Source organism: Caballeronia zhejiangensis, from assembly GCF_022879815.1.
Classification (GTDB): Bacteria; Pseudomonadota; Gammaproteobacteria; order Burkholderiales; family Burkholderiaceae; genus Caballeronia; species Caballeronia zhejiangensis.
The window spans coordinates 453,925-510,209 of sequence record NZ_CP084285.1 but is presented as its reverse complement, the minus strand read 5'-3'; the positions used below and the strand labels follow the sequence as shown (position 1 = coordinate 510,209).

The 56,285-nt window shown below is 62.0% G+C and carries 54 protein-coding genes, 1 tRNA gene and 1 pseudogene (2 of these 56 only partly in view); 35 read left to right on the top strand and 21 right to left on the bottom strand.

Annotation, left to right across the window (positions count from 1 at the left end):
* Nucleotides 1-948, top strand: the 3' portion of a protein-coding gene (locus tag LDZ23_RS23410) for an NAD(P)H-dependent flavin oxidoreductase (protein WP_034472418.1). Its footprint begins 144 nt before the window's first position; 948 of the gene's 1,092 nt are visible here — the last part of the coding sequence; its start codon lies beyond the left edge, outside the window; its stop codon occupies nt 946-948.
* 5 nt (nt 949-953) lie between these two features.
* Here the strand turns inward: LDZ23_RS23410 and LDZ23_RS23405 are convergent, their stop codons facing one another.
* A complete protein-coding gene (locus LDZ23_RS23405; RefSeq protein ID WP_008348961.1) occupies nt 954-1,259 on the bottom strand; it encodes a hypothetical protein in 306 nt (101 codons plus the stop codon).
* On the opposite strand from LDZ23_RS23405, the gene LDZ23_RS23400 reads away from it, so the two are divergent.
* A complete protein-coding gene (locus tag LDZ23_RS23400) occupies nt 1,258-1,497 on the top strand; it encodes a hypothetical protein (RefSeq protein ID WP_051079002.1) in 240 nt (79 codons plus the stop codon). The two genes, LDZ23_RS23405 and LDZ23_RS23400, sit on opposite strands and share 2 nt — an antisense overlap.
* A gap of 241 nt (nt 1,498-1,738) precedes the next feature.
* On the opposite strand, the gene LDZ23_RS23395 is transcribed toward LDZ23_RS23400, so the two are convergent.
* From LDZ23_RS23395 to LDZ23_RS23385, 3 genes are all read right to left on the bottom strand, one after another.
* Nucleotides 1,739-3,034, bottom strand: coding sequence for a TolC family outer membrane protein (locus tag LDZ23_RS23395; protein WP_081851866.1), 1,296 nt, complete (start codon nt 3,032-3,034; stop codon nt 1,739-1,741).
* A 38-nt stretch (nt 3,035-3,072) separates the two neighbouring features.
* Nucleotides 3,073-4,740 (bottom strand): ATP-binding cassette domain-containing protein, encoded by a 1,668-nt coding sequence (locus LDZ23_RS23390; protein ID WP_244808232.1) that lies wholly within the window; start codon nt 4,738-4,740, stop codon nt 3,073-3,075.
* A 439-nt stretch (nt 4,741-5,179) separates the two neighbouring features.
* The gene (locus tag LDZ23_RS23385) at nt 5,180-6,106 is read right to left on the bottom strand and encodes a LysR family transcriptional regulator (RefSeq protein ID WP_008348956.1); all 927 of its coding nucleotides are present in this window, start codon (nt 6,104-6,106) and stop codon (nt 5,180-5,182) included.
* Between the two features lie 242 nt (nt 6,107-6,348).
* Here LDZ23_RS23385 and mdlC point away from each other — a divergent pair, with 242 nt between their 5' ends.
* The 19 genes from mdlC to LDZ23_RS23290 all read left to right on the top strand — a co-directional run bounded on the left by mdlC (nt 6,349) and on the right by LDZ23_RS23290 (nt 27,405).
* Complete coding sequence (gene mdlC, locus LDZ23_RS23380) at nt 6,349-7,962, top strand: benzoylformate decarboxylase (RefSeq protein ID WP_034472421.1); 1,614 nt, start codon at nt 6,349-6,351, stop codon at nt 7,960-7,962.
* Nucleotides 7,963-7,999: 37 nt separating this feature from the next.
* Nucleotides 8,000-9,451, top strand: coding sequence for an aldehyde dehydrogenase (locus tag LDZ23_RS23375; RefSeq protein ID WP_008348953.1), 1,452 nt, complete (start codon nt 8,000-8,002; stop codon nt 9,449-9,451).
* Nucleotides 9,452-9,525: 74 nt separating this feature from the next.
* Nucleotides 9,526-10,461 (top strand): ketopantoate reductase family protein, encoded by a 936-nt coding sequence (locus LDZ23_RS23370; RefSeq protein WP_280519344.1) that lies wholly within the window; start codon nt 9,526-9,528, stop codon nt 10,459-10,461.
* Between the two features lie 188 nt (nt 10,462-10,649).
* Entirely contained in the window at nt 10,650-12,026 is a 1,377-nt protein-coding gene (locus tag LDZ23_RS23365; protein WP_008348949.1) for an MFS transporter, read from the top strand.
* 157 nt (nt 12,027-12,183) lie between these two features.
* Nucleotides 12,184-13,329 (top strand): alpha-hydroxy-acid oxidizing protein, encoded by a 1,146-nt coding sequence (locus tag LDZ23_RS23360; RefSeq protein WP_008348947.1) that lies wholly within the window; start codon nt 12,184-12,186, stop codon nt 13,327-13,329.
* Between the two features lie 251 nt (nt 13,330-13,580).
* A complete protein-coding gene (locus LDZ23_RS23355) occupies nt 13,581-14,600 on the top strand; it encodes a LacI family DNA-binding transcriptional regulator (RefSeq protein ID WP_174447738.1) in 1,020 nt (339 codons plus the stop codon).
* Nucleotides 14,601-14,714: 114 nt separating this feature from the next.
* The gene (locus LDZ23_RS23350) at nt 14,715-16,046 is read left to right on the top strand and encodes an ABC transporter substrate-binding protein (protein WP_008348942.1); all 1,332 of its coding nucleotides are present in this window, start codon (nt 14,715-14,717) and stop codon (nt 16,044-16,046) included.
* Nucleotides 16,047-16,118: 72 nt separating this feature from the next.
* Nucleotides 16,119-17,075 carry a carbohydrate ABC transporter permease gene (locus LDZ23_RS23345; protein WP_008348939.1) on the top strand — a complete coding sequence of 319 codons (957 nt, stop codon included), beginning with the start codon at nt 16,119-16,121 and terminating at the stop codon, nt 17,073-17,075.
* Nucleotides 17,072-18,025: a carbohydrate ABC transporter permease gene (locus tag LDZ23_RS23340; RefSeq protein ID WP_008348938.1), complete on the top strand. Its 954-nt coding sequence runs from the start codon at nt 17,072-17,074 to the stop codon at nt 18,023-18,025. The genes LDZ23_RS23345 and LDZ23_RS23340 overlap by 4 nt, the downstream gene beginning before the upstream one ends.
* Complete coding sequence (locus LDZ23_RS23335) at nt 18,022-18,216, top strand: hypothetical protein (RefSeq protein ID WP_008348936.1); 195 nt, start codon at nt 18,022-18,024, stop codon at nt 18,214-18,216. The genes LDZ23_RS23340 and LDZ23_RS23335 overlap by 4 nt, the downstream gene beginning before the upstream one ends.
* Before the next feature lie 3 nt (nt 18,217-18,219).
* Nucleotides 18,220-19,335: an ABC transporter ATP-binding protein gene (locus LDZ23_RS23330; RefSeq protein ID WP_034472427.1), complete on the top strand. Its 1,116-nt coding sequence runs from the start codon at nt 18,220-18,222 to the stop codon at nt 19,333-19,335.
* Nucleotides 19,328-20,347: an ABC transporter ATP-binding protein gene (locus tag LDZ23_RS23325; protein ID WP_008348931.1), complete on the top strand. Its 1,020-nt coding sequence runs from the start codon at nt 19,328-19,330 to the stop codon at nt 20,345-20,347. The genes LDZ23_RS23330 and LDZ23_RS23325 overlap by 8 nt, the downstream gene beginning before the upstream one ends.
* Nucleotides 20,344-20,979 (top strand): dihydroxyacetone kinase subunit DhaL, encoded by a 636-nt coding sequence (gene dhaL, locus LDZ23_RS23320; RefSeq protein WP_008348928.1) that lies wholly within the window; start codon nt 20,344-20,346, stop codon nt 20,977-20,979. Before LDZ23_RS23325 ends, dhaL begins: the two co-directional genes overlap by 4 nt.
* Before the next feature lie 14 nt (nt 20,980-20,993).
* The gene (dhaK, locus tag LDZ23_RS23315) at nt 20,994-21,983 is read left to right on the top strand and encodes a dihydroxyacetone kinase subunit DhaK (RefSeq protein ID WP_008348926.1); all 990 of its coding nucleotides are present in this window, start codon (nt 20,994-20,996) and stop codon (nt 21,981-21,983) included.
* Between the two features lie 278 nt (nt 21,984-22,261).
* A complete protein-coding gene (locus tag LDZ23_RS23310; protein WP_008348615.1) occupies nt 22,262-23,563 on the top strand; it encodes a gallate dioxygenase in 1,302 nt (433 codons plus the stop codon).
* A gap of 74 nt (nt 23,564-23,637) precedes the next feature.
* A complete protein-coding gene (locus LDZ23_RS23305; protein WP_034472432.1) occupies nt 23,638-24,987 on the top strand; it encodes an MFS transporter in 1,350 nt (449 codons plus the stop codon).
* Between the two features lie 15 nt (nt 24,988-25,002).
* Nucleotides 25,003-26,028 carry an amidohydrolase family protein gene (locus LDZ23_RS23300; protein WP_244808231.1) on the top strand — a complete coding sequence of 342 codons (1,026 nt, stop codon included), beginning with the start codon at nt 25,003-25,005 and terminating at the stop codon, nt 26,026-26,028.
* Nucleotide 26,029: 1 nt separating this feature from the next.
* Complete coding sequence (gene ligK / locus LDZ23_RS23295) at nt 26,030-26,713, top strand: 4-carboxy-4-hydroxy-2-oxoadipate aldolase/oxaloacetate decarboxylase (protein ID WP_008348612.1); 684 nt, start codon at nt 26,030-26,032, stop codon at nt 26,711-26,713.
* A gap of 5 nt (nt 26,714-26,718) precedes the next feature.
* Nucleotides 26,719-27,405, top strand: a complete 687-nt coding sequence (locus LDZ23_RS23290; protein ID WP_008348611.1) for a substrate-binding domain-containing protein — start codon at nt 26,719-26,721, stop codon at nt 27,403-27,405.
* Between the two features lie 42 nt (nt 27,406-27,447).
* Here the strand turns inward: LDZ23_RS23290 and LDZ23_RS23285 are convergent, their stop codons facing one another.
* Complete coding sequence (locus tag LDZ23_RS23285) at nt 27,448-28,548, bottom strand: NADH:flavin oxidoreductase/NADH oxidase (RefSeq protein WP_008348610.1); 1,101 nt, start codon at nt 28,546-28,548, stop codon at nt 27,448-27,450.
* 94 nt (nt 28,549-28,642) lie between these two features.
* Between LDZ23_RS23285 and LDZ23_RS23280 the strand changes: the two genes are divergently transcribed.
* On the top strand, nt 28,643-29,554 hold the full coding sequence (locus LDZ23_RS23280) for a LysR family transcriptional regulator (RefSeq protein WP_008348608.1): 912 nt from the start codon (nt 28,643-28,645) through the stop codon (nt 29,552-29,554).
* On the opposite strand, the gene LDZ23_RS23275 is transcribed toward LDZ23_RS23280, so the two are convergent.
* Genes LDZ23_RS23275 through LDZ23_RS23255 form a run of 5 tightly spaced genes read right to left on the bottom strand, consistent with a single transcriptional unit; the run spans nt 29,555 to nt 35,007 of the window.
* Nucleotides 29,555-30,475 (bottom strand): dihydrodipicolinate synthase family protein, encoded by a 921-nt coding sequence (locus LDZ23_RS23275; protein ID WP_008348606.1) that lies wholly within the window; start codon nt 30,473-30,475, stop codon nt 29,555-29,557.
* A 24-nt stretch (nt 30,476-30,499) separates the two neighbouring features.
* Nucleotides 30,500-31,456, bottom strand: a complete 957-nt coding sequence (locus LDZ23_RS23270) for an amidohydrolase family protein (RefSeq protein WP_008348604.1) — start codon at nt 31,454-31,456, stop codon at nt 30,500-30,502.
* Between the two features lie 4 nt (nt 31,457-31,460).
* Nucleotides 31,461-32,462: a 4-hydroxythreonine-4-phosphate dehydrogenase PdxA gene (locus tag LDZ23_RS23265; RefSeq protein WP_008348602.1), complete on the bottom strand. Its 1,002-nt coding sequence runs from the start codon at nt 32,460-32,462 to the stop codon at nt 31,461-31,463.
* A gap of 24 nt (nt 32,463-32,486) precedes the next feature.
* Nucleotides 32,487-33,785 (bottom strand): MFS transporter, encoded by a 1,299-nt coding sequence (locus LDZ23_RS23260; RefSeq protein ID WP_008348600.1) that lies wholly within the window; start codon nt 33,783-33,785, stop codon nt 32,487-32,489.
* Between the two features lie 46 nt (nt 33,786-33,831).
* Nucleotides 33,832-35,007: an L-rhamnonate dehydratase gene (locus LDZ23_RS23255; RefSeq protein WP_008348598.1), complete on the bottom strand. Its 1,176-nt coding sequence runs from the start codon at nt 35,005-35,007 to the stop codon at nt 33,832-33,834.
* Between the two features lie 153 nt (nt 35,008-35,160).
* Here LDZ23_RS23255 and LDZ23_RS23250 point away from each other — a divergent pair, with 153 nt between their 5' ends.
* A complete protein-coding gene (locus LDZ23_RS23250) occupies nt 35,161-36,084 on the top strand; it encodes a LysR family transcriptional regulator (RefSeq protein ID WP_008348596.1) in 924 nt (307 codons plus the stop codon).
* 677 nt (nt 36,085-36,761) lie between these two features.
* On the opposite strand, the gene LDZ23_RS23245 is transcribed toward LDZ23_RS23250, so the two are convergent.
* From LDZ23_RS23245 to LDZ23_RS23230, 5 genes and pseudogenes are all read right to left on the bottom strand, one after another.
* Complete coding sequence (locus tag LDZ23_RS23245) at nt 36,762-37,409, bottom strand: M35 family metalloendopeptidase (protein WP_008348594.1); 648 nt, start codon at nt 37,407-37,409, stop codon at nt 36,762-36,764.
* Nucleotides 37,409-37,987, bottom strand: coding sequence for a PAAR domain-containing protein (locus tag LDZ23_RS23240; protein WP_051996552.1), 579 nt, complete (start codon nt 37,985-37,987; stop codon nt 37,409-37,411). Before LDZ23_RS23240 ends, LDZ23_RS23245 begins: the two co-directional genes overlap by 1 nt.
* Before the next feature lie 353 nt (nt 37,988-38,340).
* Entirely contained in the window at nt 38,341-38,733 is a 393-nt protein-coding gene (locus tag LDZ23_RS34940; protein ID WP_326929442.1) for an MFS transporter, read from the bottom strand.
* A 90-nt stretch (nt 38,734-38,823) separates the two neighbouring features.
* Nucleotides 38,824-39,572: pseudogene (locus LDZ23_RS34935) on the bottom strand (MFS transporter); the annotation flags it as partial.
* A gap of 295 nt (nt 39,573-39,867) precedes the next feature.
* A complete protein-coding gene (locus LDZ23_RS23230) occupies nt 39,868-41,388 on the bottom strand; it encodes a methyl-accepting chemotaxis protein (protein ID WP_008348591.1) in 1,521 nt (506 codons plus the stop codon).
* Between LDZ23_RS23230 and LDZ23_RS23225 the strand changes: the two genes are divergently transcribed.
* Together LDZ23_RS23225 and LDZ23_RS23220 are read left to right on the top strand one after the other, a co-directional pair.
* Nucleotides 41,387-41,677: a hypothetical protein gene (locus LDZ23_RS23225; RefSeq protein ID WP_162483412.1), complete on the top strand. Its 291-nt coding sequence runs from the start codon at nt 41,387-41,389 to the stop codon at nt 41,675-41,677. The genes LDZ23_RS23230 and LDZ23_RS23225 overlap by 2 nt on opposite strands.
* Nucleotides 41,678-41,710: 33 nt before the next feature.
* Nucleotides 41,711-42,709 (top strand): FUSC family protein, encoded by a 999-nt coding sequence (locus LDZ23_RS23220; protein ID WP_008348589.1) that lies wholly within the window; start codon nt 41,711-41,713, stop codon nt 42,707-42,709.
* Here the strand turns inward: LDZ23_RS23220 and LDZ23_RS23215 are convergent.
* Complete coding sequence (locus tag LDZ23_RS23215) at nt 42,651-42,962, bottom strand: hypothetical protein (RefSeq protein ID WP_033536235.1); 312 nt, start codon at nt 42,960-42,962, stop codon at nt 42,651-42,653. The two genes, LDZ23_RS23220 and LDZ23_RS23215, sit on opposite strands and share 59 nt — an antisense overlap.
* Before the next feature lie 90 nt (nt 42,963-43,052).
* On the opposite strand from LDZ23_RS23215, the gene LDZ23_RS23210 reads away from it, so the two are divergent.
* Together LDZ23_RS23210 and LDZ23_RS23205 are read left to right on the top strand one after the other, a co-directional pair.
* Nucleotides 43,053-44,273, top strand: a complete 1,221-nt coding sequence (locus LDZ23_RS23210) for a hypothetical protein (RefSeq protein ID WP_008348586.1) — start codon at nt 43,053-43,055, stop codon at nt 44,271-44,273.
* Between the two features lie 36 nt (nt 44,274-44,309).
* A complete protein-coding gene (locus LDZ23_RS23205) occupies nt 44,310-44,948 on the top strand; it encodes a Vgb family protein (protein WP_008348584.1) in 639 nt (212 codons plus the stop codon).
* Nucleotides 44,949-45,219: 271 nt separating this feature from the next.
* On the opposite strand, the gene LDZ23_RS23200 is transcribed toward LDZ23_RS23205, so the two are convergent.
* On the bottom strand, nt 45,220-45,744 hold the full coding sequence (locus LDZ23_RS23200; protein ID WP_244808230.1) for a hypothetical protein: 525 nt from the start codon (nt 45,742-45,744) through the stop codon (nt 45,220-45,222).
* Between the two features lie 58 nt (nt 45,745-45,802).
* Between LDZ23_RS23200 and LDZ23_RS23195 the strand changes: the two genes are divergently transcribed.
* Nucleotides 45,803-45,875 (top strand) — tRNA-Lys (locus tag LDZ23_RS23195).
* A gap of 8 nt (nt 45,876-45,883) precedes the next feature.
* Here LDZ23_RS23195 and LDZ23_RS23190 read toward each other — a convergent pair.
* Nucleotides 45,884-46,231 (bottom strand): hypothetical protein, encoded by a 348-nt coding sequence (locus LDZ23_RS23190; protein WP_244808229.1) that lies wholly within the window; start codon nt 46,229-46,231, stop codon nt 45,884-45,886.
* 40 nt (nt 46,232-46,271) lie between these two features.
* Here LDZ23_RS23190 and LDZ23_RS23185 point away from each other — a divergent pair, with 40 nt between their 5' ends.
* The 3 genes from LDZ23_RS23185 to LDZ23_RS23175 all read left to right on the top strand — a co-directional run bounded on the left by LDZ23_RS23185 (nt 46,272) and on the right by LDZ23_RS23175 (nt 50,408).
* Nucleotides 46,272-47,276, top strand: a complete 1,005-nt coding sequence (locus LDZ23_RS23185) for an ATP-binding protein (RefSeq protein ID WP_200889170.1) — start codon at nt 46,272-46,274, stop codon at nt 47,274-47,276.
* 76 nt (nt 47,277-47,352) lie between these two features.
* Nucleotides 47,353-49,632 (top strand): putative bifunctional diguanylate cyclase/phosphodiesterase, encoded by a 2,280-nt coding sequence (locus LDZ23_RS23180; protein ID WP_008348581.1) that lies wholly within the window; start codon nt 47,353-47,355, stop codon nt 49,630-49,632.
* A gap of 152 nt (nt 49,633-49,784) precedes the next feature.
* Nucleotides 49,785-50,408, top strand: a complete 624-nt coding sequence (locus LDZ23_RS23175; RefSeq protein WP_033536296.1) for a YajG family lipoprotein — start codon at nt 49,785-49,787, stop codon at nt 50,406-50,408.
* 5 nt (nt 50,409-50,413) lie between these two features.
* Here the strand turns inward: LDZ23_RS23175 and LDZ23_RS23170 are convergent, their stop codons facing one another.
* Together LDZ23_RS23170 and LDZ23_RS23165 are read right to left on the bottom strand one after the other, a co-directional pair.
* The gene (locus tag LDZ23_RS23170; protein WP_033536295.1) at nt 50,414-50,671 is read right to left on the bottom strand and encodes a hypothetical protein; all 258 of its coding nucleotides are present in this window, start codon (nt 50,669-50,671) and stop codon (nt 50,414-50,416) included.
* Nucleotides 50,672-50,721: 50 nt separating this feature from the next.
* Nucleotides 50,722-51,681: a LysR family transcriptional regulator gene (locus tag LDZ23_RS23165; RefSeq protein WP_008348577.1), complete on the bottom strand. Its 960-nt coding sequence runs from the start codon at nt 51,679-51,681 to the stop codon at nt 50,722-50,724.
* Nucleotides 51,682-51,816: 135 nt separating this feature from the next.
* Between LDZ23_RS23165 and LDZ23_RS23160 the strand changes: the two genes are divergently transcribed.
* Genes LDZ23_RS23160 through LDZ23_RS23150 form a run of 3 tightly spaced genes read left to right on the top strand, consistent with a single transcriptional unit; the run spans nt 51,817 to nt 55,746 of the window.
* The gene (locus LDZ23_RS23160; protein ID WP_008348574.1) at nt 51,817-53,142 is read left to right on the top strand and encodes an MFS transporter; all 1,326 of its coding nucleotides are present in this window, start codon (nt 51,817-51,819) and stop codon (nt 53,140-53,142) included.
* A 30-nt stretch (nt 53,143-53,172) separates the two neighbouring features.
* Nucleotides 53,173-54,678 (top strand): M81 family metallopeptidase, encoded by a 1,506-nt coding sequence (locus LDZ23_RS23155; protein ID WP_008348572.1) that lies wholly within the window; start codon nt 53,173-53,175, stop codon nt 54,676-54,678.
* A gap of 39 nt (nt 54,679-54,717) precedes the next feature.
* A complete protein-coding gene (locus tag LDZ23_RS23150; protein ID WP_034472629.1) occupies nt 54,718-55,746 on the top strand; it encodes an alpha/beta fold hydrolase in 1,029 nt (342 codons plus the stop codon).
* Between the two features lie 20 nt (nt 55,747-55,766).
* Here LDZ23_RS23150 and cadR read toward each other — a convergent pair whose 3' ends face one another.
* Nucleotides 55,767-56,198 (bottom strand): Cd(II)/Pb(II)-responsive transcriptional regulator, encoded by a 432-nt coding sequence (gene cadR, locus LDZ23_RS23145; protein ID WP_008348568.1) that lies wholly within the window; start codon nt 56,196-56,198, stop codon nt 55,767-55,769.
* Between the two features lie 76 nt (nt 56,199-56,274).
* On the opposite strand from cadR, the gene LDZ23_RS23140 reads away from it, so the two are divergent.
* Nucleotides 56,275-56,285, top strand: the start of a protein-coding gene (locus tag LDZ23_RS23140) for a heavy metal translocating P-type ATPase (protein WP_167561856.1). The gene runs 2,179 nt beyond the window's last position; 11 of the gene's 2,190 nt are visible here — the first part of the coding sequence; it begins with the start codon at nt 56,275-56,277; its stop codon lies off the right edge, out of view.

The following is a 56,285-nucleotide window of genomic DNA, read 5'->3' as shown; positions in this document are numbered from 1 at the left end:
GCGGAAGGCGCGCGCAAGGTGATTCGCGAGACGCGCGAGCTGACGAGCAAGCCGTTCAACATCAACGTGTTCTGTCATGAGCCGGCCCGCGCCGACGCCGCTATCGAGCAGGCATGGACGAACTGGCTCGCGCCGGTGTTCGCGCAATACGGCGCGACGCCGCCCGCGAAGCTGAGCGAGATTTATACGAGCTTCGTCGTCGATGATGCCATGCTCCGGGTCTTCGTCGAAGAGAAGCCCGCGATCGTGAGTTTTCACTTCGGCTTGCCGTCGAAGGAATACATCGATGCGTTGCGCAACGCGGGCATCAAACTGATTGCGTCCGCAACCAATTTGCGTGAGGCGGAGCAGGTCGTCGCGGCGGGCATGGATGCGATCGTCGCGCAGGGCATCGAAGCGGGCGGACATCGCGGCATCTTCGATCCGCAAGCCGACGACGACAACCTCGGCACGTTCGCGCTGACGCGTCTTCTCGCCAGCAAGTTCGATGTGCCCGTGATCGCGGCGGGCGGCATCATGGACGGCGCGGGGATTGCGGCGGCGCTTGCGCTGGGCGCACAGGCCGCGCAATTGGGCACGGCGTTCGTGCCTTGCACGGAGACGTCGATCGATGCGGGCTACCGTCGCGCGATCTTGACCGATGCGGCCGAACGCACGACGTTCACATCGGCGATTTCGGGGCGCAAGGCGCGCGGCCTCGTCAACAAGTTCACCGAACTCGGGCGCGCCGAAGGAGCGCCTGCCATTCCCGCGTATCCGATTACCTACGATGCAGGCAAGGCATTGCACGCAGTGGCGAAAGCAAAGAGCGAATTCGGCTACGGCGCGCAATGGGCAGGGCAAGCCGCCGCGCTCGCGCGCGAGTTGCCCGCCGCCGAATTGATGGCGCGGCTGCAAGACGAACTGCGGGAAAGCATCGCGGGATTGCAGCGATATGCATCGCGTTGAATGCGCTAGTTGTATTGGGTGACGACGGTCACGAGCGTCGTCGATTCGGCGCGCGCGTTTTCGGATCGCCGTATCAGAAGCGCGCCGCCTGCCGGGCCTACGTGATATGAGCGGCCCAGGGACGGCCCGACGCGCTGTCCCGCGCCGTCGATGAAATGCGAGCTCACCGCAGCGGCACGATCGCCCACTACGACCAACGAAACCTCCGCGCTCGGCGCATTGTGCGGTGGCGCGTAATAGGTGACAACGGCGGAGGAACGTACGCCTTTCACATCAGCGGAATCGTTCTGGAATCCACTGGTTCCGAGCATGGAAGCAGATCCGGAAACGATGTCAAACGGCGGCGCAACCAATGCACCTCTGAACGTGATCGTGCCGCCCGGAACGAGTGTCGCGAAAGCCGGCACGCAAAGCCCGGCAAGGGAACTCACGACGGCGCAGCGCAGCGCGTGCCGGGCAATAGTCAACCACTTCGCTTTTCTCATCTCGGCCCCTGTAATGAAACTTCTTGTGCTCGGGATTCCTTATCTGCGCGCTGCGGGAACATAATCAGCTTAAGAACATAATAAGACGTATCCTATTTTTGGAGCAAATCTTTTTTGAGATTTGATAGATGCCTGCGAGACGGCATGCAAATAACTCATGTCGATCCTTTTAGGCAACAAAAAACGCGCAATGGGAAATTCCCGATGCGCGTTTCAAGCGTATTAGAGCGAACTGCTCTGGCAAAGCCAGAAGGGTTACGTGAACGAACTCAAGGTATTCGGCACGTCAATGCACTCTTGCACAGTCAGCGTAAGGATGGTCCGTTGTCCGATGTTTTCGCGCAGCACAACAGCGTGTTTGCGTAGGAAATATCGTCGATGGTCAGGGACGCAACGTTCGCCTTCAATTGCAACGAGGAAACGATAACCTCGTATCGAGAACGCATGAGATCGCGGCGAACCGTAAAGTACGAGTCGAGCGCACGCAGAACGTCGACCTGCGTCCGGCTGCCGACCTTGAAGCCCGTTTCGGTTGCGGCCAATGCTTCCTTTGATGTCTGCAATAGCTGTTCGAGTGAGATACTCCGAACGCGCGCCTTTAGATATGCAGCGTAGTTTTCGCGCGCATCCTTCTCGGCCGTGAAGGACGCGGATTCGATCGCGTCCTGCGCTTTGTCTTGCTGCGCCAGGCTTTGCTTCAATCGCGCCTGTATCTCTCCGCCGGAGAAGAGCGGCATCATCACTTGGAGCATGGCTGTGGTCGTGGTGGTCGGGCGCGCATAGCCCGACGCTGCGCCAGCCGGCGTGTAGGTGCCGGTAAGCGAGACGACCGGATAGTGCGCCGCACGCGCCTTTTTCGAATCCATCTTCGCGATTTCGAGGTCGAGCTGTTTCGATTGCACATCGTAGCCGCTCGAACTCGCCTGACCGGCCCAGACATCCGGATCTTCCGGCTCGATACGCGGCAGCTTCGTGCCCGCTGCAAGACCCGCAAGCGGCGAGAATGGCTTGCCGCTCATCTGCTGTAGAACGCGACGCTTCACCTCCATGTCCTGACGCGCGTCGGCGTTTTGAATCCGCGCCTGGGCGAGAGCGACATCGATATCGCGCTCGTCTATGACAGTCGCTTCGCCGGCGGCGCGCTTACGGCGCGTTTGCCTGTGCTGTTCATCGATGGCGGCGAGATATTCGCTCGTACGTTCGAGTTCGTCCTCCGCCGCGAGCGCATCGAAATAGGCGCGAACCGCCTTGAGCATCGCCGCTTGCTGCGCGGCCGCGAATTGCACCGCGCCTTGAGCGACGACCAGATCGGCCTGCTGATAGGTCGTCCATTTGGCCCAGTCGAAGAGGGGCTGCGCGGCCTGAAAAGTCCATCCGTTTTGCCAATAGCTCTGACGCGGAAAACCGTCCGTTTTGATTTCGTTATACGCACGGCCCCATCCTCCGCTTATCTGCGGCAGCAAGGCAGCTCGCGCAATGGGAATGGCCTGCTTCGACGCCTCATAGGCGGCGCGTGCCTGCGCGAGATCGGCATCCTGTGAGAGCGACGCATTCACCATATCGAGCAGATCGCTCGCGCATGTCTGATTAGCCAGCGTCATGCAGACCGCAACCAAGACTGCTGAGAATCCCGGCTTCTTCATGCGTCCACCAGCACCGGATCAGATGCTTGCACGACGTGTTCAGGCACGAGCCCGCCATTGGCGAATGCATAGCGCATGTCGAATGCCGATGCCAAAGCCATATCGTGGGTGATGACCACCACCGTTTGCTTCAGACTGCGAAGCAGTTGCGCAATGTGCTTCACAGATGCGGGATCAAGATTCGAAGTAGGCTCATCGAGCATCAGTATCTCGCGTTGTTGATAGAGCGCGCGCGCCAGCAAAAGACGTTGACGCTGCCCCGCAGAGATGTTGGCAATCGTGTCGCTGATGACGGTTCGCGTGCGCATCGGCAGACGCATGACATCGTCGAGAAGGCCCACGTCGGAAAGCAGCCTGTGTATGCGGTCGTCGTCGGGATTCGCCGCAAACAAGGTGATATTGTCGGCAATCGAGCCGTGAAGGATGATGTCGCCCTGGCGCATATGAGCCATGTGGCGCCGAATTTCATCGACGGCAAGATTCGGCCACGCGATTCCGTTGAGTTCGATATGCCCTTCCCGCAGAGGCTCGGCCGCCGATAAGAGCTTGAATACCGTGGACTTGCCGCTCCCCGAAGGACCGGTGATGACGATCTTGTCGCCTTTGCGAATCGAAAGATTGAGATCGGCCAGCACGGGTTTATCGGATACGCCGTAGCTGAACGTCACGTTACGCATTTCGATACTCGAGAAATCGCGTATCTCCGTCGCCCGTTCGCTCGCGCTCAATGGCGTGTAAGTTTCGGTCTGTGCTTCGACGATGTCGTCGACCCGCGCGACCGGCACGCTCAACATGAAGTACTGAAACATCGCGTTGATGGCGTTGGCAAAACGCTCCGACATCAACGACTTGTAGATCAGGAACGAATAGAACACGCCGACCGAAACGACGCCGCCGAGCATGAGCCGTGCCGCCATGTATGTGATAACCACGGTGTCCGCGTAGTTGACGAGTTTGAGCAGGCTGTCGCGCGTGCAGTTCAATCGGCTCTTCGCGAGCGCTGCCACGGCATACGCCTTGAAGATCGTCATGTAGATCGACGTGCGTCGAGTCTCGCCCTGTGCAAGCTTGAGCAACGACGCCGCGCGGATGGTCTCGATCAGCGCGTCATCGCAACGGGCCGACGTTTCCGTGACCAGCGCGTGATTGTCGCGCATCGCGGGATACATGCTCAACGCCAGCGCCACGTACGCGGCGAATACCACGAGTGCAATGAGCGTCAGTTGCCGGCTTTGGATAAGCATGAGTATGAGCGCGAGCGTTCCTACCGCCACGTCGATGCACAACGAGACGATGGAGCGCGTCGCGTAGCCGGTGATCTCGTCCTGCGCCTTCACGCGCGCGAATACATCGCCGACGTGCCGCTTCTCGAACCATGGCATCGGATTGCGCAGAAGATGCCCGATGAGTCCTTCCGTCGAGTTGATTTGGACCAGATTGAAGATCAATTCGGTGAGGTACTTCTGCACGTATTCGCTCAACGCGCCAAAAACGAAAATGCTTGCGAAGGTAAAGTCTTTGGACGACGTGTCATTACCATTGATTTCACATGTCGAAGCCGTCAAGGCTCCATTGAACGTGATCGTTCCATCAGCTGCGAGAGCGCTACCTGCAGTAGCTCCCAAAATAGCGGCCATCAAAGTGGAAATAGCGAAAGACTTCATAAAGCAATGCTCCCAGGAATGTTTGGTTTCAGCATATGGCCGTGGAGGGGCCTCCGGAATTCCGGATCGTTAAAGACGTTGGATTCATACTGATGCAACGAACTTGCACTGGACGAGAGTCGTAAAGGTGGGTTATCTGGGGATAACGTGCCTTCTCGAATCCTGCGATCCCAGGCCAAATGCTGGAAACGGATATTAAGGGTTCCAAATGAAAATAGAAAGTCTGGAAATCCTAAATAATTATCCGTTAATAAATGCCTTAAAGCAGTAGTTAGAAATAATTCTAAAGCCGCATTTAGAACTATTTCTAACTTGGTATTTGAAACTGATTTTGGCCCGGCCGCTGGGCGCTTGCGCAGACTAAATCGAATCAGGCGGAGGATTTAGATTATTTCCTAACGCAGTTCCCGAGATTCCGAACTCGATGGCAATCTTTGGCTTATCGGGTGGTCCGCAACGCCATGCCGCCCTCGGTCAGGCTTCTGAGTTCGTCGAGCAGACGCGCGGCTGGACGCGGCAGTATCCCGTCGCGGCGCTGAAACGCTGTCAATGTTCTGGCGGCGCGAACGCCCGGAATAGGCAGAGTCCCCATGATCCCTGCCTTGCTTTCGGAGTCGTACATCGGTTCCGGCATCCAGCTCAGAAACGAGCATTCGGCTACCAGACTTTTAAGCACGGTCACCGAGCGCGTCCGGACGGCAATATCCGGCATGTCGAGGTTGCGAGAGAGAAACGTCTCTCGCATGTGTTCATAAGGGGCTGTACCTTTGGGCGGGATGGCCCACCGCGCGGTCAATGTGTCGGCGAGAGCGAGCTTCGGTTTCTTGCGCAATGGATGGCTGAAAGCTGCTACGACGAAGCTGTTGTCCTCCCATCGGCAGTCAGGTACGGCCACGATCTCGTCGCTGTCATTAGTGGCCGTGCTTAGAGCGAGGTCGATCTCGTAATTGATGAGCCCCTCGGCAAGGCGGTCCCACACGCCTTCGATGATTTCGACGTGCAAGTTGCCCCATTTCTCCAAGACACGATCGACCGCCAAAGGAAGGAAGTGGGCAGCGAGACTGCCAACCGCTCCCACCTTGATCGTTCCTTTGGCGAGTCCGCGCATCGCGTCGATCTCTTCGCGCGCATTTTCTGCCTCGCGCAATAGAAGTTGAGCATGCGGCAGCAAAGCAGCGCCAATATCCGTCAACTGCATGCCTTTGACGTGCCGCTCAAAGAGCGGCGCGCCCACATCTTCCTCCAGACGCTTGATGGTTCGACTGAGTGCTGGCTGAGTCACATTGAGCGATGCTGCGGCCCTTCCGAGGCTGCCGGACGACACGATGGTCGTAAAAGCATGCAATTGATGGAGGTTGTAGCTCATGAGTTCGTTGGGGTGTTCCCTAGGGACACTGGCCTAGGGCATTGGCCATCAACTCAAATTGGGCTTGGAAAAGAGCATCAAAAACAGCCACTTACTTCAGCATATGACATTTCGCAAAAGCTCCGAGCCTTTACCTGAAGGTAAAGGGTTTCGCGAAAAAAAGCAATATTCAAGCATGTCTTGGAAACCCATACTCGTTTCACCGAAGAGCAGAAACGCTCTTGAACCAAAGAGGAATCGCAATGACAGGCAGCGACAAACAAGGCGAAGGAAGCAGTCCGTCGACACACGCCACCGTCAGGGATGTCGTCATTAAGCTCGTGCGCGAACTGGGGATGACGTCGATCTTTGCTAACCCTGGATCGACGGAGCTTCCAATGTTTCGGGACTTCCCTGCCGACTTCCGATACGTCCTGGGCTTACAAGAAGCGGCAGTCGTCGGGATGGCCGATGGCTATGCGCAAGCAACTGGAAACGCAGCGTTAGTGAACCTTCATTCTGCGGCCGGCGTCGGCAACGCGATGGGCAATATCTTCACGGCATTCAAGAATCAGACGCCGCTCGTTATCACGGCGGGTCAACAAGCCCGTTCGATCTTGCCGTTCGACCCGTTCCTTTCCGCCGCACAGGCAGTCGAGTTGCCCAAGCCATACGTGAAGTGGGCGATCGAACCCGCGCGTGCGCAAGACGTGCCGCGCGCGCTGGAGCGCGCGTATCACATCGCAATGCAGGAGCCGCGTGGGCCTGTCTTCGTTTCAATTCCCGTGGATGACTGGGACCAGCCTGCGGAGTTTCATGAGCGCGCGACTGTCAGCAACTCGGTTCGTCCCGACCCGGAGGCATTGGCGAAACTCGGCGCAGCGTTGGACGCATCGAGAACGCCGGCTCTCGTGGTAGGTGCGGGAGTCGACCGGGCGGGCGCATGGAAGGAAGTCGTTCAGCTGGCCGAGAGACATAACGCACGCGTCTTTGTCGCGCCGATGAGCGCGCGTTGTTCGTTCCCCGAGGACCATCGACTTTTCGCGGGATTTCTCCCCGCGATGCGTGAAAAGATCGTCTCGCTGCTCGATGGGCATGACGTCGTTTGCGTCCTTGGCGCGCCTGCCTTTTCGTATCACGTCGAAGGTACAGGTCCGCACGTGCCGGCGGGCGCGGCGCTTTATCAACTCATCGACGACCCCAACGTCGCGGCGTGGACGCCCGGAGGGGCTGCGGTGGTCGGCAACGTCCGCCTCGGCTTGCTTGACTTGCTTGCGCGTGCGGCGCCAGACACGCGTCCTTTGCCTGACCCTCGGCCAAGAGCACCTCGTGCCGAGCCGTCGCCCGTGATGTCGGTCGCCTTCGCGCTGCAAACCCTCGCGGAGGTTCGCGATCCGAACGACGTTGTCGTTGAAGAGGCACCGAGTTCTCGCCCGGTCATGCAACGGTATCTGCCGTTCACAAAGAGCAATACGTTTTTCACGATGGCTAGCGGCGGCTTGGGCTACGGCATGCCTGCAGCGGTCGGCGTCGCGCTCGCTCTCCCCGATCGCAAAGTGATTGGATTGATCGGAGATGGCTCGAGCATGTACTCGATCCAGGCGATCTATAGCGCGGTGCAGATGCGTCTGCCGATCACGTTCGTCATTCTGAACAACCAGCGCTATGCCGCGCTTCAAGAGTTTGCGCCGGTGTTTGGATTCGCTTCCGACGACGCTGTTCAGGGCACTGATCTTCCCGGCTTGGATTTCGTGTCGCTTGCCCAGGGCATGGGTTGTAAAGGTCTCCGTGTCGCGAACGCCGCGGAGCTCGCGGACAAGTTGAAGGAAGCCCTCGAGGCGGGCGAGCCGCGTCTTGTCGAGGTCGTGATTGCCTGAAGGGCCTACAGGAAAAGAGAAACATAAGGCGGAGACTATGAAGACGATTTCGATGCTTATCAACGGAGCGCATGTCGGCGCGAGCAATGGCGCGACATTCCAACGTTCTAACCCCTTGGATCAGGACGTCGCAAGCGTGGCCCCCGCGTGTACGCTGGACGACGTTCGTGATGCAGTGGATTCAGCTGCCGTCGCGTTTGCTCATTGGTCTCAGCAGGGCCCGACCCAGCGTCGTTCCTATCTCCTTAGCGCGGCGCAAGCGCTCGAAGCGAAGGCGGAGGCGTTTGCTTCCGCGATGGCGGCCGAAACGGGCGCTTCGCGCATCTGGGCCGACTTCAATGTGCGATTGGCCGCTGACGGCCTGCGGGAGGCAGCGTCACTGACCACGCAAATTTCAGGCGAAGTCATTCCGTCCGACGTCCCCGGCAGCGTGGCGATGGCGGTTCGGCAACCCGCCGGCGTATGCCTCGGGATTGCGCCGTGGAATGCGCCTGTCATCCTTGGCGTCCGTGCGGTTGCGCTTCCACTCGCTTGCGGTAACACGGTGGTACTGAAGGGCTCGGAAATCTGCCCGGCGACGCACGCACTCATTGCGGAAGCCTTCATGGATGCTGGATTGCCCGCAGGCGTCGTCAACTTCGTCACGAACGCGCCTGCCGATGCAGGTCCGGTTGTCGAAGCGCTGATTTCACATCCGGCTATCCGACGTGTCAATTTCACGGGCTCGACAAAGGTCGGGAAAATCATCGCGGAAAGCTGCGCACGGCATCTCAAACCGTCTGTTCTCGAACTGGGCGGAAAGGCCCCGCTGATCGTGCTCGACGACGCCGACATAGCGGCAGCGGTCGATGCTGCCGCTTTCGGCGCCTTCGCGAATTCAGGACAAATCTGCATGTCCACCGAGCGCATCATCGTCGATCGCGCGATCGCCGACGAGTTTGTTCTTCAGCTCGGTGAAAAGGCTAAGACGCTGCCGCTCGGCGACCCTCGAAAGGGGCCGGTCGTGTTGGGCTCCGTTGTCGATATGGCGACGGTACAACGATGCAACGCCTTGATCGATGACGCCTTGCACAAAGGCGCGACGATGGTCTGCGGGGGAAAAGCAGAGAACACGCTTATGCCTGCAACGCTCGTCGATAACGTTGGACCGAACATGCGGATCTACAACGAAGAGACGTTTGGCCCTGTCAAGGCAATCGTGCGCGTCGACGGCGAAGAAGAAGCGATCCGATGCGCTAACGATAACGAATACGGTCTCGCTGCGGCCGTGTTCAGTCGCGATGTCGCGCGCGCGATGCGGGTGGCCAGCCGCATCCAATCCGGGATTTGCCACGTCAACGGGCCAACCGTCCACGACGAAGCGCAGATGCCCTTTGGAGGCGTCAAAGGTAGTGGCTTTGGCCACTTCGGCGGACAGGCAGGCATTGCCGCTTTTACCGACTTGCGCTGGGTCACTGTGCAAACGTCGCCGCGACACTATCCGTTCTGAGTTACGTCCCTGTCACCCTCGTCAACTCGTTCGACAACTCAGGTAAGACCGCAGCCGCGGTCGACATGTCAACTATGGAAATCGCCGTACTCGGTGCAGGAGCGATGGGGTCGTTGTTCGGCGGCCGCCTGGCGGAAGCCGGTCACTCAGTCACGCTGATCGACATCAATCAACCGCATCTGGACGCTATCGGTGCGAAGGGCCTCCGCTTGGAGATGGATGACGATACTCGCGCAATCACGAACATCAACGCGATACGACCCGAAGCTACGGATAAACGGCCTGACTTGCTGTTGCTCTTCACGAAGTCGATGCACACGCGCGCGGCCTTGTCCGGCATCGAGCATCTGCTCGGCGAGACAACCGCCGTGCTCACGCTGCAAAACGGACTCGGGAACGTCGAAGCGATTCGAGACTTCGTGCCGCTCTCCAACGTGCTTGTTGGCGTTACCACGTGGCCAGCGGACCTTGTCGGTCCTGGCTCGGTGAGCAGTCACGGCGAAGGGAAAATTCGCATGATGAGCGCCGACGGTGAACGCACTTCCCAAGTCAATGCCGTCGCCGAGGCTCTGAATTCCGCCGGATTGAATTGTCAGATCGACGACAACGTCTGGGCAGCTATCTGGGAAAAGGTGGCGTTCAACGCTGCGCTCAACAGCATCTGTGCGGTCACTGGGACGACGGTGGACCAGCTTGGACTGCTGGAGGACAGCAAGAGCCTGGCACTGACCGTGGCCGCCGAGGTCATCGCAGTGGCGAACGCCAGCGGCGTTTCCGCGGATCTGAGCGTGTGCTCGACAAACATCGTTCATGCGATCGAACAGCACAAGGGGCACAAGCCGTCGATGCTGCAAGACGTTCTGGCCCGGCGAAAGACAGAGATCGAAGGCATCAACGGCGCAGTCGTTGAAGTGGCCCGCAGCATCAACGTGTCCGTTCCGCACACGGAGACATTGGCAAAGCTCGTCAGGCTTATCGACGCGCGAAACGCATCAGCCGTTGCGAAGTAGGTAGCCGCGGGCACGTCGACAGAGAACAACAAACGTCCGCGATCATGCATCAAAAGACGCGCCGATCGACCCGGCGCAGCGTACCCAGGAGACATCGCCATGAAGATATGTTTTGCCATGCTCCCGCGCGACGTCGCGGACCTTGTTGCAATCGACAGACCATCGAATGTGTGCGCGGAGGTCGAGCAATGAATCCGCAGACCTTCAGCGCTTCGAACACTGCTGACATTGGCAGTCTTCTCGACGACGGCCCCTTTACGCTCATTCAGAAGTTCGTCGTTTGCCTGGCCGCACTGTCGATCATCATGGACGGCTTCGATGGCCAGCTCATCGGTTACGCCATTCCCACCATCATCAAAGAATGGGGCATAACGCGCAATGCGTTCGCGCCGGCCGTGGCGGCGGGTCTGGTTGGCATGGGCGTCGGGAGCGCGTGCGCTGGCTTGTTCGCCGACAGGTTTGGCCGGCGCTGGGCGCTCATCGGTAGCGTCGTGGTGTTCGGCGCGGCAACCTGCGCCATCGGGCTTGCGCAAGACATACCGATGATCGCCGCGCTTCGCTTTATCGCGGGCCTGGGCATCGGCGGAGCGCTTCCCAGTGCCACGACGATGACCGCAGAGTTCACCCCGGCACGTCGCCGCACGCTCGCCGTCACGTCTACCATCGTTTGCGTGCCGCTCGGGGGCATGCTTGCCGGGTTCTTCGCCGGTGCCGTCTTGCCGACCTTCGGTTGGCGTGGCTTGTTCTTCATCGGTGGCACGATCCCCTTGGCCCTTGGCATTCTGCTGTTTTTCGTGTTCCCGGAGTCTCCCCGCTTTCTCGCTCGCAAGGAACAGCGCTGGACCGAGTTGCGTGCGCTCCTTGCGAGAATGTCGCGGCCGATTAGTGCGCAGACGACTTTCGTCGACGCCGCCGAGCAAAGGCTCGAACAACGCGACGGCTTCGGGTCGCTCTTCGAGCCGGCTCAGCGACGTAACACGATTGCTATCTGGAGTGCGTTTTTCATGTGCCTGCTCGCGGTCTACGCCGCCTTTAGCTGGCTGCCGACCATGCTCGCATCCGAAGGGCTTCCCGTGGCACTTGCCGGTTCGGGCCTGACCGCATATAACCTCGGCGGCGTCTTCGGGGCACTCATCTGCGCCTTGGCCATCACGCGCTTTGGTTCGCGTTGGCCGCTCCTGGTGTGCTGCGCCGGAGGATGTGCGAGCGCCTTTTTCCTGCGAGGCGTTGATGTGGCAAGTCACACGAGCCTCTTGGTTATCGGTCTGGGCGTCCACGGTCTCTTCGTCAATGCAGTTCAGTCGACGATGTACGCCTTGTGTGCGTATGTCTATCCGACTCGCGTGAGAGCAACCGGCCTCGCTTCGGCGCTCGCGTTTGGACGACTCGGTGCGATCCTCAGCGCATTCGCTGGCGCCGTCGTCATCACCGTGGGCGGAGCGTCCCTTTATCTCGCGATGCTCGGGGTCGCCATGCTGTTGGTACTGATCTCGCTGTCGCAGGTCAGAAACCATATCCCGGCGCTTCGTCAGAAGCGGCTGGTCACGCAAGTCGTCACTGAGTAGCGCGAGGTCGGCGACTGGCATGAGCGGCGCATTCTCGCTCCGTCTGCCAGTCGCAACTGCGGTTGGTCTTCCTCTGTCGTCGCTCGACGGCCCGTGACACACGCCAAGAAATTGCTTTCTTCCCCACGTTTCCAGTTCGGTCAAGCAAGACACAATCATGGCAAGAGCGTTTCCCCATATCTTCTCCGTCGGTGACTATCGTTCCGCGGCTCGGCGTCGGTTGCCGAGGATGGTATTCGACTATCTCGAAGGCGGGGCCGACGACGAGTCCGGCCTGACGCACAATCGTGCCGCCTTTGACAAGTGGGAATTGCGTCCGCGGCGTCTTGTCGATGTGAGCGAGCGTGTGCAGTCTACCGAGCTTCTGGGGAGACAAATTTCGTCGCCGCTCGTGATCGCGCCGACAGGTCTGAATAGTGCGTTCTGGCCCGACGGAGATCTTGCGCTTGCACGCGCTGCAAGCAAGGCTGGAATCCCGTTCGCACTCTCTACCGCGTCGAACATGTCGATCGAGGCGGTAGCAAGGGGAGCGGACGGAGACTTGTGGTTCCAGTTATACGTAGTACACCGGAATGTGGCGAAGAGCTTGGTCACGAGAGCGCGAGAGGCTCGTTATTCGACGTTGATCCTGACCACGGACGTCGCGGTAAATGGATTCCGGCAGCGCGATCTGCGAAACGGGTTTGCTATGCCATTCAAAGTCACTCCACGAGGCGCTCTCGATGGCATTTCGCATCCCCGTTGGCTGTGGTCCTACCTGACGAATGGTATGCCGCAGTTGAAGAACTTCGCGACCGATGACGCCTCTGATACCGCCTCCCAGGCTGCGGTGCTGCGGCGGGAAATGGACGCGAGCTTTAGCTGGGACGACCTCCGTCGCTTGCGCGACGACTGGCCCGGAAAGCTGCTCGTCAAGGGCGTCGTGACGGCTGAAGATGCCGCGCGATGCGTGGAAATCGGCGCCGACGGTGTCATAGTCTCGAATCATGGCGGACGACAGCTCGCGGATCTTCCTGCGCCGATCGACGCATTGCCGGGCATCTCCGATGCGACGCCGACCACCGATCTCATTCTGGACAGTGGTATCCGAAGAGGGGCCGATGTGGTGAAGGCGGTCGCATTGGGCGCGACGGCCGTGATGCTTGGGCGCGCCACTTTGTACGGACTCTCCGCGAAAGGCGAGGCCGGTGTGTCCGATGTCATCGCGATGATCAAAGAGGAAATCGACCGGACCCTCGCCCTCATCGGGTCCAGTTCGATAATGGAAGTCAATCGGAGTTGTGTCGCTCGGCGGCCTTTGTAGCGGAGGGGGCAGCCATCGGTTCACCCTTTTCTTGACGTTATAAGGATGACTAATGAAAGATCCGTTCTGATCGGCACACAGATGCGAACCCAACGCCGAGACAAGCGCCGACATTAAGCACATAGAGAAAAAATCCAACGGTGCATGCTGGCAATGATGCATTTAACGCGTGAAAAAAAGCTTGCATTCTCCGCGCAGAAAACTATCTTGAGTTCATAAAACGATTCTTCGCCTGGCACCGGAGGAGACCCATGCCAGCTACACGTATGATGATTGCGCGCCGCGCCGGGGTGAGCGTGGCAACGGTCGATCGTGTGCTGCGCGAAGACCAGCGGGTGCGCCCCGAAACGGCCGAACGTGTACATCTCGCGTTGGCCACGCTGCGCGACGAACGCGCAAGCCGCGGCAGGCCTGCGAAAACCACATCGTTCCGGGTCGCCTTCGTCTTACCGCAAATCAATTCCCGCTTTCTCGATCAAGTCGAACGCGATATCGCGCTGTCCGCCAGCTTCTTTCGCGAGCATCGTCTTGTCTCGTCGTTTTACCGTTGCGACCTGTCCAGCCAGCGCGACGCGATCTCACTCGCACAGCAATTGATCGACTACGACGCGCTCGTGCTCGTGCCGCTCGATTACCCATGGGTCGAGCGGATGATTCAGGACATGATGGATGCCAACGTGCCCGTCGTTACGGTCTTTTCAGATTTGCCGTCGAGTGCGCGCGCCACGTACGTGGGTGTCGATAACCGCATGGCCGGACGAACGGCGGGTCTGCTGATGGGCCGCTTCGTCGGTTCGCGCATCGGCACGGTCGCCGTGCTGTCGGCGTCGTCGCGTCTGCACGATCAGCTCGAGCGCCGGACGGGTTTTTCCCAGGTGCTCGAAGAGGACTTTCGCAACCTGCGCTGGCTCACGGAGCCCGATTTCGCCGAAGACGACGACAGCGCCGGACTCGCCGTGCAAGGACTGACGGCGGGACATCCGGATCTGGTCGGCGTGTATGTGACGTGCGGCGGCATTTCCGGCATCGCGTCGACGCTGCAGGAATCGGGCGACAAGGCGCGCGTCGTACTGATCGGCCACGAGTGCACGGCCGATACGCGGGCGCTGCTGTCGGAGCGGGCGATCGACGTGATCCTCGATCAGGACGTGCGCGGCATTGTCCATTGGGCCGGTCTCGCCGCTCTCAACTTCCTGAACGACGTGCGCGGCGTGCCTTCCATCCCGACGCCCGAAACCCGTATCTATCTTCGTGAGAATGCGCATGCCTGAAGCTCGCGACACGCGGACAGTTCGCTTCGGTCCGCCAGAGCTCATATGCAGCGTCCGGCGCATGGGCGCTGTCTGTCATCAGTTTGAGACCCGACAGAGACAAGGAGAAGACACATGTTACGTCTTACGTCATCAAGGGTATTAGCGGCGCTCGTCGCGTCGCTGGGACTGAGCTTCGGATCGGCGGCGCATGCGCAGGGCAAGCAGTTGACGCTATGTTGGGCCGCATGGGACCCCGCCAATGCGCTCGTCGAATTATCGAAAGACTTCACGGCGAAAACCGGCATTGCAATGAAGTTCGAGTTCGTGCCGTGGACGAGTTATGCGGACCGCTTCCTCAACGAACTGAATTCGCATGGAAAGCTGTGCGATCTCATCATCGGAGATAGTCAGTGGATTGGCGGTGCCGCGGTCAATGGACACTACGTCAAGCTCAATGATTTCTTCGACAAGAACAAAATCTCGATGAACGACTTCGTGCCGGCGACCGTCGTCGGCTACGCAGAGTGGCCGAAGAACACGCCGAATTACTGGGCGCTGCCCGCGATGGCGGACGCCGTGGGCTGGACCTACCGCAAAGACTGGTTTGCGAGGCCCGAACTGCGCGCGGAGTTCAAGCAGAAGTACAAGCGCGAACTCGAGCCGCCCACGACGATGGACGAACTCAAGCAGACAGCCGAGTTCTTTCAAGGACGAAAGATCGACGGCAAAACCGTGTATGGCGTGTATATCTTCACGGAGCGCGGCTCGGAAGGGATCACAATGGGCGTGACCAACATGCTCTATAACTTCGGCTTCGAATACCAGGACCCGAAGAAGCCGTATCACCTGGAGGGCTTCGTGAATTCGCCAGGCGCGATAAAGGGACTCGAATTCTATAAGGCGCTTTACAAGTGCTGCACGGCGCCCGGCATGACGAACGCCTACATGCAGGAAGGGCTCGATGCGTTCAAGTCGGGGCAGGTCGCGATGCAGATGAACTGGTTCGCCTTCTTCCCCGGCCTGTACAAGGATCCGAATGTCGGCGGCGACAAGATCGGCTTCTTCGTCAATCCGAAGGAAACGAAACAGTTCACGCAGCTTGGCGGTCAAGGCATATCCGTCGTGTCGTACTCGGATCACAAGGCCGACGCGCTCGAATACATCAAGTGGTTCGCGCAAGCCGATGTGCAGAAGAAATGGTGGCAACTCGGCGGCTACTCGGCGGCGAAGTCGGTGGTGGACGCGCCGGACTTTCCGAAGAGCGCGCCATTTGCGCCTGCATTCCTGAAGTCGATGTCGATAGTGAAAGACTTCTGGGCCGAGCCTACTTATGCCGAGTTGTTGCTCGACATGCAAAAGCGCGTGCACGACTATGTGGTTGCGGATAAGGGCACGGCGAAAGAAGCGCTCGATCTGCTCGTCAAGGACTGGAACAAAGTATTCAAGGCGGAAGGGAAGAACTAGCGTTACCGCACATGAACGCGCGGACCGGCGAGCCGATCGATCTCGCCGGTCCGCGACAACAAGGAGTCAGGCATGTTGGCAAACAAGCCTTTTCCTCCGGAAGGGTTGCAGACCAAAGCGCAGACGCGCGCGGCCGCGCGCTTGCGCGGACTGTCTGACCGAACCATCGCGTGGCTGTTCATTCTTCCGACTATCGTGCTGCTGCTCGCCATCAACATCTTTCCGTTGATCTGGGCATTGCGGCTCTCATTCACGAACTTCAAGTCGAATATGCCGAGCGTGCCCGCGCGCAATGTCGGCATCGACAATTACACGGACATACTCACCGACGAAGACATCTGGTACGCGATGCAGGTGACGGCGCGCTTCGTTTTCTGGTCGGTCGGACTCGAAGTGCTGCTCGGCTTCGGGCTCGCACTGCTGATCAACCGGCAGTTTCGCGGCCATAGTTTCTGGACCACGCTGATTCTGCTGCCGATGATGCTTTCGCCCGCTGTCGTCGGCAACTTCTGGACCTTTTTGCTGCAACCGCAAACGGGTCTTTTCAACGACATCGTCGGCTTTTTCACGGGCATTCCGCCGAACTCGTTCCAGATGATCGGCGATGTGCCGCTCGCACCGTGGACGATCGTCATGGTCGATGCATGGATGTGGACGCCCTACGTGATGCTGATCTGCCTGGCGGGATTGCGTTCGATTCCGGACTACATCTATGAAGCGGCCGAAGTCGATCGCGCTTCGCCATGGCGTCAGTTCTGGTCGATCACACTGCCGATGACGCTGCCGTTCCTGATGCTCGCGATCCTTTTTCGCGGGATCGAGAACTTCAAGATGTTCGACATGGTGAATCTGCTGACATCGGGCGGGCCGGGCTCCGTGACGGAAACCGTGTCGATCACGCTCAAGCGCGCAGCCTTCGAGAAGTGGAGGACGGGTTATTCGTCCGCGCTCGCGATCATTCTGTTCGTTGTCGTGTTCGGTGCGGCGAACATCTATGTGAAGGCGCTCAACCGGGTGAAACAGCGATGACAGACCTCGCCCTTCAACAGTCGGTGGTGGCTGCATCGCCGCGCAGCAAGACGTTTGCCGCAGTCGTCGTGATCGCGTATGCGCTCATCGCGACGCTGCCGATCGTCTGGATCATCATGACGAGCTTCAAGACGCAGGAGGATGCGATCGCGTATCCGCCCGTCGTCGTGTTTCATCCGTCGATGGAAGGTTACGTGAATCTTTTCACGATCCGCTCGCGGCAGACGCCGGAGTTCATCGCGAGTTTGCCGCCCGCAGAGACCTGGTACGACCGCGATGTCCGAAAGCGCAACATGGTGATTGCAGGGCCGTCGAAGGTCCTGCCGCGCTTCGTCAATTCGCTCGTGATCGGGTTCGGCTCGACCTTTCTTGCGGTGTTTCTCGGCACGTTGGCCGCCTATGCGTTTTCGCGCTTCAAGGTGCCGCTCGCCGACGATCTGCTGTTCTTCATACTGTCCACGCGAATGATGCCGCCCATCGCGGTGGCGATTCCCATCTATCTCATGTATCGCACGCTCGGCCTCGCCGACAGCTACCTCGGCATGATCGTGCTCTATACGGCCGTGAACGTGTCGCTGGCGGTGTGGCTACTCAAAGGATTCATCGACGAAATCCCTCGCGAATATGAGGAAGCGGCGCTTGTCGACGGATACACGCGGTTGCAGGCCTTCGTGAAGGTCGTGCTGCCGCAGGCGATCACCGGCATTGCTGCGACGGCGATCTTCTGTCTGATCTTTGCGTGGAACGAGTACGCGTTCGCATTGCTGCTGACGAGCGGCGACGCGCAGACGATGCCGCCGTTCATTCCGTTCATCATCGGCGAGGGCGGGCAGGACTGGCCAGCGGTCGCGGCCGCGACGACGCTGTTCGTGCTGCCCATCCTGATCTTCACCGTTGTGCTGCGCAAGCATCTGTTGCGCGGGATCACCTTCGGAGCGGTACGCAAATGAAAGCCCAGCCCGTCATGCCGCGCCGCCGTCTGTTCCGCAGGCGCTACGGCGAGGGCGCATCGACCGTGCTGATCGGCCTCGGCATTGCGATGCTCGTCCAGCCGTTCACGGTCGATCTCTACACCTGGTCGTTCCCTGTGATTCTGGCGGGTGCGCTGGCATTCGTCGTGACGAGTCACTTCCCGGAGTGAGCCATGTCGACGATCGTTCTATCCAACCTTCATAAGCGCTTCGGTGACTTCACCGCCGTACACGATACGAATCTCACCGTGAGCAACGGCCGCTTCGTGGTGCTGCTCGGACCCTCCGGTTGCGGCAAGACGACGACGTTGCGCATGATCGCCGGGCTCGAACTGCCGACTTCGGGCCAGATTCTGATCGACGGCGAAGATGTCACGGGGCTGCGTGCGCGTCAGCGCGATATTGCATTCGTGTTCCAGATGTTCGCGCTGTATCCGCATATGACGGTACGTAACAACATCGCTTTTCCGCTGAAGAACGAGGGTATTGCGCGCCGCGAGATTGCCGCGCGCGTCGATGCGGCCGCGCATATGCTTCGCATCGAAAGCCTGCTCGACCGAAAGACGGGGGGGCTGTCGGGCGGCGATCGGCAACGCGTCGCCCTGGGCCGCGCGATCGTCCGGCACCCGAAGGCTTTCCTGATGGACGAGCCGCTCGGCACGCTCGATGCGGATTTCCGCGAACTGATGTGCCTCGAGTTGCGCAAGCTGCATAACGCGCTCAACGCGACGACGGTCTACGTGACGCACGACCAGCGCGAAGCGATGGCGATGGCCGACGACATCGTCGTGATGAGCGGCGGCGAGGTGCTGCAATCGGCGTCGCCGCATGAGGTCTATCACTTTCCAGCGACCGTGTTTGTCGGCAGCTTCATCGGCAGCCCGCCGATGAATTTCCTGGCGGTGGATGGCGGCGTCGAAGCGGGCGCGGAATCGGTCTCGCTCTCCGGCGTCGCCGTGTCCGTGCCGCGCACGGCTACGTCCGCGGCGAAAGCGCTGCTCGGCGTGCGGCCAGAGCATGTCGTGATCGACGAGCGCGGTGCGTTGCGTGGACGCGTGATCGCGGATGAATATCTCGGCTCGCATCAGATTCTCGTCGTCGAAACGGCACTCGGCGTGATGCGCGTGCGGGTCGGCAAGGACGAAGGACTGGTGGCAGGGTCGCAGGTCGGGATGTCGTTCGCCAAGGAGCGCACGCTCCTCTACGACGCATCGAGCGGCAAGCTGCTGCCCGGCGCCGCGCGGCAGATGGCCGTCAACGGAAGCGGCAACGGAGGCGCTTATGTCTGAAATTCGCTTGCGTGGCGTGACGAAGCGATTCGGCGATATCGTCGCGGTAGATGATGTGTCGCTCGACGTGAAGGAGGGCGAGTTCGTCGTGTTGCTCGGTCCGAGCGGCGCGGGCAAGACTACTACGTTGCGGCTCATCGCAGGTCTCGAGCGGCCCGACGATGGCGAGATATTCATCGACGGCGCCGCCGCGACGGACATGCATCCGGCGGACCGCGACGTCGCCTTCATCTTTCAGCAGTATTCGCTGTATCCGCATCTGACGGTGTTCGGCAACCTGGCGTTTCCGCTGCGCTCCCCGCGGCGGCGCGTGAGCGAGGCGGAAGTCGCCGCGCGCGTGCAGTCGGTCGTGCAGATGTTGCATATCGAGTCGAAGCTCGGCAATCTGGCGACGCGTCTGTCGGGCGGCGAGATGCAGCGCGTGGCCATCGGACGCGCGCTCGTGCGTCAGCCCAAGGTGTTTCTGATGGACGAGCCGCTGTCGTCGCTCGACGCGAAGTTGCGCGAGGAACTGCGGATAGAACTGAAGCGGCTGCATCGCACGATCGGCGCCACGATCATCTACGTGACGCACGATCAGGTCGAAGCGACCACGCTCGCGGACCGCATCGGCATTCTCGAACACGGGCGCATCGTGCAGGTGGGCGCGCCGCGCGACGTATATGGCAACCCGGCTTCGCTAGGCGCCGCGCAACGTCTCGGCTCACCGCCCATCAACTTGCTGCCGCCCGTGTTGTTCGATCCTGCCACGATGCCCGCAGGCACCTCGACGGTCGCGATCCGTCCTGAAGACATCGTGCTGCACGCGCACGATACGCGCGACGTGCTCAATCTTCGCGTGCTCGAATATTCTCCGCTGCGGCATCTGCTGATCATGGAGCGCGACGGCACCGCCATCGTCGCGACAACCATGACCGAGCGCAATTTCACGCCGGGGCAGACAGTCGGCGTGTCGCTACCTCTGCGCAGTCTTCTCTATTTCCGCTCCGACGGCAGGAGGATTCCGGCATGAACGGGAAAACGGTCATGGCGTGCATTGAAGCCGCGCACGCGACGCTCAAGGAACATACGGACGAGATCGCCGCGCTCGATCAGCAGATTGGCGACGGCGATCATATCTTCAACCTGTTGCGGGGCATGGATGCGCTGTTTGCGATGCGCGCCGCTATCGAGGCCGAGGCGTTTGCGCCCGCGCTGGACCAGGCCGCCTCCAAATTGCTGTCGACGGTGGGCGGTTCGTCGGGGCCGCTGTTCTTTTCGTTGCTGCATGGCATGGCGAAGGCGGCGCAGAACGCGGACACCTTGAGTGTGGCGGACGCGGCGCGGATCTTCGCCGCGGGCGTCGATGCCGTTGCCCAGCGAGGCAAGGCCGGCACCGGCAGCAAGACGATGATGGACGTGCTCATCCCTGTCGCGTCGCGCTTCATGGAACTGGCCGAGCGCAGTGCGCCGCGCGAAGCCGTGCTCGATGCGCTGCCGCGGACGGCTGAAGAAGGCATGCTCGCGACGCGCGACATGCTCGCGACCAAGGGGCGCGCGTCGTTTCTCGGCGAGCGCGCGCGCGGGCATATCGATCCCGGCGCACGGTCGAGCCAGTTGATGATCGGTGCGGTATGCGCGCGGCTCGCGCAATACAGAGAGTGAAAGGAGCGCAGGCCATGAAAAAGTTCATCAACCATGTCGACGACTTTCTGACTGAGAGCCTTGCCGGATTCGCCGCCGCGCATGACGATCTCGTCGTGCTCAATCACGAACCTGTGTTCGTGCGGCGCAAGACGTTGAAGCCGGGCAAGGTCGCGCTGGTCTCGGGCGGCGGATCGGGACACGAGCCCTTGCATAGCGGCTTCGTCGGGTACGGAATGCTGGACGCCGCGTGCCCTGGCCAGGTGTTTACTTCGCCGACGCCCGATCAGATGATGGCAGCCGCCAAGGCCGTCGATACGGGCGCGGGCACGCTCTTCATCGTGAAGAACTATTCCGGCGATCTGATGAACTTCGAAATGGCATCCGAAATGTCGGAGTTGCCGAATGCGATGGTGCTGATCAACGACGATGTCGCGGTCGAAAACTCCAGTTATACGACGGGCCGGCGGGGCGTGGCGGGTGCGGTGATCGTCGAGAAGCTGGTGGGCAGTCTCGCCGAGAGCGGCGCCGATCTCGAACAATGCAAGGCGTTCGGCGACCGGATCAACAAGCATACGGCGTCGATGGGCGTCGCGTTTTCGAGTTGCACCGTGCCCGCAGCGGGCACGCTGACGTTCAAGATCGGCGACGATGAAATGGAGGTCGGCGTCGGCATTCATGGCGAGCCAGGGCGGCGGCGAACGCGCTTTGCCGCCGCCGACGCGATCGCGGCAGAACTGCTGACGGCGATCGTCGCCGATCTGAAACCGGGGAACGGCTCGGAGCTGCTGGTCTTGATCAATGGGCTGGGCGGCACGCCGCTCGGCGAACTGTATCTGCTGTTCAATTCCACACGCTCGTGGCTGCAGCAGCGCGGTCTCGCGGTCACGCGCGTGCAGGTCGGATCGCTCACGACGTCGCTGGAAATGGCCGGTGCGTCGATCACCTTGTGCGTGCTGGACGATGAAATGAAGCGGCATTGGGACAGCCCCGTGCATACGCCATCGCTCAGGTGGGGAATGTAGATTCGCTGGAACGTTTGCAATCGTCCGGTCGCTCGGCCGGAATTGCGTCCTCTTTCACGAGCCATCAGTTTTGTTTATCGGCATATCGGCGACGCGGCCCTTGCGCGCTTCGCCGCGCGCCGCGTCCCAGCGGCCTTCCGCGCCTATAAAACCCCATGCGTAAAGGCAAAGTTCTGGTTTACGCGTAGTACCCGGCCTGCCTCCTTCCTCGCTACCCTTCGGCTTCAGTTTCCCTAAAGCAAGCCCGCTCGGCCACGCATTCTGAAGGAGTAGCGCACATGGCACGGATCATCGGAGGCATCGCCGCCTCGCACACGCCGACCATCGGTTTCGCGTTCGACAAGAACAAGCGCGACGATCCCGTCTGGGCGCCGATCTTCGAGAACTTCGCGCCGCTCGCGAACTGGCTCGCGGAAAAGCAGCCCGACGTCATCGTCACGATCTACAACGACCACGTCACGTCGTTCTTTTTCGATCACTATTCGGCCTTCGCGCTGGGCGTCGGTCCCGAATGGCGCGTCGCGGACGAAGGCGGCGGCGCGCGCGATCTGCCGCCGATCAAAGGTCATCCCGCACTCGCCGCGCACATCGGCACTTCGCTGATGACCGATGAATTCGACATGTCGTTCTTCCAGAACAAGGCGCTCGATCACGGCTGCTTCTCGCCGCTTTCGATGCTGTGCCCGCACAAGCCCGAATGGCCGGTCAAGCTCGTGCCGCTGCAGATGGGCGTGCTGCAATTGCCCGTGCCGAGCGCGCGCCGCTTCTACAAGCTCGGGCAGGCGCTGCGCCGCGCGATCGAAAGTTATCCGGAAGACATCAAGGTCGCGATTCTCGCGACGGGCGGTCTTTCGCATCAGGTTCACGGCGAGCGCTCGGGCTTCAACAACACCGAATGGGACGCGCGCTTCCTCGATCTCTTCGAGCGCGATCCCGAGCAGCTCGCGAACATGACCATCGCGGAATATGCGGCGCTCGGCGGCTACGAAGGCGCCGAAGTCATCATGTGGCTGACGATGCGCGGTGCGCTTTCGTCGAACGTCGTGTGCAAGCATCGCAGCTATTACCTTCCGTCGATGGCAGGCATCGCCACCGCGATCTACGAAGGCGAGGACAGCGAGACCAAGCCCGCGATCGTCGAGCGTCATCGTCAGAAGATGGCCGTTCAGCTCACCGATGTCGAGAAGCTCGAAGGCACGTATCCGTTCTCGATCGAAACGGCGGTGCGCGCGTATCGCATCAACGATTATCTGCATCGCATGGTCGAGCCCGCGCATCGCGAGGCATTCAAGGCCGATGAAGAAGCGAGCTTCGAAGCAGCGGGCCTTTCCGAGCAGGAACGCGATCTCATTCGCCGGCGCGATTGGCGCGGCCTGCTTCATTACGGCGTGATCTTCTTCATGCTCGAAAAGCTCGGCGCGGTGACGGGCATATCGAATCTGCATATCTACGCCGCGATGCGCGGCGAAACGCTCGAAGCGTTTCAAAAGACGCGCAACGCACCGGGCGCGTTGTATTCGGTCGCGGGCAAAGGCTCGGAGAAGCTCGACTGGGACAAAGCGGAAAAGGCCAGAAGCTAAACACGAACGCGTTGCATGGGACCGGAGTAAGCGCAGAAGCACCGACTCCGGCCAACAGGGGACAGGAGACAAACATGACTAGCGGTAAAACCATCGACATCAAGGGCTTCATCGACGAACGCCCGATTTCCGCCTACCAGTGGCTGCTGGTGGCGCTGTGCTTTCTCATCGTGACGGCCGACGGCATGGACGTGGCGATCATGGGCTTCGTCGCGCCATCGATCATCGCGGACTGGCATATCTCGCGGCCCGCGTTCGGCCTCGTGATGAGCGCGGCGCCCATCGGTCTCGTGATCGGCGCACTGGCGGCGGGACCGGCATCGGATCGCATCGGGCGCAAGTGGGTTCTGATTACCTCGGTATTCCTCTTCGGCGTCTTCACGATCGCGACCGCGTTCACGAATTCGCCTTCCAGCATGGCGCTTTTGCGCGTACTGACCGGCATCGGTCTCGGCGCGGCGATGCCCAACACGACGACGCTGCTCTCCGAATACGCGCCGCAACGCAAGCGCGCGCTGCTCATCACGATCATGTTCACCGGCTTCAATCTCGGCTCCGCGCTGATCGGCTTCGTCGCGGGCTGGCTGATTCCGGTGCACGGCTGGCGCTCGGTGCTGATCTTCGGCGGCGCGCTGCCGCTCTTGCTGATCCCGCTGCAAATCTGGCTGCTGCCTGAATCCGCGCGTCTGCTCGCGGTGCGCGGCGCGACCTCGCAACGCATCGGCAAGGTGCTCGGCCGCGTGTGCGGCGCGCGTTTCGATGGTAGCGAAACGTTCGTATCGAACGAGCCTCCGCTGCCGACGAAGAAGCCGATCGGCGTGTTGTTCTCGCACGGCTACGGTTTGATGACGGCAGCGCTGTGGGTCACGTATTTCATGGGCCTGCTCGTGATCTACCTGCTGACCGGCTGGCTGCCGACGCTCATGAAGGACGCGGGCCTCACCGTTTCCGCAGCGGCGAACGTCACGGCGATGTTCCAGATCGGCGGCACGATCGGCGCGATCATCGTCGGATGGATCATGGACAAGGCGCGTCCGGCGCCCGTCATCAGCGCGGCGTATCTCGGCGGCGCGGTGTGCGTGCTCGGACTGGCGTGGATCGGCGCGCTGTCGTCGTCGCTCGCGGTGCTCGTGTTCGCAGCGGGCTTTTGCATGAGCGGCGCGCAAACCGGTCTCAACGCCTTCGCGCCGGGACGTTATCCGACCGTCGCGCGTGCAACCGGCGTGAGCTGGATGCTCGGCATGGGCCGCTTCGGCAGCATCTTCGGTTCCGCATTCGGCGGCGCGTTGCTCGGCCTCGGCTGGGAGTTCGGCGCGATCCTCGCGATGCTCGCCGTGCCCGCGACGCTCGCGGCAATATCGATTCTCGTCGCACAACGCACGCGTGCCGACGAAGCACACGCACAAACGACTGCAGCACACTAGTACCTGGAGTAAGGGATGATCATCGACATTCACGGCCACTACACGACCGCGCCAAAAGCGCTCGAAGGGTGGCGCAACCGGCAGATCGCCGGCATCAGTAATCCATCGGAGATGCCGGCTGCTTCGGAGTTGCATATCACCGACGACGAACTGCGCGAATCGATCGAAAGCAATCAATTGCGCCTGATGCGCGAACGCGGCCTCGATCTCACCGTGTTCAGTCCGCGCGCGAGTTTCATGGCGCATCACATCGGCGACTTCGAAGTGTCGAGCACGTGGGCCGCGATCTGCAACGAGCTGTGCTATCGCGTGAGCGAACTGTTTCCCGATAGCTTTATTCCGGCGGCGATGTTGCCGCAGAGCCCGGGCGTCGACGTATCGACGTGCATTCCCGAGCTCGTGAAGTGCGTCGAGCAATACGGCAATGTCGCGATCAACCTGAATCCGGATCCGTCGGGCGGGCACTGGACGAGCCCGCCGCTTTCGGATCGCTCGTGGTATCCGATCTACGAGAAGATGGTCGAGTACGACATCCCTGCGATGATTCATGTGAGCACGAGCTGCAACGCGTGCTTTCACACGACGGGCGCGCATTACCTGAACGCCGACACGACCGCGTTCATGCAGTGCCTCACGTCCGATCTGTTCCGCGATTTTCCGACGCTCAAGTTCGTGATTCCGCATGGCGGCGGCGCGGTGCCGTATCACTGGGGGCGTTTCCGCGGACTCGCGCAGGAGCTGAAAAAGCCTTTGTTGAAGGATCATTTGCTCAACAACGTGTTCTTCGATACCTGCGTCTATCATCAGCCGGGCATCGATCTGCTGACGCGCGTGATTCCCGTCGACAACATTTTGTTTGCAAGCGAAATGATCGGCGCGGTGCGCGGCATCGATCCTGAAACGGGACACTATTTCGACGATACGAAGCGCTACGTCGAAGCCGCGCAGATCGAGCCGGAAGCGCGCTACAAGATTTACGAAGGCAACGCGCGCCGCGTGTATCCGCGCCTCGATGCGGCGCTCAAAGCAAAGGGACGTTGATATGTACGAACTGGGTGTGGTGTATCGCAACATCAATCGCGCGAATGCGGATGCGGCCGCCAGGCTCGGCGCACTCGGCTCGGCGACCGTGCACGAAGCGATGGGCCGTGTCGGCCTGATGAAGACCTACATGCGGCCGATCTATGCGGGCGCGCAAGTGAGCGGCACGGCCGTGACCGTGTTGCTGCAACCGGGCGACAACTGGATGATGCACGTCGCGGCCGAGCAGATTCAGCCTGGCGATATCGTCGTGGCCGCATGCACGACGGACAATACCGACGGCTTCTTCGGCGATCTGCTCGCGACGAGCTTCAAGGCGCGCGGCGCGCGTGCGCTCATCATCGACGGCGGCGTGCGCGATGTGCGCGTGCTGACGGAGATGAACTTCCCCGTATGGAGCCGCGCGATTTCCTCGAAGGGTACGGTGAAGGCGACGCTCGGCTCGGTGAACATTCCGGTCGTGTGCGCGGGCGCATGGGTCACGCCGGGCGATGTGATCGTCGCGGATGACGATGGCGTCGTGGTCGTGCCGTCCGCATCGGCGCAACAGGTGCTCGATAAAGCCACTGCGCGCGAGGCGCTCGAGGAAGAAAAACGCGCGAAGCTCGCAAGCGGCGTGCTCGGTCTCGACATGTACAAGATGCGCGGACCGCTGGAAAAAGCGGGCCTGCGCTATATCGACTGACGCGCATGAGCATCACCGGTATCTCTTCGATGGCCACGCGCCAAGTGCTGAACGATCTCGCTTGCGCGTATGAAGCGCAGTCGGGCCAGCGCGTTGCGATCGTATCGGTGGGCGGCGTCGCGGCGGTCAGGCGTATCGAAGCGGGCGAAGCGTTCGATATTGTCGTGCTCGCTTCGGATGCGATCGATCGGCTCGCGGCATCAGGACACGTCGACGCAGCGAGTCGCGTGCGGATCGCGCGTTCGGGCGTTGCGATCGCGGTGAAAGCGGGCGCGCGGCGTCCTGCCATCGACGATGAAGCCGCCGTGCGCGAAGCCGTGCTCGCGGCGCGCACCATCGGTTATTCGACGGGGCCGAGCGGTGTCTATCTGACGCGTCTGTTCGAGCGTTGGGGCCTCGCTCAACGCATCGCATCGCGCATCGTGCAGGCGCCGCCGGGTGTCGCTGTCGGCGCGCTCATCGCGCGTGGCGAAGTCGAACTCGGCTTCCAGCAGTTGAGCGAGATGATCGGCGTCGAAGGCATCGACGTGCTCGGTATGTTGCCGCCGGCGATTCAAACGCAGACGGTATTCGAAGGCGCGATCGGTGCGAACGCAAGCGCATCGAAAGATGCTCGCGCGTTCCTGGCGTTTCTCGGTTCGAGCGATACCGACGCGACCAAAATCGAACACGGCATGGAGCCGGTCAACTAAAAAAAGCGCGCAACCATTGCGCGCTTTTTTCATTTCACGACGTCATTCAGCGACGGCGTAACGTTCGAGCCAATGCGCATAAGGCGCGGGCAATGCCCACGACGGCTTCTCGACCTTCAACTGCTTGGCTGCCTGATACGGCCAATGCGGATTCGACAGATGCGCGCGGCCGATCATCACGAGATCGAGTTGACCGGATTCGACCGCGTGTTCCGCGTTCGGCGGCGAATCGAAGCCCCACGCCGACGCAACCGGTATCTCCGCTTCTCGGCGCACGCGTTCCGCGATCGGGCCGAGGAACGCCGGTCCCCATGGAATGCGCGCATCGGGCGTCGAGAAGCCGACGCTCACGCTCATCAGATCGAGTCCTTTGCGACGCAGCGTCTTCGTCAGTTCGATGGATTCGTTCAGCGTGGCTTCATCGCGGCCGTCGTATTCGATGACGCCGAAACGCGCCGTCAGCGGCAGGTTCTCGGGCCACACTTCGCGCACCGCGTCGAAGGTCTCGACGATGAAGCGGCTGCGTCCCGCGAGATCGCCGCCGTATTGATCGTCGCGCTGGTTGGCATCGACGGAGAAGAAGCTTTGGGCGAGATAGCCGTGCGCGAAGTGCAGTTCCAGCCATTCGAAACCCGCTTCGCGTGCGCGACGCGCGGCCGCCGCGAAGTCGGCCTTCACGCGCGCGATGTCGTCGAGCGTCATCGCCTTGGGCACTTTCGGCAGCCCGCCGCCGAATGCGACCGCCGATGGCGCGAGCGTGTCCCAGCCGCGTGCATCGTCGGACGGGATGTGATCGTCGCCTTCCCACGGACGATTCGCGCTCGCCTTGCGGCCCGCATGCGCGATCTGGATGCCGGGCACCGCGCCCGCCGCCTTGATCGCCGCCGCGATGTTCTTCATGCCTTCAATGTGCGCGTCGTCCCAAAGACCCGTGCATCCCGGCGTGATGCGGCCTTCCGGCGATACACCCGTCGCCTCGACGATCACGAGGCCCGCGCCGCCGCGCGCAAGGCTCGCGTAATGGCTCAGGTGCCAGTCGTTGACGAAGCCGTCGATGGCGCTGTACTGGCACATTGGCGGAATGGCGATGCGGTTGCGCAGCGTAACGTCCTTCAATTTGAAAGGAGTGAAGAGTGCTGACATCTGTGGTTCTCTGTATCAATGAAGGCGTTCAGATTAACCGTTCAGTGTCATAATGAAAACTATCCGCAGATTATCGGTTCGATAAAATTTCGTGATGCTCAATCCGCAATGGCTGCGCACCTTTCTCGCGCTCGTCGACCTCGGCAACTTCACGCGCGCCGCCGAGCGGCTCGATCTGACGCAGGCCGCCGTGAGCCAGCATCTTCGTCATCTGGAAGACGAACTGGGCCTGCTCGTGGTTCGCCGTCCGCGCGGCATCGAACTCACGCCGGCGGGCAGGGCGTTGATCGACTATTGCAACGAGATGGAACTGGCGGGCAAGCGTCTCGCGTCCCGGCTGTCGGATAGCGAAGACGAAGCTGGCGAAATCGGCCTCATCACGCCGGGCAGCATCGGGCTCGTGCTGTTTCCGCTGCTGCTCGATTTGCAGCAGCAGCGTCCGGAATGGAAGATGCGTCATCGCTTCGCGCCCGATTCGGAAGTGCTCGAAGCCGTGCTGGAGAGCCGCTACGACCTCGGCATCGTCGCGTTGAAGCCCGACGATCCGCGTCTCGCGGCGAGCAGGTTCATCGAGGAGCCGCTCGAACTCGTCGTGCCCGCGAACGAAGACGTACACGAATGGAGCGATCTCGAACGGCTCGGCTTCATCGACTATCCGGAAGCGCACATGACAGCGAGCCGTCTGCTGAGCCGCCGCTTCCCGGGCAATCCAGGCGTCGCGAGCTTGCGCCGGCAAGGCTTCAGCAATCAGATCAGCCTCATACTGGAGTTCGTCGCGCGCGGACTCGGCTTCACGGTGATACCGCGTTATGCGCGCATCGCGTTCGGCCAGCCGGAAGCGATCGGCGTGGTCGAATGCGGCGCGCCGGTGATCGATACGCTGTGGCTCATCCGCCGCGCGGAATGGCCGCTGCCCGCGCGTTGCGCGCGGACCGTGGAGTATTTGCGGGAACGTGTGGGCGTTCCCACAATCAAGGCCGATTCGAAGAAGAAGCGTCGGCGCTAGTCAATGTCCCCAGCGCAGCACGAGCGGATCGAGCTTGCGCGCGACTTTCAGCAAGCCTTCGCGCACGGCAGGATGCATCGGCGCGAGCGGGTGACGCACTGCATCCGAGCGAATCACGCCGCCTTCCTTCATCAGCGTCTTGCACGCCGCGAGACCGCACTGACGGTTCTCGTAGTTGATGAGCGGAAGCCATTGCTGATACAGCTCGGCGGCTTTGTCGGAATCGCCCGCGAAGTAGGCATCGACGATCTTGCGGATGCCGTCGGGGTAGCCGCCGCCCGTCATCGCGCCGGTCGCGCCCGCGTCGAAGTCGGGCATCAGCGTGATCGCCTCTTCGCCGTCCCACGGACCGACGATCGCATCGCCGCCGAGTTCGATCAGCTCGCGCAGCTTCGATGCAGCCTGCGCCGTTTCGATCTTGAAGTACGACACATGCTCGACGTCGCGCGCGAGCTTCGCGAGAAACGACGCGGAGAGCGGCGTGCCAGCGACAGGCGCGTCCTGAATCATGATCGGAATGTCGATCGCGTTCGATACTTCGCGATAGAACTCGTGGATGCCGCGCTCGCCCACGCGAATCGTCGCGCCGTGATAAGGCGGCATGATCATGACCATTGCGGCGCCCGCGTCCTGCGCGGCGTGGCTGCGCTCCGCACAGATGCGCGAGCTGAAATGCGTCGTCGTGACGATCACCGGCACGCGGCCCGCCACATGTTCGAGCACGGTGCGCTGAACGGTGTCGCGTTCCGCATCGGATAGCGCGAACTGCTCGGAAAAGTTCGCGAGTATGCATACGCCGTGCGAGCCGGCATCGATCATGAAATCGATCGCGCGCTTCTGGCCCTCGAGATCGAGGCGGCCCTGATCGTCGAAGATGGTCGGAGCGACGGGAAAGACGCCGCGATAAACAGGTGCAGCCATTGAAGTAAGTCTCCTTTGGTTGGTCTAGATCCGGTACAGCGCGCACGCGTTGTCGAAGAATAGCGCGAGACGTTCTTCGCGCGAGCGCGCTGCGACGATCGTCTTGAAGCCGGTAAAAAGATCATCGAGCGTGACGACGAGGCTATCGACCGGAAAGTTACTCGCGAAGAGGCATCGCGCGACGCCGAAGCTTTCGATCGCATTGCGCACGATGCGTCCGTTGCGCTCGACACGCCAGCTTACGCCAGGTTCGCCGATCCCCGATATCTTGAGCCATACGTTCGGCGATCGCGCGAGCGCATCGAGCGCGGCGCGCCAAGCCGTTAGCGCTTCCTCGCTACGATCGGCGGGCAGGCCGGCATGGTTCACGATGATTTTCATCTGCGGAAAGTCGCGCGCGAGTTCTGCGGCTTCCTCGAAGTGCCACCACGGCGCCTGCAGTTCGAACATCAGGCCACTTTGCGCGAGCAACGCATAACCGCGCCGCCAGCGTTCGCAACGCATCGAGCCGGGCGCGGCGAAATCCGCGCGATGTTCCGCGCGGGGCACGGTCTTCGGTTTATGACGCACGCTGCGCACGAGCGGCATCTCGCGATAGGCGTCGATGACATCGGCGACATCGTCGCGATCGAGCCAGATCTGCGCGGCCATCGCGTTCGGCAAGCCGGTGCGTTCGTGCAGCGCCGTCGCCCAGCGCGCTTCGCCGAGCACGTCGCGCGGATCCCATTCGCCTTCCATCATCACCGTCTTCACGATGCGATGATTGCCCGCCTGCGCGAAGTAGTCGTCGGGCAGAAAGTTCTTGCAGATCGACGCGTAATCGCCGTAACGAAACGCGATGCGCGGCAGATCGCGCAGCCACGGATGATAGTTGCGCGACACGTCCCAGAAGTGATGATGCGCGTCGACGATGGGCAGATCGGCGTCGTCGCCGCTTTGCAGAAAGCGTTCGCGCAATGCTTCGATGCGTTCTTGCATCATGGCGTCAGCTCACGCGGTCTTGCGCCATGCGCACGGCGATGTCGAAGGCCTTTTGCGTGGCGCCGGCATCGGCGCGGCCCTGGCCGTGGATATCGAACGCGGTGCCGTGCGCGGGCGTCGTGATCGGAACGGGCAGGCCGCCGTGCACCGTGACACCGCGCCAGAAGCCCATGAGTTTCATCGCGATCTGGCCTTGATCGTGATACATCGTGACCACGCCATCGAAGACCTTCTGATCGCGCGCGCGCACGAAGATGGTGTCGGCGGGGAAGGGGCCTTGGGCGTCATAGCCTCGCGCACGCGCTTCTTCGACGGCCGGCGCGATCACGTCGATTTCCTCGCGGCCGAACGCGCCGTTGTCGCCGTTATGCGGATTGAAGCCGCACACCGCGATGCGCGGCTTGTCCACGCCCGCGCGCTTCAGACCATCGTGAATCAGTTGCACCGCGCCGACGATGCGCTCGGGCGTGAGCTTCGCGCTCACGTCCTTCAGCGCGATATGCGAGGTCACGCGCGAGGTCCACAATTCGTCGAGCACGTTGAACTCGCAGAACGCGCCGCTATAGTCGAGCTGACGCGCGAACCATTCCATCTCGTCGTTCGTTTCCATGCCGGCCATGTGCAGCGAAGTCTTGTTGACGGGCGCGAACAGCATCGCTTGCGTGCGGTTTGCGCGCGTCATCGCAAGCGCTTGTTTGAAGGCTTCGAGGCTATAACGGCCGCCGCGTTCCGTCGATACGGCGCGCTCGTAAGGCGCATCGTCGGGCAGGCGGAAATCGATGAGCGAGGGCACGCCGGTATCGCGCGCGGCGGCCGCTTCGTTGTCGATGACTCCATACTCGAAGCGTTGCTGCGCGATCTCCATGCCTTGATCGAGTTCACGCTTGTCGCCGATGATGAGCAGATCGGCGCGCGCGCGATTCTCGGGCTTCGCGATGAGACGCGCGATCAGTTCGGGACCGATGCCGGCGGGATCGCCGAGAAGCACTGCGATGCGAGGTTTCATGTCTGTATGGTCCGTTGTCGGTTATTAACGCGTGCGGCGCAGATCGATTGCGATCGAACCGAAGATATACACCAGCGCGCACGCGCCGTAAAAGTGCAGCACCGCATCGAAAGAGCCGGTGCGCTGAAGAATGAAGCCGGTGATGAGCGGAATCGAAATGCCGCCGACGCTGCCCGCGCAGTTCATGCATGCACCGAGCAGGCCCACGCGTCCCGGGCTTGCGAGCAGCGAAGGCAGGCTCCAGTAGAGACTGCCCCACATCAGCAGGAACGATGCGCCGCACAGCACGGCGACCGCGACGACGGGCGAAGTGATCGTCGGGAGCGCGGCGAATACGGCGAGCGTTGCGATGCCCGAGACCGCGATCATCGTCTTCACGACTTTACCGCGCGACAGATTCATCCCGCACAAGGCATCGCACAGGAAGCCACCGGAAAGCGAACCGAGCGCGCCCGCGAGGAAGATGAAGAAGGTCGCCGCGCCGATCTGCGAAAGGCTCAGACCGCGCGCCTGCGTCAGATAGCTCGGGCCCCACGTGAGCAAGCCGAAGAAGATCATCGCCCAGCTCATGCGGCCGACGCACATCGCGATGGTCGAGCGCAGCGGCAGCGGCGCATCGTCCTGGCTTGCGTGCATCGCCTTCGATGCGGGCGGCGCGCCGTCGTGGATATGCGCCAGTTCCGCGCCATTGACGCCGGGATGTTTCGCGGGATCGTCGCGCAGATAGCGCCATGCGAGCCATCCGCATGCGATGGTCGCAAGCCCCGCGACGACGAACGCGGTGCGCCACGAGCCGAACATGAGGATCAGGTTCGAGATCGCGAGACCGCCAATCGCGGCGCCGAGCGGCGATCCGGCATCCATCAGCACCGCGCCGCGCGCGCGTTCCTTGCGCGACAGCCACAGCGCGTTGAGCTTGCTGCCGGCGGGAAAGAGCGGTGCTTCCGCGCCGCCGAGACCCACGCGCAATAGCAACATCGACATGCCGCCGGTGGCTGCGCCCATCAGCGTCTGGAAGAGACCCCACAAGACAGTTGCACCTGCAACTACTTTGCGCGGGCCGAGTTTGTCGATGAGCCAGCCGCCCGGAATCTGCAACAGCGCGTATGACCAGAAGAAGCTCGACAGCACGAGCCCTTGCATCGCGGGCGAGAGCGCGAACTCCTTGGCGATGGTGGGCATCGCGATGGAAAGCGAGATGCGGTCGACGAGATTGATCAGCGTGATGAGGAACACCACGCCGAAGATGCGCCAGCGCACGCTCGTCACGTGTGTGGACGAGGCGGCGTCGTGCGCCGTGTGTGCTTCGATTCTGCTTTCCATGTTCGTCTCCTGTCGCCTCGGGCTGCATGGTCCCGTGGTCGCATCGTCATTCGATGATGTTGAAGTCGCTCAGATGCTTGTCGGACAGCGTGATGCCGAGGCCCGGCGTTTCATCGGAGAGTTGCAGATAGCCGTTCTCCGGCTGCGGTTCGCCGTCGAAGATGTAATAGAAAAGCTCGTTGCCGACTTCGACATCGAACACCGGGAAGAACTCGGACATCGGGCTCGCGGTGCTCGACATCGTCAGGTGATAGTTGTGCATCTGGCCCGCGTGCGGAATGACCGGCACGGACCACGCTTCGGCCATGGCGTTGATCTTGCGCGCCGCCGTGATGCCGCCGACGCGATTCGTGTCGTATTGAATGACATCGACGGCCCGGCGTTCGAGCAGATCCTTGAAGCCATAACTCGTGAACTCGTGCTCGCCGCCGGAGATCGGCACGATGTTCATCTTCTTGAGTTCCTGATAGCCTTCGACGTCGTCGCCGATCACCGGTTCTTCGAGCCAGCGCGGATTGAATTCGGCAAGGCGCGGCAACATGCGGCGCGCGTATTCCAGCGTCCAGCCCATATAGCATTCGAGCATGATGTCGACGTCATCGCCCGCAAGCTCGCGCAACAGTCGCACTTGTTCGAGATTCTTCGCCATGCCTTTCGGACCGTCTTTCGGGCCGTAGCCGAAGCGCATTTTCATCGCGGTGAAACCTTGATCGAGATAACCTTGCGCTTCGGCGAGAAACGCGTCGCGATCGTCGTTGTTATAGAGCTTCGATGCATAACACCAGATCTTCTCTTTCGTTCGGCCGCCGAGCAGCTTGAAGACGGGCTTCCTCACGGCCTTGCCCATGATGTCCCACAGCGCGATATCCATCGCCGAGATCGCCGCCATGCCGATGCCCTTGCGGCCCCAGGCGAGCGTGCGCCGATACATCTTCTGCCAGATGTATTCGTGATCGAACGGATCTTCGCCGATGGCGATAGGCGCGAGATATTCATCGACGATCTGCTTCGCGACGCGCGGCGCGAGCGCGCAATTGCCGATGCCGACGGTGCCGTCGTCGCATTCGACCTCGACGACGAGCCAGCCGTGAAAGCGGAACGAGCCCATTGCATCGCCGCGCTCGTAGAGGATATCGACGGCGTTCGTACAGAAATGCGATTGCGGCGGAACGACCTTGCCTTTCCATTCGAAAACGCGCGCGCGGACATGCTTGATCTTCATCTTCGGTGTCTCCGTGTGGTTCGATTGATGCCGCGCGCACTGCATGATGCGAGGGTTTGCGCGGCTGTTTCGGGTAGCGCTAGTGTGCGAAACTCCGCGATAACTGACCATTGAATAATTTGAATCAGGCTATTTCCTGGAGTTATCACTCGCATGATCGCGCCCGCTTCGACCATCCGCAAACGTCTGCGCTTACGTCATCTGCAATTGATGATGGCGCTTTCGGAAACCGAATCGCTCAGAAGCGCCGCCGACGAACTCGCGATGACGCAGCCTGCCGCGACGAAGGCGTTGAAGGAACTGGAAGACACGATCGGCGCGTCGCTGTTCGTGCGTCATGCGCGAGGCATGGAGCCGACGATCTACGGCGAAGCGGTGATGCGCTATGCGCGCGTCGTGTTCGAGGACCTCGATGAATTGCGCGATGAGCTCGCGGCGATCGAGGCGGGCGATATCGGCAAGGTGCGGATCGGCGCGGTGATGGCGCCTGCGCCTGACTTGCTGACGAAGGTGATCGTGGAGTTGAAGGAAGCGCATCCGCGCTTGCAGATCAGCGTGCAGATCGATACGAGCGATGTGCTCGTGCAGGCCTTGCAGCAGGATCAGTTGGATATTGTCGTCGGGCGCATTCCTTATGGCTTCTCAGCGCTGGATCTGACGTTCGAGACCTTGTCGGAAGAGGCGCTCGCGATCGTTGCGCGGCCGGATCATCCTTCTGTTGGTATTGCGGGCAAGCCGAAGCTCGCCGATCTCGCGAAGTATCCGTGGATCGTGCAGCCGCATCCGAGTCCGATGCGGCAGATCATCGACCAGACGTTTCGTGAGTCGCGTGTGGCGCCGCCGGTGAGTACCGTGGAGACTTCTTCGATTCTGACCACGTTGTCGCTGTTGCGGGATTCGGACATGCTGGCTGTGTTGCCTAGCTCGGTCGCGGATTATTATGCTGCGCTCGATACCATCGCTTCTTTGCCCACCCCGTTGCGGGGGCGTCTCGCGCCTTATGGGTTGATTCTCAGGAAGAACAGGCGGATTAGTCCTGCCACGCAGTTGGTGATTGAGGCTATTCGGAAGGCTTGAGGGTTTGGTTTTATTTTTGCTCTCGCCGGATCTCGTTTTCTTAGTGGTCTATTGGCGTTGCCCCTGTGCGGGAGCCGGCCGGCGAGCCCTATGGGACAGTGCGTCGGGGTTGGCGGCATTTACTGCGTCCTTGCTAAGCTCACATCCAATTGCCGGCACACAATGCTGCACATGACGAGAAGACAAACATCGAGAAGTGAGCGGGCGGCGCGTACTCGTGCGCCGGCAGACGCGCCACAGCGGACCGCGACATTGCCTAATTCCTTGGAAGACCCGAACTTGTCGGACAACACACGTTGGGGCACTCGGGAAGGAATGAGACTTCGACCCGCTTGCCGTTGGTCAGGCGAGAATGTTCATAGATATGAGTATCCGTTTCGACTTCTCCTCTAACGAAGCCAAGTTGTGTGAGCAACCGCTTTCCCGCAACTAAACGCGCCTCGGCGAGCCTTTGCGGATCGCGCTCAGTCGTTTCTGCATGTCCGCTAATTTGCGTTATCTCCTTCGTGACGTGTTGGGCATACGCCAACTGCTGTTTTGCTACCCACCCTGCGAGCCGAAGCACTTCCGCGGTCGGGACCTCCGCGCTGTCCTGATTGAAGTAGATGTCGAAGTTCTCGCTTGGAACGCAGGCGAGCACACCTGTCGACGCGGCGAGAAGCAGACTCGATACTGCTTTACATACTGTAGATGACATAACCGGCAATGCTGTCTGCATTCTCGATGGCTTGTTCTGGGTTGGTCTTGCCGAGCGGAAGGCACTCTCTCATGAAGTATCTCCAATCTTTGGTCGCCATAGTGTCGTTGAAGTGACTAGCCTCATGGATCAGTGTGGAAACCATCGAGTCCTTTGCATATGACACCGATCGCATTTCGCAGAAGGCCTCGCGTATCGCGATGGTGTGCGTCTCCGTATCTGGGGCACATACTTCCGCCACTGCGCCAAGGGCGTTACTCAAGTTTGGTGAGCACGAAATATGTGTAGCGTGATCGGGGTCCCATCGCACAAAGTTTTCGGCCTTCAAAGTCTTAAGAACGCGCGAGATGGCAGAAAGGCCCCTGATCAGAGTTTGTCGAGTCGTTTCGTCACATCTCCCGAACCATATGTCGACACGCGCTTCGTCCGCCTGATTCCATCGGCGAAGGTCGTTCAGACGGGCATCAGTCATCTGAACCGCTTCGTCTCTGCAAGAGAAGACCAATTCCCTAAATTGCGCATTGGTCATGTTCGGGCAGATGCGCTGCGTATTGACATACACATCCACGGACGAGCCTTTGACCGCGTTAGTCATCGAGGAATGAACTTCAAATATCTCTTTTGCCATTATTCTGCTTCTTCAATCTCGACCACGACTTTTTCGGTTAAGCTGGTTTTGATGCGTTGCGTCCGTCCTGCTTGGTCTGTCACACCTTCCACGGTCACGCCGTTGCTGCTGACCAGGCGATAGAACACGTTAGCGAGGGGGCGACCGTTCGTTCTGTCGCGAAAGACGTATTGTTCGTCGAAAACGGAAGCGATGGTTGGCATGCTCGCGCCGTGCGTGTTGCCACTACCCGCGCCGCTCTTGAGGAAAATGCCCGGTCTCTTCCCGATTACGACTCGATTCTGTTTGCATGGACAGAGCACGATATCGTTATCAACCACCGCATGACGGCCCTTCTCCTTTATGCCCTGTCCGGTCCCATGTATTTTGTAAGTGCCTTCGCAGTTCCCGCATGTCGCTTGGTCGTCGCTGAGAGCAACCTTTCTCTTGCCGTCGCGAATTGTTGATGTACCAGCGATGACATAGCCACCTGTTGTCGTTGGATCGCCCTCTCGTATTGCGGCTTTACGCATGGCGGATCCAGCAATGGAAAGCTCACTGCTCGTGCCCCGGCCATCGAGTACGTCGCGTTCTTGCATGTTCGTCAATCTGTTTTGTCGGAGATAACGAACGTAGCGGATTTAGGTATCCGACGGAATAGATTGGCGTAACTTTATGTTGACGAGCTACGATACTTTCGAAAACGATGGACAAGCCGTGTCAGAAGAGATGATCTACCCGGGCGTATGCTTGAATGCAACGTGACTGCGCAATGGTGAATTTGCAGTCGATAGGTGAGCGCCGTCCGAGATTGCAACATCGGAATAGCATCCTTCGACGGACGTGGTGGCGATGCTTGACGTCACCCCGGCCGCTGTGTTTAGCGACGACCGGGGACGAAACCGGGATCCAGCGAAAGAAATCCGAACAGCCGAATGACCGCAAAAACCCGCTACTCCGCAAACCCCAACTCCCTCCCAGAAGCCGCCGCACCAGCGCTATCCAACGCAATATCCGGCCGCATAAAAAACGTCATCACGATGCCAACCGCGAGCAACCCCAACGATCCAGCGAACGGCAAAGTCCAACTCCCGGTCCGATCGACGACAAACCCGAACACGATCGGCGAGAAAATCCCCGCGATAGCGGACCCCGCATTCACCAGCCCGCTGGCAATCCCGACATGTTTCGGCGTGATGTCCATCGGCACGGCCCAGATCGGTCCAATCGTCATCTCGAGAAAGAAGAACGACAGGCTCATCGAAGCAGCCATGACCGGCAGCGACTTCACGAACATCACCGGCGCGAGAAACACGAGCGCCCCGAGAAACGCGACGATGATCATGTTGCGCCGCGCCGAAACCACGCTGCCCGTGCGCTTCAGAATGCGATCGGAGATCACGCCGCCCGCCGTATTCCCGACGACGCCCGACAAGAACACGCCCGCCGAAAACAACGCCGAACTCTTCAGATCGAGCCCGCGTCCATGCATGAAGAACGTCGGCAGCCACGTGAAGAAGAGCCAGCCGGTCCAGCCATAGCAGAAGTAGACGAGCATCGTCGGCGAGATGCGCTTGAGCAGGCGTCCCCACGGCGTCGGTTCGCGCGTCTTGTCGACGGCGACCTTGTTCTCCGGCGGCAACTCCGCTTCTTCCTCGGCCGTCATATGCCGATGCTTGCGCGGATTGTCCGCGAAGTACCACGCATAAACGATCACCCACACGGCCGTCAGCGCGCCGACGAGCACGAAGGACGCACGCCACGAAGCGAACGCGACCAGCAACGCGATCAACGGCGGCGTAAGCGCGTTGCCAAGACGCGAGAACGAATGCGTGACCCCTTCACGAAGCCGCGCTTGCTCGCCGGATACCAGTTGACGAGCGCGCGCGCCTGCGCCGGCAGCGCCGCGCCTTCGCCGACGCCGAGCAACATGCGCGCGCAGAACAGCGACACGACGCCGCCCGCGAAACCCGTCGCGATCGTCGCGACGATCCAGATCGACGCGCACAGCACGAGCGTCGTCTTCGCGCCGAATCGATCGCTGAACCATCCGCCGATCACCTGGCAGATCGCATACGTATAGGCGAACGCGCCGAACACGAGGCCGACGTCGGTATTGGTGAGATGAAGATCGTCGCGTATGAGGCCCGCCGCAGCGGACAGGTTCACGCGATCGAGATACATGATGAACGACATCGCGCACATCAGCGCGAGCACGGAGCGGGTGACTCTGGGTCGATGCAGCATCTTCTATGTCTCCTCCGAGGCTTGTTGCGCGCTGGCTGATTCGTTGCGCGCGCTCTTTTATCGAGGACGGACCGCATGTCGATCCGACGCTCCGCAGTCTCGCGAAAACAGCGATAGCCGTCTATTGAATTCGCCTCATGAGGTGATTACCGGCGGTTATGGCTCGGCAAAAGACAAACGGCTCGCGTCCCGAAGGATCGCGAGCCGTGCATCATCGAGACGCGAAAAGGCGTCAGACCGTCGCGCGCATGCCTTCATCGTGAAGACGGAAGGTCTCCACCGCCGTGCGCAATGCGCCCGCCTGATCTTCCAGCGATTGCGCAGCCGCCGCCGCTTCCTCGACGAGCGCCGCGTTCTGTTGCGTCACTTCATCCATCTGCGTGACGGCGCGCGCCACTTGCTCGATGCCGCTGCTTTGCTCTTCCGACGCCGCCGCGATCTCGCCCATGATGTCGGTCACACGCTGCACCGCCGTGCTGATCTCCGTCATCGTGCGGCCGGCTTCATCGACGAGCGCGGCGCCCGATTGCACGCGCTCGACGGAGTTGTCGATCAGCTCCTTGATCTCTTTCGCCGCCGCCGACGAACGCTGTGCGAGCGAGCGCACTTCCCCAGCGACGACCGCGAAGCCGCGGCCTTCTTCACCGGCGCGCGCCGCTTCGACGGCTGCGTTCAACGCGAGAATGTTCGTCTGGAACGCAATGCCTTCGATGATCGTGATGATGTCCGCGATCTTCGACGAGCTATGGTTGATCTCGCCCATCGTCGTCACGACCTGCGACACGACATGGCTGCCCTTGCCCGCGATCTCCGACGCATTCGCAGCAAGCACGCTCGCCTGGCGCGCGTTGTCGGCGTTCTGCTTGACCGTGCCGGTCAGCTGATCCATGCTCGACGCGGTTTCCTGAAGCGCCGACGCCTGTTCTTCGGTGCGCGACGAAAGATCCACATTGCCCGCCGCGATCTGCTTGGTTGCGGACGCAATCGACTCACTGCCGCCGCGCACAGTGCGCACCGTATCGATGAGGCTCGATTGCATCGTCGCGAGACCGCGCAACAACTGGCCCATTTCGTCGTTCGACGTCACTTTCACGTTGCTGCGCAAATCGCCGCTCGCGATCGCATCGAACTGCGCAAGCGCCACATCGAGCGGACGCGAAATGCGACGGCGCAGCGACACCCACGAATAGAACGAAGCGGCGATGCCCACGAGGATCGCGATGATCGACGCCATGCGGAACATGCCGAAGACTTGCTGGCCGTTGTCATAGGCGGCTTTCGCCTGATCGAATTGCAGCTTGCGCAGCGAGATGCCCGTCTTCGCCAGCTCGTTGAACGAGACCTGCATCGCGTTCGCATCGGCGACGATCTTCGCCTGATCCTGCGCGCGTATATCGGCATAGCCTTCGTCGAGCAGCTTCTGCACTGCGAGACGCTGCGCGCCGAACTTCTCGGCGAGCACTTTCTCTTCCGGGCCCTGCGGCAATCCGGAGTACTTCGTCCAGGCTTCGTCGGAAGACTTGCGCATCAACGCGCCGCGTCCGATCGCTTCTTCCGCCGCGGGCGTGCCCACGTTCAGCGCCGCCCGATCGAAGGAGAGACGCTCGCGCGCCACGAACATTTCCGCATTGCCGACCGATACCGCGCTCGGCATTTCATTCGTGAAGAGGTCGTGCGTGACTGTGTTGGACTGAGTCATGCCGATCAGTCCGACCATGCCGACCGCGATCAGAAGTGCGCTCAGAAGCATCATGGCCAAGGCCAGTCGGCCTTTGATTGTGGAAAACATAGCTCTCTCAAGGTGGCTGCATCGCAAGGGCGCGTGCGCGAGCGGTGACGGCGATGCTTCGTCTGCCGCGCCGCCGATGAGTGCATCGGCTGATCTGTATAACGACCGCAGCGCAAAGTCCTTTAGAAAACGTTTAAATGATGTTTTAGCACGGTCATGCGAAGAAGCCTTGTTTCAAGGGTTTGCCGGAGCGAACCGGGAATCGACGGCGCATTGCAAGCGATTGTTCACATCGGCCCGGATCGACGACTAAACTTCATGCGAACTCACGAAGAGGCCACAGCGCATGTCCGCCGATGCACCGCATCTTCGTATCGCCAGCGAGATCAAGTTCTGGCCGCTCGCGCACGCGACGATCGCGCTGCTGCCTTTCGTCGCGCTTGCGCTCGCCACCGGCAACGCGCTATGGATGAAGGCGTCGCTGCTCGCGATCGCCACGACCATCGCGCAAGACCAGCTCGCGTTGAGACCGCCTGGCGTCGTCGCGCACGGACTCGCGGTCATCGCCGGGACGTATCTGCTGCTGCTTGCCGAACTCGTGCCGGCGTTCTTCGTCGTTGCGTGCATGACGCTCGCGGCGTGCGTGATTCTGCTGGCATCGCGCGGGTCGAAACTTCGCACGGTCGGCAACTGGACTTTCATTCCTGTGCTCATTCTCGCGAACGAACTGCACGGCGGACGCACCGTCGATGCGTTGTTGCACGCCGCGCCCGCCTGGTTGCCTTATCTCCTTGCCGCGCTCGTGCCAGCGATGTTGTCGGCGCATATGCGCTCGCGTGGCAAGCCCGCGTCACGCTGGTCCAATCTCGATGATTTCGGCGAACGCGCGCCCTTCGGCGAAGACCTCGCGGCGATGCTCGCAAGCGTCGGCATTGCCGCGATGATGGTCGTGTACGCGCACATGGATCACGCGAACTGGGTGATCTGGGGCGCGGCGAGCATCGTCACCGGTTCGGTCGATACGGCGCGCACGAAGCTGCGGAACCGCGCGTGGGGCGTGATCGCGGGCGTGCCGATCGGCATCGTGCTCGGGCGCTTCGTCGTGCCGCATTCGGGCATGGCCGTCACGCTCGCGACGCTCGCCGCGTTCCTCACGCTCGTCGCATTTCAGCGCTATATCGTCGGATACTTCTTTCGCTGCATGTTCGTTGCGCTTGCAATCATGCTGGCGAATCAGTCCGCCGCCGATGCGTTCGAGCGGCTCACGCATGTGCTCGCGGGCGGAGTCATCGGCATCGTGTGCGTGCTGGGCGCGCATGTGCTGGCGCGTCGCATGTCGCGTTGAATGTCCGCGGATCGAAGACGAAGAGCGTCGCCTTCACGATCGCGAGCCACATGCCGATGAACGCCGCCATCGCGCGCAACCATGCGCGGCCGCACATCGGCGTGAAGGCGGGCGATGACATCCAGCCGCCGGGCATCGGCCACTCGCTCATCGATGACATCGGTATGTGCATCGCATGAAACGCGATCACGCTCGCCACGACGACGAGCGCGATTATCGCGACGAAGCGGCTGCTCTCTCGTTCGATGTTCATGATGTCCTTCCTGCCAAGGCGCGTCGAGTACGGTGTTAGATTAGTCGCGGCCGTGCACGGCAAAGGAGTGACAAGTGTGTCGGGATTCGCATGGATTCGCTGATCACGGCGGCGGCGCGCGCGCTCGCGGCGGGTGATCCGCTCGGCGCGCTGAATCGCATCGCGTTGCGCGAGGATGCGAATGCGCTCGCGTTGCGCGGCATCGCAATGGCGCAGCTCGGCGACTTCGTTCGGGCGCGCGCGCTCGTCAAAAGCGCGGCGCGCGCGTTCGGCGCGAAAGAGGCGCTGGCGCGTTCGCGCTGCATCGTTGCGGAAGCGGAAATCGCGCTCGCATCGCGCGATCTCGCGTGGCCCGCGAAGGCGCTCGATCATGCGCGCGCGATTCTCGAAGCGCACGGCGATCACGTCAACGCCGCGCACGCGCGCTATCTCGAAGTGCGGCGCGCGCTTCTCATCGGACGGATCGACGATGCGCAACGCATGCTCGACGAACTGGATCATGCGGCGCTGCCCGCTGCATCGCGGGCCGCGCATGAACTCATCGACGCGGGCATCGCGATGCGCCGTCTGCAGACCCACGCGGCGCGCGCGGCGCTCGAACGCGCGACGCTCGCCGCGCGTGAGGCTGCGATTCCCGCGCTCGCCGCCGAAGTCGACAGCGCGTGGCGCATCCTCAACGCGCCCGCCGCGCGTCTCATCGCGCAGGGCGAAGAGCGGCTGCTCCGGCTCGATGAAGTCGAAGCGCTGTTCGCATCGAATGCCTTCGTCGTCGATGCGTGCCGTCTTTGCGTGCGCGAAAACGGCACGTCGATGTCGCTCGCGACGCGCCCCGTGCTCTTCACGCTCGCGCGCATGCTCGCGCAAGCGTGGCCCGGCGATGTGCCTCGCGACGCGCTGATCCTGCGCGCGTTTCGCATTCGTGAAGCGGACGAAACGCATCGCGCGCGCTTGCGCGTCGAGATGGGCCGGCTGCGCACGATGCTGCGCGCACACGCGAACATCGATGCGACGCCGCGCGGCTTCGTGCTGAAGCCGCGTCACGCGCGCGACGTTGCGGTGCTCGCGTTGCCCGTCGAAGACGAACATGCGCCGCTGCTCGCGTTTCTCGCCGATGGCGAATCGTGGTCCAGCTCCGCGCTCGCCATTGCGCTTGGCGCGAGTCAGCGCACGGTGCAGCGATCGCTCGATGCGCTCGCCGCGAGCGGCAAGGTGCAATCATTCGGTCGCGGCCGTGCGCGCCGCTGGACCACGCCGCCGATGCCCGGATTCGCGACGGCCTTGTTACTCCCCGTCGATCTCGCGAGTGATTAGCATGAAGCCATCGAATCAATCATCAGGAGGACGGCGATGAAACGCGCGAAGGCGGAAATCATCCGCGAATATGGGCCTTTTCCGGATATCGACGGCGTGCATGGCGTCACGTATGACGGCGAGCATGTGTGGTTCGCCGCCGGCGATACGCTCAACGCCTTCGATCCCGAAAGCGGCGAGAAGGCGCGAACGCTCAAGGTCGCGGCGCATGCGGGCACCGCGTTCGACGGCGAGCATCTGTTTCAGATCGCCGAGGACCGCATCCAGAAGATCGATCCGCGAACCGGTCGCGTCGTGTCGACGATTCCCGCGCCGGGCGGCGGCGCGGACTCGGGGCTCGCGTGGGCCGAGGGCACGCTCTGGGTCGGGCAGTACAACGAACGCAAGATTCATCAGATCGATCCGGACGATGGCGCGATCCTGCGCACGATCGAGTCGAATCGCTTCGTGACGGGCGTGACGTGGATCGACGGCGAACTGTGGCACGCGACGTGGGAAGGCGACGAAAGCGAGTTGCGGCACATCGATGCGCAATCGGGCGAAGTCATCGAGCGGCTCGACATGCCCGAAGGCGTGGGCGTGTCGGGACTCGAATCGGATGGACGCGACCGCTTTTTCTGCGGCGGCGGGCGCACGGGCAAGGTGCGCGCGGTGCGCAAACCGAAGCGCGGATAAGAGGCATGGCGGGTAGCGCTTCAGGTCTGAACGAATAGCCTTTATGCTGTCGAATTCGCGAACGACCACGCGATTCTTCAGACAGTTAAGGCCGGTTTTGACTTCGAATATCTCCGATCACCGTCAGCTCGATTCCTGGGTCGGCGAAACAGCGCGCGCCATTCGCGACTACGACTGGCGCGCGACGCCGCTCGGTCCCATCGACGCATGGCCGCAAGTGTTGCGCTCCGTCGTGCAGATGATGCTGCGCAACGCGTTGCCGATGGCCGTGCTATGGGGCGACGAAGGCACGCTGCTCTATAACGACGCATACGCGCATTTTTCGGGCGGGCGTCATCCGCGCATTCTCGGCATGCCGATCGAAGCGGCGTGGCCCGAGGCGGCCGAGTTCAATCGCAATGTGCTCGATACGGGACTGCGCGGAGAATCGCTTTCGTATCGCGACATGAGCTTTACGTTGCCGCGCGACGGTCGCGATGCGCAAGTGTGGCTCGATCTGCATTACAGCCCGGTCGCGTCGAACGAAGGCGTGCCCGTCGGCGTGCTCGCGATCGTCGTCGAAACGACCGGGCGCGTGCTGCTCGAACGCACGCGCGCCGAAGCCGAACGCGCGTTTCGCGAAGCCGATGAGCGCTTGCAACTGGCGCTCAATTCCGGCGCGGTGCTCGGCACGTTCGTGTGGGACATTCCCGACAATCGCGTGAAAGGCGATGAGCGCTTCGCGCGCACGTTTTCGTTTTCGCTCGACGAAGTGGCGCGCGGCATGCCGATCGAGGCGGCGTTCGCGAAGATCCATCCCGAGGATCTGGAACGCGTCAGGGGGCTTATCGTGCCGGGCGGAGATCGGGCGAGCCGGGCCGTTAGCTCAGTTGGTAGAGCAGCGGACTTTTAATCCGTTGGTCACTGGTTCGAATCCAGTACGGCCCATATCGGCATCACACGGCACGCTGCAGCACGGCGAGCCGTTTCGCGCCGAATACCGCATCCTTTCCGGCGATGCGCGATGGACCTGGATTCTCGCCACCGGCCGCTGCGACCACGACGAAACCGGCACACCAATGCGCTTTCCCGGCGTCATCATCGACATTCACGATCGCAGGATCGCCGAAGAGACCTTGCGGGAACTGACGCGCGGTCTCGAAGACAAGATCTCCGAAGCCGTGGCCGCGCGCATCGCGGTGGAGGCGCAATTGCGTCAGAGCCTGAAAATGGAAGCGCTCGGCGCGATGACGGGCGGCGTCGCGCACGACTTCAACGAACACGCTGCAGGCGATCAGCGGCAACCTGCAATTGCTGCAGTATTTGCCGCCGACGGACAGCCGCGTGCCCGAGCGCGTACACGCCGCGATGGAAGCCGTGCAGCGCGGCGCGAAGCTCGCTTCGCAATTGCTGTCGTTCGCGCGGCGGCAACCGCAGTCGCCGGTCGTGATCAATCCGCAGCGCCTGTTCAAAGAGATGCGCGAGCTCTTGCGGCATGCAGTGGGACCGTCGGTATGCATCAACACGTTGCTCGCGGAGCACGCATGGAACTTCTGCGTCGACCGCAATCAACTGGAAAACGCGCTGCTGAATCTCGCGATCAACGCGCGCGATGCCATGCGCGGCGACGGCAAGCTCACGCTCGTCTGCTCGAACGAAGCGCTCGATGCCGCGGCGTGCGAGGGCAAGGATCTGCATCCGGGCGAATACGTGAAGCTGTCCGCATCGGACACCGGCGCGGGCATGGCGCCCGACGTGCTCGAACGCGCATTCGAGCCGTTCTTCACGACGAAGCCGGAAGGGCACGGCACGGGTCTCGGCCTCTCGATGGTGTTCGGCTTCGTCAAGCAGTCGGGCGGGCATATCGCGGTGTCGAGTTCGGTCGATGTGGGCACGACGGTCGAGATGTTCTTTCCGCGCAGCTTCGACGATGAAACCGCGCAACTGCGCGTCGATGCGATGACGGCGCACACGGGCGGCGCGACGGTGCTCGTCGTCGATGACGATCCGGCCGTGCTGATGTCGACGGTCGCGATACTCGAAGCGATGCATTACACGGTGCTGCGCGCCGCTAACGGCGATGCCGCGATGAGCGTGCTCGAAAGCGGCGTGAACGTCGACCTGATTCTCACCGACGTCGTGATGCCCGGCAAAGTGAAGTGCGCCGATCTCGCGGAATGGGCGTTTTCGCAGGAGCGGCCCGTGCCGGTGATCTACGTCTCCGGCTATACGCGCGACATCATCTCGCGCGATGGCGTGCTGCGGCCGAACGTGACCTTGCTCGGCAAGCCGTATCGCGCGGAGGCGCTGGCGAAGGAAATCGCGGGGGCGTTGCAGGCCGCGGCGTAGCGGTTCCTTTCTCAAGACTTTCTTCTCCGCGCCGATAAACACCGATCAAACCCATCACTAGAACAGGGCCAGAACGGTGCAGAGAGGCGCCAACGATTTCCTCGGGACCATCGGCGAGACCATCGCCAGGAACCGGCCTTACATCGAACGCGCACGCCGTTTCGGTGCGCTCGGTCTCGCGCCGCTCGGCGTGCTCGCCGCCGCGTGCGGAACCATCTTCGTGCCGCTGCCGTGGAACGTGTTGCTCGGCGTGCTCGTCTTCGGCGCGGCGTTCGTCGTGCATCGCATGCACGAAGCGAATCGCAAGATCTTCGTCGCACGTCAGGTCGCGCATGGGCTGCTCGCCATCGCCGAGGACTGTCTCAAGCTGCTGTCGCTCGAAGGCCGCATCATGTGCATTTCGGAGGTCGGCGGGCAGCTCATCGAAGCGGATCACGCAGACGATCTCATCGGCGTCGACTGGCTCGCGCTCTGGGACGGCCCCGACGCGCGGCGTGCCTTCGAACGCGCGAAAGCGGGTGAATCGACGTCGTTCTCCGGAGCCTGCCGCACGATGAACGGCACGCTGAAATGGTGGACGTCGACCTTCGCGCCCGTCTACGGCGAGCACGGACGGGTGAGCGCGGTGCTGTGCAAGTCGCGCGACATCACGGCGGAGCGCAATCTCATCGACGAATTGCGCGGCAACGCGCGCGTGCAAAAGGACATGGAAGATCACGTCGATGCCGTCTTCTGGACCGCGACGCGCGATTTCCGCGAGCTTCTGCATGTGAGCTCCGCGTTCGAACGCATGTGGGAAATGCCGATGTCCGCGCTCGAAGCCGATCAGACCGCCTGGTCGCAAAGCGTGCATCCCGAAGACCTGCCCGCGCTGCGCGACGAAATGCGTACCGCCGTGAACACGGGCGCGGCCACGCAGAGCTATTTTCGTCTCTGCCTGCAGCACGATCGCACGCGCTGGGTGCGCGCAGATATTTATCCGGTCATCGAGGACGGCGCGGTGTCGCGCGTCGTGAGCGTGTGCGTCGATGCCACCGACGAGCGCGAGCGCCTTCAGGAACTGCATCGGCTCGCGAACACCGACAGCCTCACCGGACTCGCCAATCGCAACGCGATGATGGACGCGCTCGTGAAGCGCTGTGAAGCGCTCGCGCCGTTCGCGTATCTCTTCATCGACATCGATCGCTTCAAGTCGATCAACGACACGGCCGGTCATATCGCCGGCGATGCGGTGCTGCGCACCATCGCGCGACGCATCGCGGAAACGCTGCCCGATGGCGCCGTGGCCGCGCGGCCGGGCGGCGACGAGTTCACCGTGATCCTGCCCGGCAGCTTCGATCAGGAAAGCATCGAGCGCGCGTGCCGCAAGCTCTCGCTCGCGTGCCATCGTCCGATCGAGATCGACTGCAAGAGCGTGACGATGACGTGCTCGATCGGCGTCGCGCTCTATCCCGAACACGGACGCACGCCCGAAGCGCTTTTCATCAGCGCCGACATGGCGATGTACGCCGCGAAGCGCGCGGGCCGCAACACGTTTCGCGTGTTCGGCGATCGCGAGAAGGACGATCTCGCGCGCGCGCATCTCGAAGCGCAACTGCACGGCGCGATCCGCGAGAAGGAGTTCGTGCTGCATTATCAGCCGCAATATCGCGTCGATTCCGGTGCGCTTGTCGGTGTCGAGGCGCTGTTGCGCTGGAATCATCCGCAGCTCGGGCTGCTCGGTCCGGGCGCGTTCGTGCCGGTGCTCGAAGAGAGCGCGCTGATCGTCGAGGCGGGGCACTGGGTCATTCGCGAGGCCGTGCAGGCCGGGTCGCAACTCGCGCTCGCGCTGCCGCAGGCTTGCTCGGTCGCGCTCAACGTGTCGCCGAAGCAGTTCCGCGATCCGCGCCTCGTGTCGGTTCTGCGGCACGCGATCAGGCGCGCCGGCATCGATTCGAACCGCATCACGCTCGAGATCACCGAATCCGCGCTGATCGACAACGTCGATGATGCGCAGGTCGTGCTGTCGAACGTTCGCGCGATGGGCGTACGCATCGCCATCGACGATTTCGGCACCGGCTATTCGAGTCTCAGCTATCTCGCGCGCTTCCGGCCGGACGTGCTGAAGCTCGACAAATCCTTCGTCGACAACATCGCCACCGACGCGATGGTGCGCACGGTCGTCGAAGGCGTGATCGATCTCGCGCACAAGCTCGGCGTGACGGTGGTCGCGGAAGGCGTCGAGACGCAGGAGCAGCTCGACACGCTGCGCGACGTGCGCTGCGACAAGGTGCAGGGTTTTCTGTTGAGCCGCCCCGTCCTGCTCGCGAGCCTGATGATGCGGACAGACGCAGAAGACGCCGCGACCGTGCGTTAAACGCGTGCCCGCGCGGGCCGCCCGGCGTTATCATCGCGGCATTCGCGGATGCGAGCCGGAAACGGAGGATGGACGCAATGAGCCACCTGATCTTCGCGTTGGGCGTGTTGCTGCGGCGGTTGACGACGATCGTTCTCCGACGGAGAGCACCGATGAAGATTTTTTGCCTGGGCGTTGCGCTGGCCGCGATCGGCTCGCTTGCATGCGCCCAGTCCGCGCCGCAGTGCCCGCCCGCGGCCGGCCAACTGATACAGGTACGCGACTTCACGGCCGTCAGCCGTGAAAGCGGCGCGTCGCATGTGCTCGGCTCGCGATTGCGGTCGGCGCGCAATGCGGTGAAAGTGGGTCAGAACGCATCGGCGCTGGCGGATGGCATCGTCAAGGCGCTGAACGGGAAAGGTCTCGCCGCTTGCCATGTGACGGCGGATTCGCCGCCGCCGGCATCGGGCTGGCTCGTCAGCGGGGAGTTCGACGAAACGCTGTCGAGCGGATTCGGCTCCGCGTTGCCGTCGATGGGTTCATCCGACAAGACGCCCAACACGCATGTCACCGTGCAGCTCGCCAATCTCGCGGCGAGCCCGGACGCCGCGCCGGCGCAGATCGACACGAGCGGCGAACTGAAAGGGCAGAAATCGGCGGCCGCGCCGAAGCCCTACGGCGCCGCGGCGCGCTTCGTCATCAACGAGGTTCAGTCGATTTCCTCGCTCGATGCGCTCGCCGCGAAGATCGCCGATCAGATCGCGGCGGAGAAGGCGAAGCTCGACGGCGGGCAATAGGCGTTTCACGCCTCCGAGTCGCGCTTGCCTTTCGGATGGTCGGCGCTTGCGTCCGGCGAGGTGTCGGGATCCTTCAGATCGTGCTCGGGCGTGTACGGCCCTTGCTCGGGATGATCCTTGCCCTTCGGAACGAGCGTCGGATCGATATTGCCGTGCTCGCGCTGCTCGATCGTGCCATCGCTCTTTTCTTTGACGTCGCCCTCGCCGAGCGCCTCGCGGCGTTCGTCGGCGCGCTGCACGGGATCTGACGGTTCGCGGTTCATCGCATTCTCCTGAAGATGTTTTCCGTAACGCAGCAAGCCCCGTTCCGCGATCACTTGCGACGTGCCCGAGCGCGCGTTCGTCTGACGGGCGCGGCGCCCGCATGCGCGAACATGGGCATGCGGGTCAGAATCCAGTCGAGCAGTTCCTGCGGCCCGGCCGCGAGCGGACGTCCGGCTTTCACGAGCAGCTTCGCCTGCGCGCTCTCGAAAAGCGGATGCGCGACCGGTATCGTCGTCAGCTCGCCGCTCGCGAGCTCGCGATACGCGGCGAATTCGCCGATCAGCGTCATGAAATTTTCCGCGGCCACGAAGCGCTTCAGCGCGCCGAGCGAGTTCGTCGTGAGCGTCGGGCGGATCGCGAGATCGTCGGTGGTTTCGAGCATCTTCACGACATGGCCGATGCCGAACGTGGGCGGCATCAGCGCGAGCGGATACTCGAGCAGATCGCGAATCCGCGCGACGCCGCCGCGCACGGCCAGCGGATGATCGCGCCGCGCGAGCAGCACGACCGGCTGCGGCGAGCTTGCCCGAATCTCGATGCGCTCGTGCGGCGGCGGGTTGTACGCGAGCCCGATATGCGCGCGGCTCTGCGCGACTTCTTCGAGCAGATCGTCGACCGCGAGCATCTGCACGTCGATTTCGAGGCGCGGATAGCGCGCGCAGAACGGCGCGAGCACATCGTCGACGAGCGTATCGACATAGCCTTCGCTCACCGCGAGACGAATCTGCCCTTGCTGCAGGCCTTTGAGCGCATGCAGCTGATCCTCGAACTTCTCCTGCTGCGAACGATAGCCGCGCCAGAATTCGAGCAGATGGAACGCCGCTTCGGTCGGCCGCACGCCGCGCGGCTCGCGCTCGAAGAGCGTCGTGTCGAGTTCGTTTTCCAGCAATTTGATCTGCCGCGCGATCACCGACGGCGACGTGTTCAGATGATCCGCCGCGCCGCGAATCGTGCCGTGCGTGAGCACTTCGTGGAAATAGCGCAGACGTTGCTGATTGATTTCGCGCATGGTCGTCGTCCGTATGGGAAGGAATGCGTTGCTCGCAGAGCAACGATACGTGAACTTTGTTGCTCTTGCTCGCACGGTCGCACGCGCTCAACATCGCCTTACCCGAGAAAGGGAAGACGAGACAAGGAGACGCGGATGTCGACGATCCAGACCCTGCGCAGCGGCGATGCCGTTTCGGCGCTCTACAGCAGAATCAACTGGCGGCTGCTGCCGCTCCTCATCGCGTGCTACATGTTCGCGTATCTGGACCGCGTGAACGTGGGCTTCGCGAAACTTCAGATGCAAAGCGATCTCGGCTTCTCCGATGCAGCGTACGGCGTCGGCGCGGGGATTTTCTTCATCGGCTATGTGCTGTTCGAGATTCCGAGCAACCTGATGTTGCCGAAGATCGGCGCGCGTCTCACGTTCAGCCGCATTCTCGTGCTGTGGGGCATCACGTCGGCGTGCATGCTCTTCGTGCGCAACGTGCCCGCGTTCTACGCGATGCGCTTCCTGCTCGGCGTCTTCGAAGCGGGTTTCGCGCCAGGCATGATCTATTACCTCTCGAACTGGTACGGCCCTAAGCGCATGGCGCGCGCGATTGCGCTCGTGTTCGTCGCGGGGCCGCTCGGCGGTGTCGTCGGCGGGCCGCTGTCGGCGTGGCTGATTGCGTCGCTCGGCGGCGTCGGCGGACTCGCGGGCTGGCAGTGGATGTTCCTCGTCGAAGGCCTGCCGTGCATCGCGCTCGGCGCGCTCGTGTGGCGCGTGCTCGCCAATCGTCCCGCCGATGCGCGCTGGCTCACGCAGGACGAACAGCGGCTCGTCGAGGCGGAAGTCGGTCATCACGGCGGCGCGTCGCATCGCATCGAATCGTTCGCGGAGATCGCGAAGAACCCGCGCATCTATCTGCTGGCGATCGCGTACTTCTGCATCATCTTTCCGATCTACGCGATCAGCTTCTGGCTGCCGACGCTCATCAAGGAGCAGGGTCTCAGCGGCTCCATGCACGACACGATCCGCCTCGGCTGGTACGTCGCGATTCCGTACGTCGCCGCGGCCGTCGCGATGTACGCAGCGGGCCGCCGTTCCGACAAGGTCGGCGAGCGCCGCTATCACAGCGCAGTGCCCGCGCTCGCCGCCGCCGCGCTGCTCGTGATGACGCCGTATGCGAACGGCAACGTCGTCGCGACGCTCGCGCTGCTCACGCTCGCCACCGCCTGCATGTGGATGGCCTACACGGTGTTCTGGGCGATTCCTTCCGAAACGATTTCCGGCCCGGCGGCGGCGGGCGGCATCGCGCTCATCAACACGATCGGCTTGTCGGGCGGATTCTGGGGCCCCGCGATGATCGGCTGGGTCAAGTCCGCGACCGGCAGCACGAACGGCGGCCTCGTCGTGATGGCGTGCATGGCGGCGCTGTCCTGCGTGCTGATTCTCGCGAACAGGCGCACGGCTGCCGCGGCCACGGCACGCGCGGCCTGAACATCAATCGATACTCGAAAGGACAAGGTCATGAAGATTCTGATCGCAGGATTCCAGCACGAAACGAACACCTTCGCGCCGACGAAGGCGAGCTACCAGAGCTTCATACAGGGCGAAGGCTTTCCGCCGATGGCGCACGGCGACGATGTCCTCAAGCTGCGCGACGTGAACGTGCCGATCGGCGGTTTCATTCAATGGGCCGAGGCGCAAGGGCACGAGCCGATTCCGGTGATCTGGGCGGGCGCGAGCGCATCGGCGCATGTGACGCAGGACGCATACGAGCGCATCGCGGGCGCGATCGTCGATCGCGTGCAGGCAGGCGGCTTCGACGCGATCTATCTCGATCTGCACGGCGCGATGGTCGCCGAACATCTCGACGATGGCGAAGGCGAACTGCTGGCGCGCGTGCGCAACATCGTCGGCGATGCGATGCCGCTCGTCGTTTCGCTCGACCTGCATGCGAACGTCACGGCGCGCATGGTCGAACTCGCGGATGCACTCGTCGCGTATCGCACGTATCCGCACGTCGATATGGCCGAAACGGGCTTGCGCGCGGCGCATCTGCTGGCAAAGCGCATCGAACACGGGAAGCCGTTCGCGCGCGCGATGCGGCGCATTCCGTTTCTGATTCCGGTGAACGGCATGTGCACGCTCGTCGAACCGGCGCGCGGCATGTACGCCATGCTCGAGACATTGGAGAAGGATGTCGTGTCGCTGTCGTTCGCGCCGGGCTTTCCGGCATCGGATTTCGACGAATGCGGTCCGGTGTTCTGGGGCTACGCGCTCGACGGCGAGGCGGCGGACTTCGCGGTCGACAAGCTATACACGCAACTCGTGGACGAAGAAGCGCGCTGGAACGTGCCGTTCCTCTCTCCCGATGAAGCCGCGCGTGAAGCGATCGACGCGAGCCGCGATGCGGGCAAGCCCGTCATCATCGCGGATACGCAGGACAATCCGGGCGTCGGCGGCGATTCGAACACGATGGGCATGGTCCGCGCACTGCTGCGCCACGACGCGCGCGACGCTGCGGTAGGCGTTATCTGGGACGAGAAGGCGGCGCATGCGGCGCATCGCGCGGGCGTCGGCGCGCGCATCAGGATAGCGCTGGGCGGCGGCTCGAACGTGCCCGGCGACGCGCCGCTTGAAGGCGAGTTCGAAGTCGAGTATTTGTCGGATGGCCGCTTTCGCTTCGACGGCCCGATGCTCAATGGCATGTCGGGCGAACTGGGACCGACGGCTTGCCTGCGTATCGGCGGCGTGCGTATCGCGGTGAGCAGCATCAAGATGCAGGTCTTCGACCGCAATCTCTTTCGCGTTGCGGGCATCGAGCCGGAGCGCATGAAGATTCTGGTGAACAAGAGCTCGGTGCATTTCCGCGCCGATTTCGAGCCGATCGCCGAGCGCGTGCTCGTCGCGAAAGCGCCCGGCCCGATGGCCGCCGATCCGGCCGATCTGCCCTGGCGCAATCTCGATTCGCGCATGCGTGTGCGACCGCTCGGGCCGACGCTCGCCGAACTGCGCGCATCGGCTGCGTGAACGTTTTTCATCGACTACATGGACAAGGAGAATCAAAAGATGCCGGACGATCAGATCAACGCGCGGCGCCGACGCTTGCTCGGCACGGCGGTCGCGAGTGTAGGCGCGATGCAGCTCGGTTTCAGCGACCTCGTGCGCGCGCAGACCGCGCCGCGCGCATCGTCGAGTGCGGGCTTCGCCGGCATTCGCCAGATCGACGCGGGCGCGCTCAACATCGGCTATGCGGAAGCGGGTCCGGCGAACGGTCCCGTGGTGATCCTGCTGCACGGCTGGCCCTACGACATCCACGCATTCGCGGAAGTCACGCCGATGCTCGCGGCGCAGGGTTATCGCGTGATCGTGCCGTATCTGCGCGGGTACGGCTCCACGCGCTTTCTTTCCGCCGACACGCCGCGCAACGGACAGCAGGCGGTGGTCGCGGTGGACATCATCGCGTTGATGGATGCGCTCAAGATTCAGCAGGCCACGCTCGGCGCGTTCGACTGGGGCGCGCGCACGGCGAACATCATCGCGGCGCTGTGGCCGGAACGCGTGAAGGCGATGGTCTCAGTGAGCGGCTATCTGATCGGCAGCCAGCAGGCGAATCGCGCGCCGCTGCCGCCGAAAGCCGAGCTCGCATGGTGGTATCAGTTCTACTTCGCGACCGAGCGCGGCCAGGCGGGCTACGAGGCGAACCGTCACGCTTTCAACAAGCTGATCTGGCAACTCGCATCGCCGAAATGGAACTTCGACGACGCGACGTATGACCGTTCCGCGAAATCGTTCGATAACCCCGATCACGTCGCCGTGGTGATTCACAACTATCGATGGCGTCTCGGGCTCGTGCAGGGCGAAGCGCAATACGACGCGCTCGAACAGCGTCTCGCGAGCGCGCCGACGATCGGCGTGCCCACGATCACGATGGAAGGCGATGCCAACGGCGCGCCGCATCCCGATCCGTCGGCGTATGCCAAGAAGTTCACGGGCAAGTATGAGCATCGGAACGTCGCGGGCGGCATCGGCCACAATCTGCCGCAAGAAGCGCCGAAAGCATTCGCCGATGCGGTCATCGACGCAAGCCGCATGTAACGCGCATGCAGGACGAAGCGCTAGCCGACGTGTGACTTCTTCGTTCTGCGTCCCGGCGTCTTCTGCGATGTCAGTTCGTGCACGATCCCGCACGAATCGACGGCGTGCTCGCCGCGGCATGTCTCGCGCAATGCGGTGAGCCGGTCGCGCAGCCTCATCAATTCGTCGATGCGCGCGCTTACGTGGCCGATATGCTCATCGACGAGCGCATCGATTTCGCGGCAATCCGGCGAGCGCGCCTGCAATGCGTAGAGCAGGGCGCGCACTTCGTCGTGCGTCATGTCGAGCTCGCGGCAATTGCGGATAAGGCGCAGGCGTTCGACATGCGTCTTGTCGTAAGTCCGGTAATTCGCGTCCGTCCTTGCAGGCGGCGGAATCAGCCCTTCCTTTTCGTAGAAGCGGATCGTATCGGGCGTGCAATTCGCTATGCGCGCCAGTTCCCCTATCTTCATTTCGGCATCCTTTTTTCTTGACCCTGGAGTGGCTCCAAGGTGTTCAATTCGGGAAAAGTCAAGAAAAGGAGCCAGTATGTTACGTCC

Bases quoted from the DNA above. Each gene is read 5' to 3' on its own strand.
- LDZ23_RS23385 (WP_008348956.1), bottom strand. From the start codon at position 6,106: ATGAGCTACAACCTCCATCAATTGCATGCTTTTACGACCATCGTGTCG.
- LDZ23_RS23260 (WP_008348600.1), bottom strand. From the start codon at position 33,785: ATGGAAAGCAGAATCGAAGCACACACGGCGCACGACGCCGCCTCGTCC.
- LDZ23_RS23275 (WP_008348606.1), bottom strand. From the start codon at position 30,475: ATGGCTGCACCTGTTTATCGCGGCGTCTTTCCCGTCGCTCCGACCATC.
- LDZ23_RS23155 (WP_008348572.1), top strand. From the start codon at position 53,173: ATGAAGATTCTGATCGCAGGATTCCAGCACGAAACGAACACCTTCGCG.
- LDZ23_RS23305 (WP_034472432.1), top strand. From the start codon at position 23,638: ATGACTAGCGGTAAAACCATCGACATCAAGGGCTTCATCGACGAACGC.
- LDZ23_RS23395 (WP_081851866.1), bottom strand. From the start codon at position 3,034: ATGACGCTGGCTAATCAGACATGCGCGAGCGATCTGCTCGATATGGTG.
- LDZ23_RS23165 (WP_008348577.1), bottom strand. From the start codon at position 51,681: ATGCGCGAAATCAATCAGCAACGTCTGCGCTATTTCCACGAAGTGCTC.
- LDZ23_RS23265 (WP_008348602.1), bottom strand. From the start codon at position 32,462: ATGAAACCTCGCATCGCAGTGCTTCTCGGCGATCCCGCCGGCATCGGT.
- LDZ23_RS23215 (WP_033536235.1), bottom strand. From the start codon at position 42,962: ATGAACATCGAACGAGAGAGCAGCCGCTTCGTCGCGATAATCGCGCTC.
- LDZ23_RS23370 (WP_280519344.1), top strand. From the start codon at position 9,526: ATGGAAATCGCCGTACTCGGTGCAGGAGCGATGGGGTCGTTGTTCGGC.
- mdlC (WP_034472421.1), top strand. From the start codon at position 6,349: ATGACAGGCAGCGACAAACAAGGCGAAGGAAGCAGTCCGTCGACACAC.
- LDZ23_RS23210 (WP_008348586.1), top strand. From the start codon at position 43,053: ATGGATTCGCTGATCACGGCGGCGGCGCGCGCGCTCGCGGCGGGTGAT.
- LDZ23_RS23150 (WP_034472629.1), top strand. From the start codon at position 54,718: ATGCCGGACGATCAGATCAACGCGCGGCGCCGACGCTTGCTCGGCACG.
- LDZ23_RS23345 (WP_008348939.1), top strand. From the start codon at position 16,119: ATGTTGGCAAACAAGCCTTTTCCTCCGGAAGGGTTGCAGACCAAAGCG.
- LDZ23_RS23245 (WP_008348594.1), bottom strand. From the start codon at position 37,409: ATGGCAAAAGAGATATTTGAAGTTCATTCCTCGATGACTAACGCGGTC.
- LDZ23_RS23405 (WP_008348961.1), bottom strand. From the start codon at position 1,259: ATGCTCGGAACCAGTGGATTCCAGAACGATTCCGCTGATGTGAAAGGC.
- LDZ23_RS23365 (WP_008348949.1), top strand. From the start codon at position 10,650: ATGAATCCGCAGACCTTCAGCGCTTCGAACACTGCTGACATTGGCAGT.
- LDZ23_RS23290 (WP_008348611.1), top strand. From the start codon at position 26,719: ATGAGCATCACCGGTATCTCTTCGATGGCCACGCGCCAAGTGCTGAAC.
- cadR (WP_008348568.1), bottom strand. From the start codon at position 56,198: ATGAAGATAGGGGAACTGGCGCGCATAGCGAATTGCACGCCCGATACG.
- ligK (WP_008348612.1), top strand. From the start codon at position 26,030: ATGTACGAACTGGGTGTGGTGTATCGCAACATCAATCGCGCGAATGCG.
- LDZ23_RS23300 (WP_244808231.1), top strand. From the start codon at position 25,003: ATGATCATCGACATTCACGGCCACTACACGACCGCGCCAAAAGCGCTC.
- LDZ23_RS23375 (WP_008348953.1), top strand. From the start codon at position 8,000: ATGAAGACGATTTCGATGCTTATCAACGGAGCGCATGTCGGCGCGAGC.
- dhaL (WP_008348928.1), top strand. From the start codon at position 20,344: ATGAACGGGAAAACGGTCATGGCGTGCATTGAAGCCGCGCACGCGACG.
- LDZ23_RS23250 (WP_008348596.1), top strand. From the start codon at position 35,161: ATGATCGCGCCCGCTTCGACCATCCGCAAACGTCTGCGCTTACGTCAT.
- LDZ23_RS23225 (WP_162483412.1), top strand. From the start codon at position 41,387: ATGGCCAAGGCCAGTCGGCCTTTGATTGTGGAAAACATAGCTCTCTCA.
- LDZ23_RS23360 (WP_008348947.1), top strand. From the start codon at position 12,184: ATGGCAAGAGCGTTTCCCCATATCTTCTCCGTCGGTGACTATCGTTCC.
- LDZ23_RS23230 (WP_008348591.1), bottom strand. From the start codon at position 41,388: ATGATGCTTCTGAGCGCACTTCTGATCGCGGTCGGCATGGTCGGACTG.
- LDZ23_RS23355 (WP_174447738.1), top strand. From the start codon at position 13,581: ATGCCAGCTACACGTATGATGATTGCGCGCCGCGCCGGGGTGAGCGTG.
- LDZ23_RS23205 (WP_008348584.1), top strand. From the start codon at position 44,310: ATGAAACGCGCGAAGGCGGAAATCATCCGCGAATATGGGCCTTTTCCG.
- LDZ23_RS23335 (WP_008348936.1), top strand. From the start codon at position 18,022: ATGAAAGCCCAGCCCGTCATGCCGCGCCGCCGTCTGTTCCGCAGGCGC.
- LDZ23_RS23400 (WP_051079002.1), top strand. From the start codon at position 1,258: ATGGAAGCAGATCCGGAAACGATGTCAAACGGCGGCGCAACCAATGCA.
- LDZ23_RS23390 (WP_244808232.1), bottom strand. From the start codon at position 4,740: ATGAAGTCTTTCGCTATTTCCACTTTGATGGCCGCTATTTTGGGAGCT.
- LDZ23_RS23200 (WP_244808230.1), bottom strand. From the start codon at position 45,744: ATGGATCTTCGCGAACGCCGCCTCGATCGGCATGCCGCGCGCCACTTC.
- LDZ23_RS23285 (WP_008348610.1), bottom strand. From the start codon at position 28,548: ATGTCAGCACTCTTCACTCCTTTCAAATTGAAGGACGTTACGCTGCGC.
- LDZ23_RS23340 (WP_008348938.1), top strand. From the start codon at position 17,072: ATGACAGACCTCGCCCTTCAACAGTCGGTGGTGGCTGCATCGCCGCGC.
- LDZ23_RS34940 (WP_326929442.1), bottom strand. From the start codon at position 38,733: ATGATCATCGTCGCGTTTCTCGGGGCGCTCGTGTTTCTCGCGCCGGTG.
- LDZ23_RS23330 (WP_034472427.1), top strand. From the start codon at position 18,220: ATGTCGACGATCGTTCTATCCAACCTTCATAAGCGCTTCGGTGACTTC.
- dhaK (WP_008348926.1), top strand. From the start codon at position 20,994: ATGAAAAAGTTCATCAACCATGTCGACGACTTTCTGACTGAGAGCCTT.
- LDZ23_RS23175 (WP_033536296.1), top strand. From the start codon at position 49,785: ATGAAGATTTTTTGCCTGGGCGTTGCGCTGGCCGCGATCGGCTCGCTT.
- LDZ23_RS23170 (WP_033536295.1), bottom strand. From the start codon at position 50,671: ATGAACCGCGAACCGTCAGATCCCGTGCAGCGCGCCGACGAACGCCGC.
- LDZ23_RS23325 (WP_008348931.1), top strand. From the start codon at position 19,328: ATGTCTGAAATTCGCTTGCGTGGCGTGACGAAGCGATTCGGCGATATC.
- LDZ23_RS23280 (WP_008348608.1), top strand. From the start codon at position 28,643: ATGCTCAATCCGCAATGGCTGCGCACCTTTCTCGCGCTCGTCGACCTC.
- LDZ23_RS23270 (WP_008348604.1), bottom strand. From the start codon at position 31,456: ATGATGCAAGAACGCATCGAAGCATTGCGCGAACGCTTTCTGCAAAGC.
- LDZ23_RS23160 (WP_008348574.1), top strand. From the start codon at position 51,817: ATGTCGACGATCCAGACCCTGCGCAGCGGCGATGCCGTTTCGGCGCTC.
- LDZ23_RS23255 (WP_008348598.1), bottom strand. From the start codon at position 35,007: ATGAAGATCAAGCATGTCCGCGCGCGCGTTTTCGAATGGAAAGGCAAG.
- LDZ23_RS23220 (WP_008348589.1), top strand. From the start codon at position 41,711: ATGTCCGCCGATGCACCGCATCTTCGTATCGCCAGCGAGATCAAGTTC.
- LDZ23_RS23240 (WP_051996552.1), bottom strand. From the start codon at position 37,987: ATGCAAGAACGCGACGTACTCGATGGCCGGGGCACGAGCAGTGAGCTT.
- LDZ23_RS23310 (WP_008348615.1), top strand. From the start codon at position 22,262: ATGGCACGGATCATCGGAGGCATCGCCGCCTCGCACACGCCGACCATC.
- LDZ23_RS23350 (WP_008348942.1), top strand. From the start codon at position 14,715: ATGTTACGTCTTACGTCATCAAGGGTATTAGCGGCGCTCGTCGCGTCG.